The following is a 57,265-nucleotide window of genomic DNA, read 5'->3' on the forward strand; positions in this document are numbered from 1 at the left end:
CCCGCACGCCCACCCACCAACACAAGATCAACAACTACCACCTGGATCCACCGACAAACCACATCGGTGGATCCAGGTGAGACGTGGTGAAGGTGGCCTTCACGTGCTCTGGCAGACCGGGCACCAGTACAGGTTGCGGCCGGCCAGGTCGGCGTGCGCCACCGGCGTGCCGCAGACCAGGCACGGCTGGCCGGTGCGGCGGTAGACGTAGACCTCGCCGCCGTGCCGGTCCACCCGTGGCGCGCGGCCGGTGACCTCGGGCAGGTGCTCGTCGGCCACCGTGTCGATACGGCCGGTACGCACCCCGGCACGCATCAGGCCGACCAGGTCGGCCCAGATGTCCTTCCACACCGTCTCGTCCAGCGCCCGCCCGGGCACCGTCGGCGCGATGCCATGCCGGAACAGCACCTCGGCGCGGTAGACGTTGCCCACCCCGGCCAGCACGGACTGGTCCATCAGCAACGCGGCGATGCTGGTGCGGGAGCGGGAGATCCGCCGCCACGCCCGGTCCGGGTCGGCGTCGCGGCGCAGCGGGTCCGGGCCCAGCCGGTCCACGATGGCCGCGACCTCCGGCGGGGTGAGCAGCTCGCACCGGTTCGGCCCACGCAGGTCGGTCCAGTGCGTCGCACCGGCCAGCCGCAGCCGCACCTGGCCGACCGGCTCGGCCTCCGGCAGCCGCTGCTCGGCGAACGTCCCGTACAGACCCAGATGGATGTGCACCGTCCCCAGTGGACCGTAGTCGTGGAACAGGTGCTTGCCGTACGCCTCGGCGGACACCATGACCTGACCGTCCAGAATGGACGCCTCGCGGGCGAACCTGCCCTGCGGGCTGGAGACGCCGACCGGCGCGCCCGCGTAGCGGCGCTTGTGCAGCCGCGCCAGCCGGTGCAGCGTGTGCCCCTCGGGCACGGTCAGCCCTGCGGCAGCGGCGGCGGGGTGCCGGTGCGCTCGTAGTCGGTCAGCTGCCCGACCCGGCGCGCGTGCCGCTCGTCCGGCGAGACCGGGGTGGCCAGGAACGCGTCGACGATCGCGGTCGCCTCCTCCTGACTGTGCATCCGCGCGCCGACGCCGATGAGCTGGGCGTGGTTGTGCTCGCGGGTCAGCTGGGCGGTCTCGACGCTCCACGCCAGGCCCGCCCTCGCGCCGGGCACCTTGTTGGCGGCGATCTGCTCGCCGTTGCCGGAGCCGCCGATCACGATGCCGAGGCTGCCCTCGTCGGCCACCACCCGGCGGGCGGTCTCCACGCAGTACGCCGGGTAGTCGTCGGCGGCGTCGTAGACGGCCGGGCCGACGTCGGTCACCTCGTGGCCCTGCTCGCGCAGGTGCTTCACCAGGTGGTTCTTCAGGTCGAATCCGGCATGGTCGGAGCCAAGGTAGACACGCACGGTGAGCAGTGTGCCATCCGTCCGGCCCAGGTCCGGCAGCGCCCGAATAATGATGTGGTGGACATCATCGACCTCGAAGAGATCATGGGCCAGCACGGGCACGGCATCCGGGTGGAATGGGGTGCCGAGGGGGTGACCGCGCTCGCCGCCGAGTGCGCCGTGCTGGTGGTGGTCGATGTCCTGTCCTTCAGCACCACCGTCGACATCACGCTGGGCCGGGGCGCGCACGTGCTTCCGGTGCGCTGGCGCGACGACGCGGCGCTGGAGGCTGCCAAGCGGGCCGGGGCGGTGCCGGCCGGCGAGTGGGAGTGGAGCCTGCGGCCGGCGTCGGTCGTGCAGATCCCGGCGGGAACGCTGCTGGCCCTGCCCTCCCCCAACGGCGCGACGCTCACCGTCGCCGCCGCCCGGACCGGCAGGCACGTCTTCGCCGGCTGCCTGCGCAACGCCAAGGCCGTCGCCGCCGCGGCACACGCGCTGGCCGGGGACGAGCCGGTCGGCGTGGTGCCCGCGGGCGAGCGCTGGCGCAAGGACGGCACCCTGCGCCCCAGCGCGGAGGACCTGATCGGCGCCGGTGCCATCGTCGACGCGCTGCAGTCCGCGGGCGCCCGCCGCCCGTCGGTCGAGGCCGCGCTGGCGGCGCGGGCCTACCGGGCCGCGGGCCCGGACGTCGGCGCCGTGGTCACCGGGTCGTCCTCGGGCAAGGAGCTGCTGTCCGCCGGGCACGTCCGCGACGTCGACCTCGCCATCGCCGTCAACACCTCCACCGTCGCGCCCTATCTCGACGGCGGCGTCTTCGTCGACCTGAGGGAGGCCGAATGACCGGCGGCCGCTGGCTGGAACTGGCGCCGGGCGTGTACGCCCGCCGCTACACCGAGCTGGACCTGACGGTCGGGCTGGTGGTCGGCGACCGGGAATGCCTGGTGATCGACACCCGCGGCGACCACGTGCAGGGCAGGGAACTGGCCGGCGCCGTCCGCGCCGTCACCCCGCTGCCCTGGCAGGTGGCGCTCACCCACGCCCACTTCGACCACAGCTTCGGCACCGTGGCGTTCCTGCCCTGCCCGGTGTGGGCACACCCCGGCTGCCGGGAGGAACTGAGCATCGACGGCGACCGCGCCCGCGCGAAGTGGGCGGGCACCTACCGCGAGCAGGGACGTCAGGACATCGCCGACGCCATCACCGCCACCCGCATCGCCCTGCCGGACCGGATGGTCACCGGCCGGGCGAGCGTGGACCTCGGCGGCCGCACGGTGACCCTGTGGCACCCCGGCGCCGGGCACACCCGGCACGACCTGGTGGTGCACGTGCCCGACACCGGCACGGTGTTCGCCGGCGACCTGCTGGAGCGCGGCGAGGACACCGGCGACTACACCGAGTTCTCCTTCAACGACACCACCTCACTGGCCGACTGGCCGGTCAGCCTGGACGCCGTGCTCGCGCTCGGCCCGGTGACCGTGGTGCCCGGCCACGGCGATCCGGCCGGCCCCGAGCTGCTCGTCCGGCAGCGCGACACGCTGGCCAGGCTGGCGGCGCTGCGTGCCGACGTCACCGCGGGCAGGCTCACCGAGGACGAGGCCGTCGCCGCCGCCCCGCTGCCCGCGGCGGCGGCCCGCGCCGCGTTCGCCACCGCCCGGTGACGACGTGCCTCACCGGGTACGCAGTCCGTCCAGCGCCGACCGGCTCTCCTCGTCCGCGGCGCGGTAGATCACCAGCAACTGGTCCGGGTCCTGAAGTGGCGTGAGCGTTTCGAAGTCCACCGTGACCTTGCCGAGCTCCGGGTGGCGAAGCACCTTGCGTCCGCGGGCGTTGACCTTGACGTCGCGCTCACCCCACAGCCGGGCGAACTCCTCGTCACGGGTGATGAATTCGGCGATGAGGTCGCTCAGCGCCTGATCCTCCGGGTGCGCCGCCCACGCGGCACGCAGGTGCGCGACCCCCTCCCGCACCACGCGTTCCCGGTCGGCGTACAGCTCACGCACCCCCGGATGCATCAGGCACAACCACATCGCGTTGCGCTGCGACGGCGGCAGCGTGCCGAAATCCAGGAGCAACCGCGCCATCTCGCCGTTCCAGGCCAGGATGTCGTAGCGGTGGTTCATCAGCATGGCCGGCAGCGGCGACAGGCCGGCGACCAGCCGGACCAGTGACGGCGCCGCCGTCGTGGCGAGCTTGTCCGCGTCGCGGGGACGCTGCCGGGCCAGTCCGAAGAGGTAGGCACGCTCGTCGGGAGCCAGGCGCAGTGCCCGGGCCAGCGCCTCCACCACGTCCGCTGACGGCCGCAGCCCACGGGCCTGTTCCAGCCGCACGATGTAGTCGGTGCTGACCCCGGCCAGTTCGGCGACCTCCTCGCGGCGCAGTCCCGGGGTCCGCCGGGCCCGCCGGCGTGAGGGCAGGCCGAAGTCGCTCGGATCGAGCCGCTCGCGCCGGGTCCGCAGGAACGCGGCCAGCTCCTGTGTCACGTCCACGGTGCCGGAGACCATGGCTGGTCCAACCGCCAGGCTAGGACTGGTGTTCCCAGGAAACTCCTTCTCTTACCTCCGGCTCGCCGTGGCCGCAGGCTGGTGCCCGACGACGATCACGAGCACAGGAGGACCTGATGGCGCTCACCCTCGACACCTACCGGCTGCTGGGCCGCTCCGGGCTGCGGGTCTCCCCGCTCGCCCTGGGTACGGCGACGTTCGGCACCGAGTGGGGCTGGGGCGCGGGTAAGGACGACGCGCGCACGCTGTTCGACAGCTACGTCGGGCGCGGCGGCAACTTCATCGACACCGCCAGCACCTACACCGACGGCAGCTCCGAGCGCATGCTGGGCGAGTTCACCCGTGGCCACCGCGAAAGCCTGGTGCTGGCGACGAAGTACACGACGTTGCGCCGCCCCGGCGACCCGAACTCCGGGGGCGCCCACCGCAAGAGCCTGATGGCGTCGGTGGAGGCCAGCCTGCGGCAGCTGGACACCGACTACGTCGATCTGCTCTTCCTGCACGTGTGGGACTTCACGACCTCGGCCGAGGAGATCCTGCGCGGCATGGACGACCTGGTCCGGCAGGGCAAGGTCCTGTACGTGGCGATGTCCAACGCTCCGGCCTGGGAGATCTCGCGCCTGCAGGCGATCGCCGACCTGCGCGGCTGGTCACCGCTGGTCGCGCTGCAGATCGACTACAGCCTGCTCAACCGGGCCGGGGAACGCGACCTGATCCCGATGGCACAGGCGCTGGGCCTGGGGGTGACGCCGTACTCGCCGCTGGGTGGCGGCGTGCTCACCGGCAAGTACAGCCGCGACGACCTGACGACGACCGGCTCCGCTGACAGCAACCGCAAGAGCTTCAACGCCGGACTGGGCATGGTCACCGAACGCGCCCTCACCATCGCCGACGTCGTGCGGGAGATCGCCGGGGAGGTGGGCAGCACCCCCGCCCAGGTCGCACTGGCCTGGACCCTGCGCAACCCGGCCGTGACGGCACCCGTCATCGGCGCCCGCACCCCCGCGCAACTGGTGGAGAACCTGGGCGCCCTGGAGATCGACCTCACCACCGGTCAGCTTGCCCGCCTCGACCAGGTCAGTGCGATCGACCTCGGCTACCCGCACGACCTGCTCGCCAGTGACCACATCCGCGCCGTGACCGCGGGCGGGCTGACGATCGCGCCGAGGACCGTCAGTTAGCGGACAACTGGGACCCCTCCCCGTCCGGCGGGCCTAGATTCGATCCCGTACAGGCAGTCGAATCCCGGAGGACCCGTGCGGCCCAACCTGAAGCGCGAGGTCGAGCAGATCGCCGAGGACGCCGCGCAGGCGGTGCTGGCCGGCAGCGACCTCGACAAACGGATCACCAAGGCCGTCTCGACGGCCGTGCGCCGGACGACCACCCGGCCCGACGTCGCCGAGGTGCGCCGCATCGCCGAACCCGCCGCGCGCACCGTCGCCCAGGCCGCGGCGGAACGGGCGCTGGAGGACGCGCGACGGTCGCTGGAACGCAGCGTCGACCAGGCGCACCGGGAGATCCGCCGGATGGCGTCGGAGGAGACGGCCAAGGCGCTGGCCAACTTCGTGCCGCCGACGGTGACCGTGACGCTGCCCGCGGGCACGGCGGTCACCGTCGCCGGGGAGGCCCACCAGGTGCTGCCCGATGTGCTGCTCGCGCTCAGCGCACGCTGTCACGTGCTGCTGGTCGGCCCCGCGGGCACTGGAAAGTCGATGATGGCCAAGCAGATCGCGGACACACTCGGCATCCCGTTCCAGGCGCTGTCGCTGGGGCCGACGACGCCGATGTCGAAGGTGTTCGGCTACTTCGACGCCCACGGCAACTACCACGACACGCCGTTCCGGCGGGCGTTCGAGCACGGCGGCGTGATGCTGCTGGACGAGCTGGACAACGGCCACCCCGGCCTGCTCGCCGAGCTGAACCAGGCGCTGGCACTGGGCACCTGCGCGTTCGCCGACCGGATGGTGACCGCACACGAGGACTTCCGCCTGATCGCCACCGCCAACACCTACGGCACGGGCGGCGACCGGCAGTATGTCGGCAGGCAGGCACTGGACGCCGCGACGCTGGACCGCTTCCTGGTCATCGACGTCCCCATCGACGAGCGGCTGGAGCTGCGGCTGGCGGTCCTGCACGCACCGGACAAGGAGAAGCAGGTGCGCCAGCTGGTGAAGCGGGTGCGGGAACTGCGGGCGCTGGCCGCCGACAAGCAGCTTCCGGTGGCGTTCTCGCCACGCACCTGCATCGACGGGGCGAAACTGCTGGCCGCGGGCGCCACCATGCAGCAGGTGCTGGCCTGGCGGGTCACCCGGGGCCTGTCCGCGGCGCACCGCACCGCGCTGGGGCTGGAGTCGTGAGGGACCCGTACCGGATCCCGCCGATGCTGTCCTGGCAGGAGTTCCTGGACGCCGTCGCCAGGGAACCGGTGATCGACAACGGGTCCGGCCGCGCCGAGCGCGACGACGACTGGGCAGGCGCCGGCTGGGACGAGGCGCGGCGGCTGGCCGTCGACGGCTGGCACGTGCCGCTGGAGGGCGCCGGGATCACCGTCGGCCTGCTGCGCGAGCGCGCCGGGCTCGGCGCCGAGGTCACCATGCTGGAACCGCACTGGGACGTCACCGGCGCCGAGGTCGACATCGGCGCCTACCTGGCAGGCGTGCCGGAGTGCATGGTCGACGCCGTGCCGCGGCGCACGTCGACCCGCGGCCGGGTGGTCACGTTCCTGATCCCGGGCACGTACTCGCACCGCGTACCGCACGAGTGGATCATCAACCGCGGCCTGGCGCTGGCCACGCTGTGCGCGGCCATCATCGAGGCCGGGCACAGCGTGGAGATCTGGTCCGGGTGGGCCTGCAAGCTGGGCCGCAGGCGGGTCACCGCGACGGCGCGGGTGATCTCCGCGGGCGAGCCGCTGGACGTCGGCAGGCTCATCTTCGCCGCCGCCCACCCGGCCATGCTGCGCAGGCTGTGGTTCTCGGTGTGGGACGGCTGGCACGCCGACTCGGCGACCGAGCTGGCCGATGGCACCTACGGCCAGCCGCCCTACGACTGCCGGGCCGAGGACCTCCCGCCGGAGATCACCGACCCGTACGTCTTCCCGTTCCTGGAGGAAACCGACACCCAGTGGACCGACCTGGACGTGGCGCTGTCCTGGTGCCGGGCCATGTTCGCCGACCTGGGCCTGGTGACCGGCGAATCCTGGGAGCTCAGTCGAAGTTGAGTTCGTCGGTGCGGGTGCGCTTGAGCTCGAAGAAGTTCGGGAAGCCTGCCAGCAGGCGGGCGCCGTCGAACATCTTCAGCGCGTCCTCGCCGCGGGGGATCGAGGTCAGCACCGGGCCGAAGAACGCCACACCGTCGATGTGGATGGTCGGCGTGCCCACGTCCATGCCCACCGGGTCCATGCCCTCGTGGTGGCTCTTGCGCAGCGCCTCGTCGTACTCGGTGGAGTCGGCGACGGCGGCCAGCTCGGCAGGGGCACCGATGGCGGCCAGCGACTCGGCGATCACCGCGTCCCGGTCCTTGTTGCCCTGGTTGTGGAAACGGGTGCCGAACTCGGTGTAGTAGTCGCGCACCGCCTGCTGACCGAGCTTCTCGCCGAGGGCGATCGCCACCCGCACCGGGCCCCAGCCCTGGCTCAGCAGCGCCTTGTACTGCTCGGGCAGTTCCTCGCGGCCCTCGTTGAGCACGGACAGGCTCATGACGCGGAACGTCAGGTCGATGTCGCGGTGCTTCTCGACCTCCAGGATCCAGCGGGAGGTGATCCAGGCGTACGGGCAGATGGGGTCGAAATAGAAGTCGACCTTGGTCACGGCAGTGGCTCCCTGTCGGTATCGCGATTGTTCTCGCGTCAACACTCGCACGGCGGCCGTTGTTCCGGCGCCGACATGATTGGATGCCCTGCAGAACTGACAACCGATACCAACAGAGGTGCTCGTGGCCGCCCCCAACCTGACCCGCGACGAAGCCAAGCAGCGTGCCGACCTGCTCGAGGTCGAGTCCTACGACATCGAGCTCGACCTGACCGACGGAGCGGGTGGCCCGGGTGAGAAGACCTTCGCCTCGACCACCACCGCGCGGTTCCGGGCGCTGACACCGGGCACCGACTCGTGGATCGACCTGGTGGCCGAGCAGGTCACCGCCGCCACGCTGAACGGCACCGCGCTGGACGTCACCGGCTACGCCGAGGAGAAGGGCATCGCCCTGCCCGCCCTGGCCGAGTCGAACGAGCTGCGGGTCGAGGCCGTCTGCCGGTACATGAACACCGGCGAGGGCCTGCACCGGTTCGTCGACCCGGTCGACGACGGCGTGTACCTGTACACCCAGTTCGAGACGGCCGACGCCAAGCGCATGTTCGCCTGCTTCGACCAGCCCGACCTCAAGGCGGTCTACCGGCTGACCGTGGTGGCGCCGAAGGACTGGAAGGTCATCTCGAACGCGCTCGTCGAGTCGGCCGAGGAGACGCCGGAGGGCGCGGTGCGGACGGTGTTCGCCACCTCCGAGCGCATGTCGACCTACCTGGTGGCGCTGATCGCCGGGCCGTACGCGGAGTGGCGCGACGAGTACTCCGACAGCCACCGCACGATCCCGCTGGGCATCTACTGCCGTGCCTCGCTGGCCGAGCACATGGACGCCGACCGGCTGTTCACCGAGACCAAGCAGGGTTTCGGCTTCTACCACGAGAAGTTCGCCACGCCGTACCCGTTCAGCAAGTACGACCAGCTGTTCGTGCCGGAGTTCAACGCGGGCGCGATGGAGAACGCCGGCGCGGTCACCTTCCTCGAGGACTACGTGTTCCGCAGCAGGGTGACCCGCTACGCCTACGAGCGCCGCGCCGAGACGCTGCTGCACGAGATGGCGCACATGTGGTTCGGCGATCTGGTGACCATGCGGTGGTGGGACGACCTGTGGCTGAACGAGTCGTTCGCCACCTTCGCCAGCGTGCTGGCCCAGGCCGAGGCCACCGAGTACACCGGCGCGTGGACCAGCTTCGCCAACATCGAGAAGTCCTGGGCCTACCGGCAGGACCAGCTCCCGTCGACGCACCCGATCGCGGCCGACATCGTCGACCTGCACGCGGTCGAGGTGAACTTCGACGGCATCACCTATGCCAAGGGCGCCAGCGTGCTCAAGCAGCTGGTGGCCTACGTGGGACTGGACAACTTCCTCGCCGGGCTGCGGGTGTACTTCGGCAAGCACGCCTGGGGCAACGCGACGCTGGCCGACCTGCTGGCCGCGCTGGAGGAGGCGTCCGGCCGCGACCTGTCCTGGTGGAGCGCGCAGTGGCTGGAGACCACCGGGCTGAACTCGCTGAGCCCGCGGTTCGAGGTGGGCGCCGACGGCCGGTTCACCTCGTTCGCCGTGGTGCAGGGCGGCGCCAAGCCGGGTGCCGGTGAGCTGCGCACGCACCGGACGGCGATCGGCGTCTACGACGAGGACGCGAACGGCAAGCTCGTGCGCACCCACCGGGTCGAGCTGGACGTCACCGGCGAGCGCACCGAGGTCCCGGACCTGGTCGGGGTGGCGGCGGGCAAGCTGGTGCTGGTCAACGACGACGACCTGACCTACTGCACGATGCGGCTGGACAGCGGGTCACTGGTGACGCTGATCGACCGGATCGCCGACATCGTCGAGCCGCTGCCGCGGACGCTGTGCTGGTCGGCCGCCTGGGAGATGACCCGTGAGGCCGAGCTGAAGGCCCGCGACTTCGTCACCCTGATCAGCCGCGGCATCCACGCCGAGAGCGAGGTGGGGGTCGTGCAGCGGCTGCTGCTGCAGGCGCAGACCGCGCTCAACTCCTACGCCGACCCGGAGTGGGCGGCGGAGAAGGGCTGGCCGGACTTCAGCGCCCGGCTGCTGGAGCTGGCGCGGGGCGCGGAGGCCGGCTCGGATCACCAGCTGGCGTTCGTCAACGCGCTGGCCGGCTCGGTGCTGGACGAGGAGGCGCTGACCGTGCTGGCCGGCTGGCTGGACGGTTCGGCGCCGCTGCCGGGCCTGACCGTCGACACGGACCTGCGCTGGCGGCTGCTGCAGGCGCTGGTGGCACACGGCCGGTTCGGTGACGCGGAGATCGACGCCGAGGTGGCCCGCGACGACACGGCGGCGGGCAGGCGGCACGCCGAGCGGGCGCGGGCGCTGCGGCCGACCGAGGAAGCCAAGGCGCAGGCCTGGCAGCGGGCGGTGTTCGACGACGAGCTGCCCAACGCCGTCGGCGACGCGATCATCGCCGGCTTCTCCCACCCCGGCCAGAAGGCGCTGCTCGGCGGGTACGTGTCGACCTACTTCGAGCAGATCGCCGACGCGTGGCAGCGGCGGTCCATCGAGCGTGCCCAGCCGATCGCGGTGGGCCTGTTCCCGTCGTGGGCGGTCGAGGCCGCCACCGTCGAGGCGGCCGACGCCTGGCTGGCGCAGGAGCACCCGGCGGCGCTGCGGCGCATGGTCTCCGAGGGCCGCGCCGGGATCGTCCGCGCGCTGGCGGCCCGGGAGTTCGACCAGCAGGCCTGACAGCACGTGAAGGGGGCCCTCACGGCAACATCGGAGCCAGGCGTGAGCAAGGGAGCTTTACTAGCGAAGAAGGGTAGTAAAGCTCCCTTGCTGCCTTACGGGTGTGGCCGGTGGGGCTGGTGAGGCCGTGATGTCCGGCGGAAGCACGTGAACGCCACCTTCACCACGTGAGGCGTCGGGCCCCGGCAAAGTCGGCGCTGGCGGCCCGGCGGCGTGAGGTGACGGGTGGCTGGTGATGCGGTTGTGACACCTGGTGCGGCTGGGACATACGGGTTCGGGTGAAGGCCGAGTTCCTGTCGTCTCCTGTGATGAAGGTGGCCTTCACGTGCTTTCGTGACCCGGTGTCGCGGCCTCGGTGACCTCAGTGGTCACAGCAGGCTCAGCAGCTCCACCGGTCACCACGAACGAGACCACCCCGGCCACCGGCGAACTCCCCCAATGCCACATTGGGGGACACGCGACAAAGCCACCCACACCCGACTTCGCCGGGGCCCTGACGCCTCACGTGGTGAAGGTGGCCTTCACGAACGTCGTGGCCTACTTGGGCGGCTGGCCTGCCTGGTCGGTCAGCATGCGCAGGCCGCTGACCAGGCCGCCGACGAGGTCGCCCTCCTTGAAGGACGCGACCATGCTCATCACCGCGAGCTTCGCGCCGCGGTCGGACAGCCGCAGGCGGGCCTCGTCGCCGGTGACGACCTCGATGATCCGCTGCCCGGGCGACACGGCGATCAGCACCGCGTCCGCGGCCCGCTCGCCCAGCGAGTCGTGCATGGCCTCGGCGACCGCGCGGGTGTCGTCACCAGCGAGCTCACCGAGGTAGATGCTGAAGTCCAGCCCGGTCTCCCGGCTGGCCAGCGTCAGCGCCTCGTCGAGCCGGGCGAGCTGCTTGGTCGTGAACGGGACGTCCGGGGCGGCGGGCTCGTACATCCTCGCCGCCGAGATCCGGCCGCTGTTGGTGCGCGCGGAGCCGTACTCGAGTTCGGCGTCGTCCGCCTCGGGGCGGATCAGCTCACCAGTTGCCACGGGCACCTCCCTTGACCGACCCGGTCACGGCGCTCGCACCGGCGGACTGCCGCTGCTCGCCCACGCCTGCCGGGTTCGCGGTCCACCACAGCGGTGCGTGCTCCCACGGCTGGCCGGGGCGGTACCGCGTGACACCGCCGTTCCTCGACCGCAGGGTGACCACACTGACCAGGCCGTAGATGGCCAGCGGGATACCCGCGAAGACCACGATCGTCTCGAGCATGTTCACGCGCGCAGCCTAGCGGACGGCACGGGTGACGCCGTGAGGCGGCAGGCGCGCTGGGCAACCGATTACCCGGGGTCCCCCGCTTGGCTCCGCGACGACTGGCACGAATGGTCCGACGGCATGCGCGCGAAAGGTCGCAACGCAGGGTACGTGCGGCGGCACCGCACGCTGCCGTCTTGTCCGATGACTGAAATGCTCGTAGGTTTTTCACCTGTACGGGCCTTGCGCCTCGCTCCCCCACCCGAGTCCGTCACGTACCGGTCCCAGGAGGACGTCCCATGCTCAGCCTCACCCCACCCAGCCAGGCGACCTTCGACTTCACTTCGTCACCGACCGCACTCCTTGAGATGACGTCCGAGCGCGGCACCCGGGTGACCCGCGGTACTCGTGTCACCGCGGGTACACGAGTCACCGCCGGAACCCGCGTCACCCGTGGCACCCGGGTGACCCGCGGTACCCGGGTGACCGCCGGAACCCGCGTGACCCGCGGCACCAGGGTCACCCGTGGCACTCGCGTCACGGCAGGCACCCGCGTCACCCGTGGCACTCGCGTCACGCGCGGCACTCGGGTCACCTGCGGCACCCGCGTCACCGGCTGACGACAACCGAAGAGCAGTCCTCCGGCCGCCCCAGCCGCGTCACGCGGCTGGGGCGCCGAGGTATTGGTGCCAGAGCGGGTCGGCGTCGGTCGAGTGCGCCAGCAACCGCCAGTGCGGGCCGTGCGGGGCCCTCGGCACCGTCGGCAGCCGCCAGCCCAGCTCGGACAGCAGCGAGTCCGCCTTGCGGTGGTTGCAGCGGGCACAGCACGCCACGCAGTTCTGCCAGCTGTGCTCGCCGCCGCGGCTGCGCGGGATCACGTGGTCGATCGTCTCGGCCCGCGCCCCGCAGTAGACGCAGCGGTAGCGGTCGCGGTGCATGAGACCGGCCCGCGTCAGCGGAACCTGCGCCCGGTACGGGACGCGCACGTACGTGCTCAGCCGGATCACCGACGGTACCGGCACGCTGACCGTGGCCGCGTGCAGCGCCAGCCCGGCGGGGTCGCCGTGGACGACCTCCGCCTTGCCGCAGACGACCAGCACCACGGCGCGCCGCAGCGGCAGCGCGGTGAGCGGTTCGAACGTGGCGTTGAGCAGCAGCACGCGACGCCGGCCAGCCGTCGCCGGATCCCGGCCCCGCCGGTGTGCGTGGGACCGGCTGACCCGGCCACTCGCAGACGACGCGTGCAGGGCCTTCTCCGGCGCCTGGCCGTCACGGCCGGGGGCGCCGAAGAGGATCGGTTGTCGGTCTGGCACTCGACCACCTCCACCGGTGCTGCCATAGTCGACCACAGATCACACCCCGAGCGCACGTGTGTTAGTGCACGTGTCACAGACCCGTACCCCGCGTGCCGGTACGGTGGCGCCCGCAACCGAAACAGTCGTCGTCGCGGCTGAATGCCGGACGACCGTGGCATGAACCCAGGGAAAACGCCGAAAAGGAGTGCTACGCAGCCGTGTTGCAACAGCAACCCAGCCCACCGGCACAGCCGACCCCGTGCATCCACGACGCCGACACCTGGTGCTCGTCGATCTACCGGCTGACCGGCAACGAGTGGCTGGCCGAGTCGGCGAGCTGGCTGATCGAGAAACCGGCGAAGATCCTGCTGATCGTCGTCATCGCGGTCGTGGTGCGGCTGCTGGTCCGCAAGCTGATCGACCGGCTCACCCGCCTGCCCGGCGACAGCGCCAAGCTCCCCGCCCTGCTCGGCCCGCTGCGGGAACGCGCGCCGGAGATCCTCGGACCGCTGGTGATGGAGCGGCGCAGGCAGCGGGCGAAGACGATCGGCTCGGTGCTGAAGTCGGTGACCACGCTGGTCGTCTACGGGCTGGCGTTCGCCCTCGTGCTCGACCAGCTCGGCGTCAACCTGACCCCGATCATCGCGTCGGCGGGCATCGTCGGTGTGGCACTCGGTTTCGGTGCGCAGAACCTGGTGCGGGACTTCCTGTCCGGCATGTTCATGATGCTGGAGGACCAGTACGGCGTCGGTGACGTCGTCGACGTGGGCGAGGCCGTCGGCACGGTCGAGGCCGTCGGGCTGCGCATCACGACCCTGCGTGACATCAACGGCACCGTCTGGTACGTCCGCAACGGCGAGGTGCTGCGCGTCGGGAACTCCAGCCAGGGCTACGCCGTCGCGGTCGTCGACGTCCCGCTGAGCTACAACAGCGACGTCGACCGGGCCACGACGCTGCTGTCCGAGGTGGCCACCGAGGCGATGGGCGTCGACTCGATCGCCGCCGACGTCCTGGAGGACCCGGAGGTGCTCGGCGTCGAGGCCGTCACCCCGGAAGGCATCCAGCTGCGGCTGACGATCAAGGTCCGGCCCGGCAGGCAGTGGGCGGTCCAGCGGGCACTGCGGGCCCGGATCATGAGCGCGCTCGAGGATGCGGGCTTCGAGCCGCCGCTGGGGCGGTTCTTCAACAACACCCCGCCGTCTTCGGCATGATGGAGTCGTGGTGAGCAGCGAGACCGAGGCGCAGAACTTCTTCGAGGCCGTCGGCGGTGAGCCGACGTTCCGCGCCATCGTGGCCAGGTTCTACCAGGAGGTGGCCACCGACGAGGTGCTGCGGCCGCTGTACCCGGAGGACGACCTGGGCCCGGCCGAGGAGCGGCTGCGGCTGTTCCTCATGCAGTACTGGGGCGGCCCGCACACCTACTCCGAACAGCGCGGGCATCCGCGGCTGCGGATGCGGCACGCGCCGTTCTCGATCGGCCCGATCGAACGGGACGCCTGGCTGCGTGCCATGCGGGTGGCCGTCGACGAGGCCGGCCTGCCCGAGCCGCTGCGCCAGCAGCTGTGGAACTACCTGGAGATGGCAGCGCACAGCCTGATGAACAGCTGGGCGTGACACGGTGAGCACAGCCAGCCCGTGGTGGCACGACGCCGTCTTCTACCAGGTCTACGTCCGCTCGTTCGCCGACTCCGACGGTGACGGCGTCGGCGACCTGGAGGGCATCCGCAGCAGGCTCGGCTACCTCGAACTGCTCGGGGTGGACGCGCTGTGGCTGACGCCGTTCTACCGCTCCCCCATGGCCGACCACGGCTACGACATCGCCGACGCGCGGGACGTCGACCCGCTGTTCGGCGACCTCGCCGCGTTCGACGCGCTGGTCGCCGAGGCCCACGAGCGCGGCATCAAGGTGACCATCGACCTGGTGCCCAACCACACCAGCGTGCGGCACGAGTGGTTCACCGCGGCACTGACCGCGTTGCCGGGCAGCCCGGAGCGGGAGCGCTACATCTTCCGCGAGGGCCTCGGGCTGGCCGGTGAGATCCCGCCGAACAACTGGGTCAGCGCGTTCGGCGGTCCGGCCTGGACCCGGGTGCCGGACGGCCAGTGGTACCTGCACCTGTTCGCGCCCGAGCAGCCGGACCTGAACTGGACCAACCCCGAGGTGCACGCCGACCTGGAGCGCACCATGCGGTTCTGGCTGGACCGCGGCGTCGACGGGTTCCGCATCGACGTCGCCCACGGGATGGCCAAGCCGCCCGGACTGCCCGACATGGACCTGCGGGCCGCCGAAGCCGGGTCGCTGATCAGCGGCGAGCAGATCCCGGACCCGCGTTTCGACAACGACGGCGTCCACGACATCCACCAGATGATCCGCAAGGTCCTCGACGACTACCCGGACACCATGGCGGTCGGCGAGATCTGGGTGACCGACGAGCAGCGGCTGGCCCGCTACCTGCGGCCGGACGAGCTGCACCTGGCGTTCAACTTCCGCCTCGTGCTGACCCATTTCGACGCCGACGCGATGCGCACGGCCATCGAGCGGTCGCTGGCCGTCGCGCAGGCCGCCGGGGTGCCCGCCACCTGGACGCTGGGCAACCACGACGTGTGGCGGCAGGTCAGCCGCTACGGCGGCGGCGAGCAGGGCGTGCGCAGGGCGCGGGCGATGGCGCTGGTGGAGCTGGCGCTGCCCGGCGTGGTCTACCTGTACAACGGCGAGGAACTGGGCCTGGACAACGTCGAGCTGCCCGAGGAGGCGCTGACCGACCCCCGGGCCCGCACCGCCGGGGCACACAGCGGCCGCGACGGCTGCCGGGTGCCGCTGCCGTGGGAGGGCCAGGAACCACCGTTCGGCTTCACCGAGGGCGAGCGGACCTGGCTGCCGATGCCGCCGGAGTGGGCGGAGCTGACCGTCGAGGCCCAGCTGGAGGACACCGATTCGACGCTGTCGCTGTACCGGCGCGCCCTGGAACTGCGGGCGAAGCATCCGGCGTTCGCCGGGGACGAGGTCGAGTGGTACGGCGCGCCAGCGGGCTGTTTCGCGCTGCGGCGGCACGCCGGCGGGCTGATCTGCGCGCTGAACACGTCGGCCGCGCCGGTGGACCTGCCGCCCGGTGAGGTGCTGCTGTCCAGCGTGCCGCTGCTGGAGGGCCGCCTGCTGCCGCCGGACTCCGCGGCCTGGCTGGTCCGTCCCTCCTGACACAGCTGAAGGCCCCTTTCACCACGTGCGACGTGGCGAAAGGGGCCTTCAGGTGCGCTTACCTGCGCCCGTAGTGGGGCTGGGTCTGCGGGTTGAACTCGTCGAACCGGACGCCCTTGGCCGGGTTGGTGCGCCGGTCCCGCAGGTCCAGCACGTCCAGGCCCTTCTGGATGTCCGAGGAGTAGATGTAGCCGTTGTAGTAGTACGCCGACCACGATCCACCGGTGATGTTCTGCGTGGCCGACAGCGGGCCCCGCTCCCAGAACGCGATCTCCTGCGGGTTGGCCGAGTCGGTGAAGTCCCACACCGACACGCCGCCCTGGTACCACGCCTGGACCATGATGTCGCGGCCCTGCACCGGGATCAGCGATCCGTTGTGCGCCACGCAGTTCTCGGTGGCGGCGTTCTCCCGCGGGATCTTGAAGTAGCTGCGGAACTCCAGCTTGCGGTCGTCACCGCTGCCGGTGATGTCGTAGATGCCGTCGGCGCCGCGGTTCGGGCCGAACTTGGGCAGGCAGGTCGCCAGGCCGCCACCGCCGAGCTCGTCGGTGAAGATGACCTTGGTGCCCTCGTTGTTGAACGTGGCCGAGTGCCAGAACGCGAAGTTCACGTTGTCCTGCACCCGCTCGATCACCCGCGGCTTGAGCCGGTCGGAGATGTCGATGAGCACGCCGTCGCCCATGCAGGCGCCCGCCATCAGGTTCTTGTCCGGGTACGACGTCAGGTCGTGGCAGCCGGTGGTCGCCGAACGGCGTGTGCCGTCGGGGTTGGTGCCGCCCACGTTGCCGCCGTCCGGGAACAGCACCGGGGTGGCGACCAGCGCGGCCTTGGCCGGGTCGTCGGTCGGGATCTTGACGATCGAGACCTTGTCGTGCGGCGGCTGGCAGTGCGGCAGCTCCGGCGCCGGGGCGTAGGAGGAGATGTAGAGGTAGAGCGACTTGCTCGCCTCGTCGGGCAGCAGCGTGTGGGTGTGCGAGCCGCAGTCGGTGCGCACGGCGGAGACGTACTTCGGGTGGGCCAGGTCGCTGATGTCGAAGACCTTGATGCCCTCCCACGCCGTCGGGTCCTGGCCCGGCTTGGGCTGGCTGGTGCAGGAGTCGTCACTGCGCGGGGTGTCGGTGGACAGGAACAGCAGGTTGCCGCTGACCGACACGTCGTTCTGCGAGCCCGGGCACAGCACCTGGCTGACGATCTCCGGCTTGCGCGGGTTCTTGACGTCGTAGATCACGAAGCCGTCGTAGTTGCCGACGATCGCGTGTCCCTTGGTGAACGCGATGTCGGTGCCGAAGGCGGACTGCGTGTTGAACGGCGCCTGCTTCGGGATGTTGGCGATCTGGCTGATGTTCGGACTGGACACGATCGCGTCGACCGGCGGGATCGCGTTCGACTGGGCCGTCGCGGCCGGGGCGGCCACGGCGGTCACGGTGGCGACTGCGGCCGCGGCCAGCACGGAGAACACGCGGCGAGTCCGGGATGATCTCGTCACTGCACACTTCCCCTCTGCAGAGCTACTCGACCGGCATTATTGCCGCCCGAGCAGCACCAGAGATAGCGACCAACGGCGGAAACCCGAACTTCGGCCGTTGACTTCTCACCACGTGAGCGGGTTCGCTGTCGTCCATGGGTCGTCGTGTGGGGCGTGCCGCGTTCGCGGCGCTGCCGTTGGTGTTCCTGGTCGCGTGTACGGACGAGCCGCCCGCCCCGCCGCCGGACCAGAACGCGGCGGTGATCGTTCCCGGCAAGCCGGGCGAACCGGGCACGGTGGTGCCGTCCCAGGACGCCGCCAAGCACCAGCAGACGCCGCAGCCGAACGACGCCGACGTCAACTACATGACGATGATGATCCCGCACCACCAGCAGGCCATCGTGATGACCGACCTGGTCGCCGACCACGACGCGGGCCCGGTGGTGCGCGCCATCGCCGGCCGGATCGCGGCGGCGCAGGGTGCGGAGATCACCGTCATGACCCAGTGGCTGACCGGCTATGGCAAGGCGCCGGACGCGCACGCCCACCACGGTGACCACGCCATGCCGGGAATGGCCACGCCCCAGCAGCTGGACGCGCTGCGCGCGGCCCGCGGGCCGGAGTTCGACCGCCAGTTCCTGGCGCTGATGATCACCCACCACGAGGGCGCGGTGACCATGGCACGCCAGCAGCTGGCCCAGGGCGTCGAGCCGAGGGCGCAGGAGATGGCGCAGGACGTCATCACCGGGCAGACCGCGGAGATCGAGCGGATGCGCGCGGCGCAGCAGCCCGGGTAGGGCGTGCTGTGTCGCGCGCCGTCATCGTGGACTACGACCCGGCCTGGCCGGTCCGGGCGCAGGGACTCCTGGACGAGGTCCGGTCGAGGTTCGCATCCCTCCCCGGGTCGGACCGCTTCGTCTACGAGCACATCGGCTCCACCGCGGTACCCGGCCTCGCCGCGAAGCCGTTCATCGACCTGCAGGTGCGCATGCCGTCGCTGCCGAGCCTGGCCGAACTCGCCGATGTTCTCGCGCCGACGCCCTTCGTTCCCGAGCACGGCGCGCGACCGGATTCCCCGGGGGTGCACCGGGACACGCCGCGGCCCGGTGATGACGCCGATCCGGCACGCTACGAGAAGCGGCTCTTCTTCTCTGCTGCGGACGCGGCGATCCTGCACGTCCGCCGGGCCGACTCCCCGTTCGCCGGGTTCGTCGCCGAGTTCCGGGACTGGCTGCGGCACCACCCCGCCCAGGCACGTCGCTACGAGCAGATCAAGCGTGCGCTGGCCGAGCGGCACGCGGACGCCGCGGACTACGACGACTACACCCGCGCCAAGTCCGCGTTCCTCGACGAGATCCAGCCGGCGATGCGCGAGTGGGTGCGGCACCGCTGAGGGGGCTCAGCCCTGGCCGCCGCCCGCGTCGAAGCCCGCGTCGAACCCGGCCTCGTAGCCCTCGTCGTAGTCGTCGTCGAGCACGCTGCTCGCCACCCAGCCCGCCACCGCGGCGGCCTGCAGGTAGGGCGCCACCCGTCCCACCGTCCGCCGCCACCGGGCGGGCTCGTGCACCACCGGTTCCGGCGGCAGGTGGCCGGCGGGCCGGTCCTGACGCCACGGCGTCTCCTCGGCCCGGACGCCCTCCAGCCACTCGGCTGTCGGGTCCGGCTCTCGTGTCGTCATGCCCCTACGATGACACCCCGCGAGCCCGGGATCCATCGCCGAGCCTGCCGTAAGACTTCCGTCAGAACAGCAGCGGCAGCAGCGCGTGCCTGCGGCGCACCACCGCGCCGTAGCGGGCGTCCATCCGCAGCCACGAGTCCGTGGCCGTCACCCGCACCACGTCCTCGCTGATCGACGAATCGACAAAACCCATCCCGGACAGCGCGAACAGGCAGCGCATCTGCACCTTGACCTCGAAGTCGCCGCCGCTGACGGTGAGCACCGCCTGGTCCATCAGCGACGCCGGCGGGGTGCCGTGCGGTCCCGCGTTGTCGCGGGCCAGCGCGACGCCGCGGTCGGCCAGGTCGGACACCACGTCCACCGGCAGGTCGTCGACCGCCTGCCAGCGGCCGGGCGCGGGCAGTTCCGAGCGCCACAGCAGGTCCCTCGGCGGGCCGGGGTCCATGACCGGCCCGCCCGCGACCGTCAGCGCCGCCAGCAGTTCGCTGCCCGACACGGTGAGGTCGGCGGGGCTGACCTCACCGTGCACCGCGCGGGTGGCCAGCACGTCGAACGGGGTCGCCACCCACGCCTCGACGACGCCGGGCTCGCGCATCCGCAGCCGGACGGCCGCCTGGCCGTCCAGCCGCACCGCGCGGGCCACGAACGCGCCCAGCGTCTCCCTGTCACCCGCGTCCGGGATCCGTAACTCGGTCATCCACCGCTCCCCAGCCGTTCGGTCAGGAACGACCGCTCCGTCTCACTGAGCCGCCGCGGGGTGCCACTGGCCAGGTCGTACGGCGCCAGCACGGTCCGCGCGGTGACGGCCGGCTTGGCCGTCTCCTCGGGCCCGCCGAACACGCGGTAGTCGATGGTGAACGACGCGTGCCTGCACTCCCGCAGCGACAGCTGCATCAGGACGTCCTGGTCGCCCACCACGATCGGTGCGCGGTAGGACACGGCCAGGTCGACGACCACCACACCCTTGGCCAGCTCACGCCCGGCCTCGCTGCGGAACAGCAGCGCGACCCTGGCCTCCTCGAGCAGCGTGACCATGTTGGCGTGGTTGATGTGGCCGAACACGTCCATGTCCGACCACCGTGGGCGGACAAGACAAGAGTAGCCGCGAAACTCCGTCATCAACGCACCGTGCTGCGCATCTGCCTGGCCGCCACGGACAGGGTCGCCAGATCGAGCCGCCCGGACTTGGTGATCTCGTCCAGCGACACCCGGGCCCGCGCCAGCCGCGAGGCGTTGGCCCGCTCCCACTGCGCGATCTTCTCCTCGGGGCTGTCCTCGGAGTCGCTGTGCCGCAACGCGTCGAGCGTGATGCCCCGCAGCGACGCGTACAGGTCGTCCCGCAGCGCCAGCCTGGCCAGCGCGTGCCAGCGGTTGCCCCGCTCCAGCGCGCTGATCGAGTTGAGCATCTTGTCGACGTTGAGGTGGTCCGACATCGTGTAGTACAACTCGGCGGCTTCCCGCGGGCTGCGCTCGATGTCCAGGCCGACCTCGCGTTCGGCCAGCTCGGCGACCTCGGTGATGTCGAGCAGCCCGTAGGTGTGCAGCAGGACCGCGACCCGGCTCGCCAGCTCGCCCGGCACACCGGAGCCGGTGAGCTTGTCGACGTATGCGGCGACCGCCTCCCGCTCCCGGCCCCGCAGCAGGTCGCCGACCTGCGGGATCAGCTGCGCGACGGTGGAGCCGAACCGGTTGATCTCGGCGCCGACGGCCAGCGGCTGCGGCCGGTTGGTGAGGAACCAGCGGGCGGCCCGGTCGAGCAGGCGCCTGGTCTCCAGCATCATCTCGTCGGCGACGTCGGTGGGCACCACGTTGTCCAGTGCCTCGATGTCGCGCCACAGCGACGGCAGGTCGAACACGGAGGTGACCACGGCGTAGGCACGCACGGCGTCGGTCGCCTCGGCGTTCATCTCCTCGGCCAGCCGGAACGCGAACGAGATGCCCGCGCCGTCGACGACCTCGTTGACCAGCAGGGTGGTGATGATCTGCCGGTGCAGCGGGTGACCGGCGACGGACTCGCCGAACCGCTCGCGCAGCGGCGTCGGGAAGTACTCCGGCAGCCTGCTGGCGAACACCTCGGCGTCAGGCAGCTCGCTGGCCAGCAGCTCGTCCTTCAGGTCCAGCTTGACGTGGGCCAGCAGCGTGGCCAGCTCCGGCGAGGACAGCCCGGTGCCCGCCTTGTCCATGGCCTTGAACTCGGCCCTGCTGGGCAGCGCCTCCAGCTCCCGGTCCAGCTTGCCCGCGGCCTCCAGTGCGTCGACGAGCCGCTGGTGCACCGACAGCATCGGCCCGGCGTGTGCCCTGCTGATGCCGAGCACGGCGTTCTGCCGGTAGTTGTCGGCCAGCACGAGGTCGGCGACCTCGTCGGTCATCTCGCCGAGCAGCTCGTTGCGCCGCTGCCTGTCCAGTTCACCCGCGGCGACCTGCTGGTCGAGCAGGATCTTGATGTTGACCTCGTGGTCGGAGCAGTCCACGCCGGCCGAGTTGTCCAGGGCGTCGGTGTTGACCTTGCCGCCCGCCCTGGCGAACTCGATGCGGCCGAGCTGGGTCAGGCCCAGGTTGCCGCCCTCGCCGATCACCTTGACCCGCAGCTGCGAGCCGTTGACCCGCACGGCGTCGTTGGCCTTGTCACCCGCGTCGGCGTGGCTCTCGCCCGACGCCTTGACGTAGGTGCCGATGCCGCCGTTCCACAGCAGGTCGACCGGGGCCAGCAGGATGGCCTTCATCAGGTCCGCGGGCGCGAGCGTGGTGACCTTCTCGTCCAGCCCCAGCGCCGCACGGACCTGCGGGCTGATCGGGATGGTCTTCGCGCTGCGCGGGAAGATGCCACCGCCCTCGCTGATCAGCGAGCGGTCGTAGTCGTCCCACGACGAGCGCGGCAGCTCGAACAGCCTGCGCCGTTCCGCGTAGGAGGAGGCGGCGTCGGGGTCCGGGTCGAGGAAGATGTGCAGGTGGTTGAACGCGGCCACCAGCCGGATGTGCTCGGACAGCAGCATGCCGTTGCCGAACACGTCACCGGCCATGTCGCCGATGCCGACCACGGTGAACTCCTCGGTCTGGGTGTCCACACCCAGCTCGCGGAAGTGCCGCTTGACGCTCTCCCACGCACCGCGGGCGGTGATGCCCATGGCCTTGTGGTCGTAGCCAACCGAGCCGCCGGAGGCGAACGCGTCGCCGAGCCAGAAGCCGTAGCTGGCCGCGACCTCGTTGGCGATGTCGGAGAACGTGGCGGTGCCCTTGTCGGCGGCGACCACGAGGTAGGAGTCGTCGCCGTCGTGGCGGACCACGCCGGGCGCGGGCACGGTGGCGCCGTCGACCAGGTTGTCGGTGAGGTCGAGCAGCCCGGAGATGAACATCCGGTAGCAGGCGATGCCCTCGGTCAGCTGCGCGTCACGGTCCACCCCCGGGTCGCCGGTGGGGGCCGGCGGACGCTTCACGACGAACCCGCCCTTGGCGCCGACCGGCACGATGACGGCGTTCTTCACCGCCTGTGCCTTGACCAGGCCGAGGATCTCGGTGCGGAAGTCCTCCTGGCGGTCCGACCAGCGCAGGCCGCCGCGGGCGACCGAGCCGAACCGCAGGTGGACGCCCTCGACCCGGGGCGAGTAGACGAAGATCTCGTACTTCGGCCGCGGCTCGGGCAGCTCCGGCACGGCCTGCGGGTCCAGCTTGAACGCGAGGTAGGGGCGTGGCTTGCCGTCCTCGCCGGTGACCGCGTAGTTGGTCCGCAGCGTCGCCTTGATCAACGCCATCAGCCTGCGCAGGATCCGGTCCTCGTCGAGGCTGCGCACGTCGTCGATGAGCGCGCTGATCTCGTCGTACTGCGACCGGCACTGCGCCGCACGCTGCTCGGCCGAGCATTCCGGGTCGAACCGGGTCTCGAACAGCCGGACCAGCGCCGTGGCGATGTCGGTGTGCGCGAGCACCGCGTTCTCGATGTAGCCCTGGGAGTACGGGCTGCCGGCCTGGCGCAGGTAGCGGGCGTAGGCCCGCAGCACTGCCGCCTGCCGCCAGGTCAGCCCGCCCCGCAGCACCAGGCCGTTGAAGCCGTCGACCTCGCACTCGCCGTGCCAGGCCGCGGCGAAGGCCTCCTGGAACCGGACGCGCAGATCGGCGTCCTGGCCGTCCCGGGCGGCCTTGGACAGGTGCTCCAGCACCTGCGGGTCGATCCGCAGGCCGAAGTCGTAGATCCAGGACCGGGTGCCGTCGGCGCGGTAGAGCTCGTAGGGCCGTTCGTCGACCACCTCGACGCCGGTGTTCTGCAGCAGCGGCAGCACCTTGGACAGCGTGGTGCCCTCGCCGAGCAGGTACATCTTGAACCGGCGCTCCCCCGGCGCGGCGCCGGCGGGCACGTAGAACGACATGGCGAGGTCGTTCTCGCCGGTCAGCGCGGACAGCCGGTTCAGGTCGGCGAGCCCTTCCTCGGCGCTGAAGTCCTCCTTGTACGCCTCGGGGAACACGCCGGCCAGCCGCTGGCCCTGCTCGCTGGCGGACTCCTCGGCGGCGATGCCGCCGTCGCGTCCCCTCCGCTCGGCGAGGATGGCCTCCACCATGAGGTCGTCCCAGCTGCGCACGGCGTCGTTGAGCCGCTCCTGGATCCGCAGGATGTCCGGGTCCATGGCGCTGCTCGGGTCGGTGTGCACGGTGAAGTGCACCTGCGCCAGCAGGGTCTCGCCGATGCGGGTGCCGAACTCCAGGTGGGTGCCTTCCAGTTCCTCCAGCAGCACCTCCTGCATCGCCAGGCGGGAGCGGGTGGTGTAGCGGTCACGGGGCAGGAAGACCAGGCAGGAGTAGAAGCGGCCGTAGGTGTCGCGGCGCAGGAACAGCCGCAGCCTGCGGCGGTCGGACAGCGTGATGGCGCCGGTGGCGGTCGAGTAGAGCGAGTCGACGTCGGCGGAGAACAGGTCGGCCCTCGGCCAGTTCTGCAGGACCTCCAGCATGCGCTGGCCCGAGTAGGACTCCATCGGGAAACCGGCGCGGTGGATGACCTCGCGCACGCGCCGCTCGACCATCGGGATGTCGAGGACGTTCTCGTGCAGCGCGGTGGTGGTGAACATGCCGAGGAAACGATGCTCGCCGGTGACGTTGGCGTCGGCGTCGAACGTCTTGACGCCCACGTAGTACGGGTAGACCGGGCGGTGCACCGTCGACGGCGCGCTGGCCTGGGTCAGCACCAGCAGGGTCGGCTCCAGTGCGGCGGCCGCGCTGTCCGGGCCCGCGGTGAGGCTGCGGGCGGCGAGGCTGTCCTGGCGCAGCACGCCGAGACCGGACGCGAGCACCGCCCGCAGCGCGGGGGTGTCGGTCTCCGGCTCTGGGTTGTCGACCAGTTCGTAGCGGCGGTAGCCGAGGAAGGTGAAGTGTCCGTCGGCCAGCCAGCGCAGCAGCTTGGCGCCGTCGGTGACCTCCTGCTGGTCCGGCAGCGGGGGCGGCGCGCTGGACAGCCACTCGGCGAGGTTGCGAGCGGCCTCGGCCATCTTGTCGGCGTCCTCGACGACCTCGCGCACGTCGCCGAGCACGGAGGTGAGGCGGTTGTCCAGCTCGCGGGCGCGGTTGGGGTCGGTGATGAGGTCGACCTCGACGTACATCCACGACTCGGCGGCGGCGCCCTCCGGCGGCTCATCCGCGCTGGCTTCGGGGTGGACGTCACGCAGTTCGCCGGTGAGGTCGCGGCGCACGACGACGATGGGGTGCACGATGCGCTGGACCTGCGCACCGATGCGGGCGAGTTCGGCGGCCACCGAGTCGACCAGGTAGGGCATGTCGTCGGTGACCAGCTGGATGACGGTGGCCTCGCGGGTCCAGCCGTCCTCGGCGGGGGTGGGGTTGAGCAGGCGCACGGCGGGGCGGCCGGGCATGCGGTGCTGGGCCAGTTCCAGGTGGGCGCGGACGGCGCCGACCAGGTCGACCGGGTCGTCGCCGAGGATCTCCTCGGCCGGGATGTGGCGGTAGTAGAGGCGGATCAACTCGGCGATGTCGGGGGCGTGCGCCGCGGCCGCGTCGATCAGGTCGTCTCGGATCTGCTCGGGGCTAGCCGTTCTGCGACGTCCGGTGGCCTGCGGGGTCCCCGCCTCGGCCACGCTCGCTGAAGACCCGGTCGAGCTCATGTCAGGCAACTCTCCACTCCCGTGCGACGTGCGGCCGGCACGACGGTGTGCCAGCCACCGCACACACTAGTGTGTTTGCACCGCTTGGAAATACGAGGCCGCCGACCTCACAGGTCGTGCTGCTGCCTGCCGCTGTAGGAGTTCTCGTTGCGGTGGGAACGCCCGTTGACCGGGCTGGGCGTGCCCACCTCGGGGCTCTGGTCGCCCAGCCGTTTGACGAGCGCGGCGGCACTGGCGGTACCGGCGCGATGCTCGGCCAGCGCGAGCGCCAGGAGGTCGGCCAGCCCGGCGTCGGGCGGCGGATCCTCGGCGGGAACGACGAAGTCCGCGGGCGGCGGCGGGTCGAAGGTGGGCTCCCCGGCCGGCAGCGGCGCGCCTTCCAGTTCCTCGAACGGCGCCAGCGACGGTGGCAACCGCAGCCGCGGCAGCCAGCTGTCCTGGGCCGGTTCGGGTGCGGGTTCGGGGGACGGGGGCGGCGCGGGCTCGGAGCGGTCGACCGGCGAGCGGTCCGACGGCTTCTCGGCCCGCCTGCGGCCGCCGGTGCCCGCACCGGTGCTGATGCCCAGGCGGTCGAGGACGGACTGGGCCGCCACCGAACCGTGCTCGGAGTCGTGCCGGGTACGGCGGGACACCGGGGCCGGCTCGGGTTCGGGTGCCGGTGGCTCGGGCGGGAGGACCGGCGGCGCGGGCGGTGCCGCGGACACCACGGGCAGGGACGGCACGGTCATCTCGGCGGCGCTCGGCGCCGGGGCCCGCGGTGCCTCGACGGGGGATGGCGACGGCAGCGGGTCCAGCCGCGGTTCCGGCAGCGGCGGCGGGGCCGGTGGCCGGGCGACCGGGGTTTCGAACGGCGGCGGAGCCGCGGGCGCCGGGGGCCTCGGCGCGGGCGCCACCGGGACCTCGGGCCGCGGGGGCGCGGCGGGCGCCTGGCGCGCGGCCGCGGGGACGGGTGGCAGCGACAGCGACACGCTCGGCGGCGCGGACGCCACGAGCGGCGGCGCCGAGGGCACGGCCGGGACCGGCGCCGCCTGGGGTTCCGGCGTGGACGGCACAGGGGGCGCGGGGGCCGCGGGGGGCGCAGGCGGCACCGAGACCGGTGCGGGCGCCGAGTGCGGCGGGGGTGCGGGCGGTGCGGCGGCGAGCACCTCGCCCAGTTCGACCGGAGCCTGTGCGCCGCCGCCGAACTCCCCGGTCAGCACTCCGCAGGCCTGCCTGCGGATGCGGGCGTGCGTGTGCTCGGCCGCGCGGGACCGGTGCAGGCAGGAGATGGCTTCCGACGGCCTGCCGAGCTTCTCCTCGACGTGTGCCAGCTCCAGCCACAGCCGCGCCGCCAGCGCGCCGCGACCGTGCCGTTCGACGTCGTGCACGGCCGTCCGCAGCAGTTCGGCCGCCGCCTCCGCCTCGCCGGCGGGCAGGTGGATCCGGGTGGCCACGGCCAGCCGCAGCCAGCCGAGCGGGCCGACGACCGTCGCGCGCGGCGGCACGTCGAGCAACGTCTCGGCGATTTCCAGGGCCAGCTCGATGTCGCCCCGGTCGAGCAGCGTGCACACCAGCTGCAGCACGAGCCGCGACCGGGCCAGCCCGCCGTCGGCCTCGCGATCCTCGAGCTGGTCGAGGAACCCGATGCCGGTGCGGGCGGCGTCGGCGGCGCCGGTCAGGTCGCCGTGCCTGCGCCGGTGCGCGGCCACCGCGATGCGCAGGCTCGCCCGGTGCAGCAGCCGCGCGTCGGCGTCGGACTGCTCGTCGGACAGGCACAGCCGGTCGGCCTCGAGCAGTGTCCTGTCGAGTTCGGTCTTGCGACCGAGCTCGGCCAGGCAGCCCACCAGGTGCGCCATCGCCGTGGCACGCAGTACCGCGGGCAGGCCGTGCTGCCCGAGCACCGGCCGCAGCGCGGCCAGCCCGGTCAGCGGCACGCCGACACTGCGCGCGCACACCGCGAGGTCGGTGCGCAGCCGCGCGGCCAGCTGCGGCCGTCCGGCGTCCTCGGCGGCTCGCAGCGCCGCCACGGCGCGCGCGGTGGTACCGGCCCGGTCACCCAGCCGCACGCGGGCACTCACCACGAGCCCTTCCGCCCGCAGCCACAACTCCCCCGACCCGGCGTGCTCGGCGAGGACGGCACCCCGCTCGCCCAGCACGACGGCCAGCTCCGGGGCGCGCATCAGCAGCTCCGTGGCCTGGTCGAGAAGTCGCTCGACCGGCCTGGTTCTGTCGGTGGCTACCACGGCATACTCCGTGCGCTGCGGGTCAGTCGCGGGTCAGCTTGCGGTGGGTTACCCGGTGCGGGCGGGCAGCCTCTGGGCCCATCCGCTCGATCTTGTTCTTCTCGTAGCCCTCGAAGTTGCCCTCGAACCAGAACCACTTGGCGGGGTCCTCGTCGGTACCTTCCCACGCCAGGATGTGCGTGGCCACCCTGTCCAGGAACCACCGGTCGTGCGAGATCACCACCGCGCAGCCGGGGAACTGCTCCAGCGCGTTCTCCAGCGAGCCCAGCGTCTCCACGTCCAGGTCGTTGGTCGGCTCGTCCAGCAGGATCAGGTTGCCGCCCTGCTTGAGGGTGAGCGCCAGGTTCAGGCGGTTGCGCTCACCACCGGACAGCACGCCGGCCGGCTTCTGCTGGTCGGGCCCCTTGAACCCGAACGCGCTGACGTAGGCACGGGAAGGCATCTCGGTCTGCCCGACGTGGATGTAGTCCAGCTTGTCCGAAACCACCTCCCATACCGTCTTGTCCGGGTCGATCCCGGCCCGACTCTGGTCCACATAGGACAGTTTGACCGTCTCGCCGATCTTCACGTCGCCCTCGTCGGGCTTCTCCAGGCCGACGATCGTCTTGAACAGCGTGGTCTTGCCTACGCCGTTCGGCCCGATCACGCCGACGATGCCGTTGCGGGGCAGGTTGAACGACAGCCCGTCGATGAGCACCCGGTCGTCGAAGCCCTTGCGCAGGTCGTCGACCTCGACCACCACGTTGCCCAGCCGCGGACCGGGCGGGATCTGGATCTCCTCGAAGTCGAGCTTGCGGGTCTTCTCGGCCTCGGCGGCCATCTCCTCGTAGCGGTCGAGCCGGGCGCGGGACTTGGTCTGCCGGGCCTTGGCGTTGGAGCGCACCCACTCCAGCTCGGTCTTCAGGCGCTTGGCGAGCTTGGCGTCCTTCTTGCCCTGCACCTCCAGCCGCTCACGCTTCTTCTCCAGGTAAGTCGAGTAGTTGCCCTCGTACCCGACCACGCGGCCGCGGTCGAGTTCCATGATCCACTCGGCCACGTTGTCCAGGAAGTACCGGTCGTGGGTCACGGCCAGCACGGCGCCCGGGTAGCTCGCCAGGAACTGCTCCAGCCACAGCACGCTCTCGGCGTCCAGGTGGTTGGTGGGCTCGTCGAGAAGCAGCAGGTCGGGCTTGGACAGCAGCAGCTTGCACAGCGCGACCCGGCGGCGCTCGCCACCGGACAGATGCGTGACGGGCTCGTCCGGCGGCGGGCAGCGCAACGCGTCCATGGCCTGCTCCAGCTGGGAGTCCAGCTCCCACGCGTCGGCGTGGTCGAGATCCTCCTGGAGCTTGCCCATCTCCTCCATCAGCGCGTCGCTGTAGTCGGTGGCCATCAGCTCGGCGATCTCGTTGAAGCGGTCGAGCTTCACCTTGATGTCGCCGAGGCCCTCCTCGACGTTGCCGCGAACGGTCTTCTCCTCGTTCAGCGGCGGCTCCTGCAGCAGGATGCCGACGGACGCACCGGGCTGGAGGAACGCCTCCCCGTTGCTCGGCTGGTCGAGCCCGGCCATGATCTTCAGAACGGTCGACTTGCCCGCACCGTTCGGGCCCACGACGCCGATCTTGGCGCCCGGGTAGAAGGCGGTGCTGACGTCGTCGAGGATGACCTTGTCCCCGACGGTCTTGCGCACCTTTTTCATGGTGTAGATGAACTCGGCCATGTACGCGATCGTAGAGATGCGTCACCGCGGCCTCGACGCCGGTCACCTCGTGTCCGCGTGTCGTCACGCCGCCACCGCCCGCTGAGCTGCTGTGTCCGGCTCGCTCACCGTCGCCTGCCCGGCGCTGGCCTGCGGTGGCGACGGCCGTCCGCGCCGCCGGAGAACAGCGGTCGCCCTGCCCAGATCCGGGCCGACGGCCAGAGCCTCAAGCTCAGGTACACCCCGAGAGTTCCCGCACTCACCGGCGGTTCCGAGGTGCAACCTGCCCAGCACGATGACCGGGTCGTCCTGGCGCAGCGACGCGTACACCGCGTCGCCCAGCCTGCGCCAGCAGGTGACCCTGGTGACCAGGAACCGCCCGGGCACCCATCTGCCCGCCTGTTTGTCGAACCTGCGTTCTTCACTGCGCATCCGGAACACGGTGACCTCGTGCTCGCCGATCATCTCCCTCGTCAGCTCGCTCACCACGGTCCCGACGACCGTCACATGTGTCTCCCCCACTGCCATGGGTCCTCTCCCCTCCGGCGCGGCAACTCCTCCTGAACCGAGGATGCGCCGAAGCGGTGCCGCGGCGGGAGAGGCAATTCGCGAACCTGTGGACAACCGGGGGGCTGTGGACAACCCGCGGGCCGTCAGTCGGGGGTGCGCTTGCCTTCCGACAGCTGCTTGAGCATGGCGTTGTAGGCCGCCAGGTCCGCGTCGCCGGTGGCGTCCTCGCGCCGGTCCCTGCGCCGCGCCTCGCGTTCGTCGGCCCTGGCCCACTGCACCAGCAGCGCCAGCAGGACCAGCAGCACCGGCACCTCGCCCGCCGCCCAGGCGATGCCGCCGCCGAGGCGCTGCTCGGTGAGCAGGTCATCGGTCCACGGCAGCCGCAGCGAGAGGTAGAACTGCTCGCCCACCACGGTCTGCATGTTCATCAGGATCACGCCGAAGAACGCGTGGAACGGCATCGAGGCGAACATCATCCCGAGCCGGCCCAGCGGCGGCAGCCTGCGTGGCGCCGGGTCGACGCCGACCAGCGGCCAGTAGAAGACGTAGCCGGCGAGCAGGAAGTGCGCGTTCATCGCCAGGTGCGCCCAGTGGTAGTTGAGCGCGCTGTCGAAAAGGCCGGAGAAGTACAGGACGTAGAACGACCCGACGAACAACGCCAGCGCCACCACCGGGTGCGTCAGCACCTTCGACACCCGCGAGTGCACCAACGCGAGCAGCCACTCCCTCGGTCCGGGCGGCGCCTCCTTGCCCGCGGGCGGCAGGGCCCGCAGCGCCAGCGTCACCGGACCGCCGAGCACCAGCAGCACCGGGATCACCATGGACAGCAACATGTGGCTGCCCATGTGGACGCTGAACATCGCGGGGGCGTAGCGGCCGATCCCCGACGACGTGGCCACGAGCAGCACCGCGCACCCGGACAGCCAGGCCACCGTGCGGCCGACCGGCCACGCGTCACCGCGCGCCCGCAGCCTGCGCACGCCGAGGACGTAGAGAACGGCCAGCACGAGCGCCGCCGTGCCGTAGACCAGGTCGAACCGCCAGTCGAACAGCAGGCGTGCCAGCGTGGGCGGGCCGTCGAGCGTGTACCCGATGAGCAGCTCGGTGTTGGACGGCTGCTGCCCGGACACCTCGCGTGGCGGTGGCGTCCGCGCCAGGGCCGTCGCCAGCCCGATGGTCACGAACATGATCAGGACCTCGACACCGGCCAGCCGTACCAGCTGGCCGCCGCCCCGTCCCTCGGCCAGCGCCCGCACGGCCGTCCTGCGCTGCTGGTAGCCGAACACCCCGAGGACTCCCAGCGCGACGACCTTGGCCAGCACGAGCAGGCCGTAGTCGCTGCCGAACAGTTCGGCGGGGGTGACCCGGACCAGTGCGTTGACCAGGCCGGACAGTGCCATCACGATCCAGCAGGCCAGTGCGATGGCGGAGAACCTGCGGGCGGCCAGCGGGAGGTGCTCGCCACGACGCCAGCCCAGCGCGAGCAGTGCGACCAGGCCGCCCACCCAGAGCGCGGCGGCGACCAGGTGGAACAGCAGGCTGTTGGTGGCGACGTCGTGCGCGCCGCCGCTGGCCGAGTGCCCGGTCACCGCGACCGGGACGAGGCCGCCGATCGCCAGCAGGCACAGCGTGGCCGTCCAGCCCCAGGACAGCGCGAGCCGGCAGCCCAGTGCGAGCAGCAGCGCGATCACGGCGGTGAACACCCAGGCCTTGGGCTGTTCGATCGCCTCGACCAGCGTGAGCAGGGCCTGCGGGCGGAGCAGGTCGGTGACCGGCTGGCCGGCCGCGTCGGCCGCGGTGAAGTACACCGACGCGACCGACGCGACGAACCACGCCCAGGCGGCGACCCCGGCGGTGCGCAGCGCGGCGTAGCCGTCCTTGGACAACACACCGGAACGCTGCGGGGGAACCAGGAACGCGGCCAGCAGCAGCGAGCCGACGCACACCACCGACGCCGCTTCGGCGAGCACGCGGACCACCGTGATGCCGTAGCGGGTGACCACGCCGGGATCGGACAGCCCGGCCACGACCGCTCCCGCGCCGCCGGTGAGGGCCACCAGGCCGGTGGCGACGACGGCGGCCAGCACCACGGAGACCGACAGCAACGGCAGCAGACGGGTGGAGCGTCGGGGGGTCTCGGTCACCCCACGAGGGTAGGCCGCCCGATCGGATTACCCGACGGGAGTCCGCTCCCTGTCCCCGGCACGCATCGCGGCGACGGCCGACGGCGCGATGCACGAGGCGATCAGCGCGACCACCACGAACGACGTCGACATCGAGGTCACCTGCGCGATCCCGCCGATCAGCGGCGGCCCGGCGAGGAAACCGGTGTAGGCGATGGCTGTGACGAAGGCGATCTCGCGCTCCCCGCCACCGCCGTCGGCACGCCTGCCCGCCTCGCCTGCCAGCCCGAGCGCGACCGGGAACGACGCGGCCAGGCCGATTCCGGCGAGACCGAAGCCGATGAACCCGGCCACCGGTGCCGTGACGAGCGCGGCCAGCAGCAGGCCGGCTCCGGCGGTGACCGCGCTCACCACGAGCATCCGGCGGGCGCCGAACCGGCGCTGGATCCAGCTGCCCGCGAGCCGGGTGGCGGCCATGGTCAGGGAGAACACCGAGAACGCCAGCGCCGCGGCGGCATCGGTCAGGCCGTGCTCGGTCACCAGCAACAGTGCCGACCAGTCGGTGCTCGCGCCCTCGGCGATCGCCGAGCACAGCGCGATGCCGGCGAGCAGCCACAGCACCGGGCGGCGCGCGGGTGCGCGGCCGGTGTGCTGTGCGGCCTCGGTCCTCGGCGCGGCGCCGGGCAGTCCGCGGACCACCACCAGCAGCACGACGACGGCCACGACCGCGGCGACGGTCAGGTGCCTGGCCGGTGACCAGCCGTGGGACGCGGCGAAGCCGGCCGCCGCGGAGCCGACCAGCCCGCCGACGCTGAACCCGGCGTGGAACAGCGGCATGATCGCCTTGCCGACCCCGCGTTCGACGACCACGGCGCCGATGTTCATCGCGACGTCGACCACGCCCACGGTGAAACCGAGCAGGAACAGCGCGATACCCAGCCAGAGCAGCGACGGCGCGGCACCGATGGCGGGCAGGATCGCGCACGCGGCCAGCACGGAGACGAGCAGAACGGTGCGCGGGCCGTAGCGCTCGACCAGCCGGCCCGAGAGCAGCGCCGCTACCAGCAGGCCGACGCTGGCACCGAGGATGGCCAGGCTCAGCGGGCCCGGCTCGGCCTCGACCTGGACGGCCAGTGCAGGCACCCGGGGTGCCCATGAACCCAGCGCCGCTCCGTTGAGCGCGAACACGGTGAACACCGCGACACGTGCGGAGACCACTCCACCACCCCTTTCGATCTCGTTGCCCCAGAATGTCTTAAGCGCTTCAGAACGTCCAGTGGTTAATATTCGCCCCATGTCAGCGGGCCGGAGACCGGGGCGAGGGCGTCCGACACTGGACGACGTCGCCGAGGCCGTCGGCGTGTCGAGGGCGACGGTGTCCAACGCCTACAACCGGCCCGACCAGCTGTCGTCCGCGCTGCGTGACGAGGTGCTGCGGGCCGCGCGGCGCCTGGGTTACCCCGGCCCGAACCCGACGGCGCGCAGCCTGGCCACCAGCCGTTCCGGTGCCATCGCGTTCATGGTCGACACCGGGCTGTCGGCGGCGTTCTCGGATCCCGCGCTGTCGATCACCCTGGACGCGCTGGCGTCGGCGGTCGATCCGGAGGGGCACGCCCTGCTGTTGCTGCCCGGCGGCGACGACGGCGGTCCGCGGGCCGACCGGGTCCTGGCCGCGCAGGCCGATCTCGCCGTCGCCTACTCCCTCGCCGACGGCGCGCCCGCGCTGCGGGCCGTGCGGGACCGGTCGCTGCCGCTCGTGGTGATCGACCAGCCGGTGGTGACGGGGGCGGCGATCGTCAGTACCGACGACCGCGGTGGCGGGCTGGCGGCCGCGCGGCACCTCACCGCGCTCGGCCACCGCCGGGTGGGCGTGCTGTCCGCCCAGTGCCTGTCCACGCCGCGAGGCGGTCCGTTGCCGCTGGCCGTGGCGCGGGAGTCACGGTTCCGGGACAACCGGGAGCGGCTGGAGGGGTACCTGACGGCGCTGGCCGAGGCCGGCGTGGCGCCGGAGAGCGTGCCGATCTGGGAGACCTCGGGCATGGACAAGGACACCGCCATCGAGGCCGCGCTCGAACTGCTGAGCACGCACCCGCGCCCGACGGCCCTGCTGTGCATGTCGGACGAGCTGGCGATGGCCGCGCTGGCCGCGGCACGGCAGCTCGGGATCGCGGTCCCCGGCCAGCTGTCGCTGGTGGGTTTCGACGACACCCCGCCCGCCCGGTGGACCGATCCTCCGTTGACGACGGTCCGCCAGGACCTGGTGGGCAAGGGACGGCGCGCGGGCGAGCTGGCTCTGCACCTGCTGGCAGGCAACCGGCCACCTGCGGAGACGGTGCTGGACGTCGAACTGGTGGTCCGCGAGTCGACGGCGCGAGTACCAGCCTGACCGCCTTACCGCAACCGGCTTCTGCATTCTGTGGACAACTTCCACTCCCCCGAGTGAAGAGCTTCTACTTATCCACAGACGTAAAATTGCGGGCTGACAAACCGTTTCCCCATCCGGCATCGTGGAACACATCGAACCCACCGACACCGGGTCCGCGACAAAGGGGGAACACCGCAATGATCCGTTATCTTTCTCTGCGCAAGAACCTGCCGAGAATTCTGGTGCTGAGCGCGCTCGGGCTGCTGACCGCCGCGGGGGTGGCGCACGCGTCGTCCAGTGGTTCCGCCGTCTGCGACCGTGGCCAGTTCTGCGTATGGAGCGGGGAGTTCTACGTCGACCAGGCACATCGGCTCGACCTGCGCACCGCCAACCCGGAGGAGTGCCTGCCGCTGCCGGAGGGATTCGACGGCCATTCCTTCGTCAACAGAATGGACCGCCACGTAACCGTGTACGAGGACAGGGAATGCGCGACCGAGGGGGATTTCACGACCTATCCCGGAGGCGGCACATACGTACCACAGGCGCCCTTTGTCGTACGGGCGATCCAGATCTGGAACTGACTCCGGCCTAGAGCAGGCCGAGCAGCCGTCGTATCCCGCGGCTCTACCAGACGGCGGCTGTGTACGGCCGTCCGCGGTCACGCGTAACCCCGACTGCGCGTGACCGCGGGCCCGGCCCGGCGGCAGGGGGTGTGACCGTGCCCAGGTGCGGTCACCGCCGGGCAGGCGCCCCGGACGGGTGGATGTGGCGCGATACCCGGTTTCCCTGGCTCAGCACGACGACCAGCGGAAACGCCGCGTCCGGCCCGTCCGGGGTCGCCCCGGTGGGTGTTTAACGACCCAACCGAAACACGAGGGTGAAACGATCCGGCCGCTTCGGGCGATCGAGTGATTGACGGTGACTAAGCTGCGGGGCGTGACCACGCCCCGCGGTGGCGTCGGCGTAGGCCCTCGTAGCTCAGCTGGATAGAGCAAGAGCCTTCTAATCTCTAGGTCGCAGGTTCAAGTCCTGCCGGGGGCACGTCGCAGCAGGTCGGAGCCGGTTCGTCCGGCTCCGGCTCTGACCTGCCCCACGCTTAACCCCCACTTTCGGCTCCGGGATCACCGAACGCTAGGACGATAAATGGAGACCCCCGTCCGTTTGGCATAGAGTGAGACGAATGAGCGCCGAGGTATCCCACCCACCGGCCAGCTCCGGCGTCCGCACCGCAGAGACGGCGGGCCTACGGGCCGACGCGCAGCAGAACCGCGACCGCATCGTCGAGGTCGCCCGCACCCTGTTCGCCGAACGGGGGCTCGACGTGCCGATGGCCGCGATCGCCCGGCACGCCGGGGTCGGTGTCGCCACGCTCTACCGTCGTTTCCCCACAAAGGACTCACTGGTCACCGAGGTGTTCGCCGACCAGTTCGCGGCCTGCGTGTCGGTCGTGGACGAGGCGCTGGCCGATCCGGACCCGTGGCGGGGATTTCGCACTTTCCTCGAAACGGTGTGCGCCATGCAGGCCGCGGACCGGGGTTTCAGCGCCGCGGTCTGCGCCGCGCTGCCCGATCTGGTCAACGTCGAACACGAACGCGACCGAGCCCTGCGTGGTTTCACCGAACTGACCAAGCGTGCCAAGGAAAGCGGACGGCTGCGCGCCGACTTCGTGCCGGAGGACCTGACCCTGCTGCTCATGGCCAACGGCGGCATCATCGCCGCCACCGCCGAACAGGCCTCGGCCGCGTCCCGGCGGCTCGTCGCCTACCTGCTGGACGCGTTGCGCACCGACCAGGCCCCTCCTGGCAGGGCCTTGCCGCCACCCGTCCCGCTCAGCCTGCGGGACGTCCTGTCGCCGAATCCCGGCACTCGCTGACCGGAGGGCACATCAGGTCACATCGACCCAGCAGCTCCTGAATCTGGGACGGAACATCCCATTCAGCCACCCCGTGCGCCGGTTCTACGGTTTCCGGAACCAGGCGACGGCGGAGGTGCGCGAGTGGACAGGGTGACCGAGGTCGAGCAGCACGGGATCAACCCGATTCCGCCGGCCGAGCAGACCTCGCGCCCGCGCGACCTGTTCCGGCTGTGCTTCGGCGGGGCCAACACCTTCTCCACGATCATCCTCGGCACGCTGCCGATCGCCTACGGGCTCAGTTTCTGGCAGGCCGCGTCCGCGACCGCGGCAGGCGTGCTCATCGGCGCCCTCGTGCTGGCGCCGATGGCGCTGTTCGGCCCGGTGACCCGCACCAACAACGCGGTGTCGTCCGGAGCCCACTTCGGCGTCGTGGGCCGTTGCGTCGGCTCGTTCCTGTCGCTGCTGACGGCCATCGCCTTCTTCGCCATCTCCGTGTGGGTCAGCGGCGACGCCGTGACCGGCATGGCCAGGCGGCTGTTCGGCATCGACGGCGGCCAGATCCTGCGCGCGGTGTCCTACGCCGTCATCGCGGTCGCGGTGCTCGTCGTCTGCATCTACGGCTACCGGTTCATGCTCGCGGTCAACCGGATCGCGGTCGTGCTCGGCACCACCATCATGCTGCTCGGGATCATCGCCTACGCCGGGCGGTTCGACCCCGGCTTCGCGGGCACCGGCGTGTACGCGCTCGGCGAACTCTGGCCGACCTGGATCCTGGCCCTGCTCACCACGATGGCCAACCCGATCTCGTTCGGCGCCTTCCTCGGCGACTGGTCCCGCTACATCCCGGCGACCCACAGCAGACGGTCGCTGCTCGCCGCGCCCCTGCTGGCGCAGCTGGCGACGCTGCTGCCGTTCGGGTTCGGCATGGCCACCGCAACACTCGTCGCCGACCCCGGTGACTACATCACCGGCCTGACCGAGATCTCCCCGCTCTGGTACGCACTGCCGCTCATCGTGGTCGCGCTCATCGGCGGGCTGTCCACCGGAACGACGGCGCTGTACGGAACCGGCCTGGACTTCAGCTCGATCTTCACCCGGCTCAGCCGGGTGCAGGCCACGGTCCTCGTCGGCTCGCTCGCGGTGGTGTTCATCTTCGCCGGCAGCTTCGCGCTCGACATGGTCACCAGCATCAACGCGTTCGCCACGCTGATCGTGCTGTGCACCTCGCCGTGGATGGTGATCATGATGATCGGCTACTGGACCCGGCGGGGCTTCTACGACGTCGACGACCTGCAGGTGTTCAACGAAGGACGGCGCGGCGGCCGGTACTGGTTCAGCCGCGGCGTGAACTGGCGCGCGATGGGCGCCTGGCTGCCGGCGACCGCGCTCGGCCTGCTGACGGCGAACACACCGATGATCGCCGGGCCGCTGCGCGACATCGCCGGCGGCGTGGACGTCAGCATGGTGGTGACCCTCGCCACCGCCGCACTTCTCTATCCCGTGCTGCTCACGCTGTTTCCCGAACCCGGCGCCGTTTTCGGCCCGGCCGGGCCGCGCGCCGTCCGCTCCTCCGGCGCCGGACTCAGTGCGCGCCGACGGCCACCGGCCGGCGGGCCCGCGGCCCGTCCAGCAGACCACGGCGAGCGAGTTCGGGACGCACACCTTCGGCGAACCAGTACGCCTCCTCCAGATGCGGGTAGCCGGAGAGGATGAACTCGTCGATCCCGAGCGAGTGGTACTCCTCGATCAGGTCGGCCACCTCGCCGTGACTGCCGACCAGCGCGGTGCCCGCGCCGCCGCGGACGAGCCCGACGCCCGCCCACAGGCTGGGGTAGATCTCCAGGCCACGCACGCCGCGGTCGAGCCCGCCCTGGTGCAGGGCGACCATGCGGCGCTGGCCGACGGACTCGCTGGCGGCCAGCTGCCGTTGCGCGGACCGGACCTGCTCGGGCTCGAGCGCGTCGAGCAGCCGCTGCGCCTCGGCCCATGCCTGGTCGGCGGTGTCCCGGCTGATGGTGTGCAGCCGGACACCGAACCGCACCTGACGCCCGGCGGCCTCGGCCCTGGCCGCGACCCTGCCGATCTTCTCCGCCACCTGCGCGGGCGGCTCGCCCCAGGTGAGGTAGACGTCGGCATGCCTGGCCGCCACCGGCAGCGCCGCGTCCGAGGACCCGCCGAAGTAGATTCCCGGCAGCGGGTCGGGCGGCGCGAGCACCGTGGCGCCGGAGACCCGCAGATGGTCGCCGTCGAAGTCGAACGGCTGCCCGCTCCACACACCGCGGACGATGGTGAGGAACTCGTCGGTCCTGGCGTAGCGGGCGTCGTGGTCGTGCCAGTCGCCGAACCGGCGCTGCTCGACGGCGTCGCCACCGGTCACGACGTTGAGCAGCAGACGGCCACCGGACAGCCGCTGGTAGGTCGCGGCCATCTGCGCCGCCAGTGTCGGCGAGACGACCCCGGGCCGGAACGCGACGAGGAACTTCAGCGTCGAGGTTTCCCGGATCAGGGCCGCGGTGGTCAGCCAGGCGTCCTCACACCAGGTGCCGGTGGGGGTCAGCACACCTTCGAACCCCAGCTGCTCCGCGGCGCGGGCGATCTGCGCGAGGTAGCCGATGTCCGGCTGCCGTGCGGCTGCCGGGCCGAGGGACCGGTTGGCGTGGAAGCGTTCCACGATCGTCCGGCTGTCGCCGGACGTGGGCAGGAACCAGTGCAGGCGCAATGCCATGGGATCATCCCCTGATCTTGTCGAGGTCCTGGGCGTACCGGCGGTCCACCAGCGCGGCGAAGTCCACTCTGGACGGAAGCACACCGTCCGCGTGGAAGGTGTCGGCCAGCTCCTGCTCGGAGGCGACCACCGCGTCGTCGAGCGGCACCGGCAGGTCCGGGCCCCTGGCGACGGCGGCGCGGGCGACGCCGATATCGAGTCCGGTCTCCTTCGCCCAGGTCGCCGCCCATTCGTCGCGGTGACCGTCGGCCCACCTCTCCGCCCTGGCGTGCCGGGTGACGAAGTCGCGGATCGCGGTGTTGCGCCCGGCGTCGGACAGCGCGGACGTTCCCGCCGCCAGGAACGACAGGCCGTTGGCCGTGCCGTTGCCGTCGGCCAGCACGCGTGCACCCGCCTCCAGCAGTGCCTGGCTCGTGTACGGGTCCCAGGCGGCCCACGCGTCGATCTGCTTCTGCCGGAACGCGCCGTAGGCGTCGGCCGGCTGCAGGAAGGACAGCTTGACGTCCTGTTTGGACAGACCCGCCTTACGCAGGTTCAGCAGCACCTGACCGTGCGCCGAACTCCCCTTCGCCACCCCGATCGTCCTGCCCCGGAGGTCGGCCACGGTGCGCAGCGGCGAGTCCTTCGGTACGAGAATCGCGTCGCTCTCGGCGTTGCCGCGCGAGGTGGCGACGACCGAGATCTTCGCGCCGGCCGCCGCGGCGAAGATCGGCGGGGTGTTGCCGACCCTGCCGACGTCGGCACCGCCCGCCGAGACGGCCTCGAGCAGCGGCGGGCCGGAGGTGAACGTCGACCACTCGATCCGGTACGGCACGTCGGCGAGCAGCCCGGCCGCGGTGAGCAGCGCCTTGGAACCGCCCTTCTGGTCGGCGACCCGCAGCGTGACCCCTGCCAGCTCGGCGGCACCGACCGGGGCGGGCACCCCGGTCGTCGCCGGCCCGGCCTGGCCCCCGCAGGCCACCAGCACCGCGGCGGTCAGCAGCCCTGCCGCCGCCCTGATCGTCCTAAGCGGTCGCACGTTCGGTCACTCCCAATCCGTTCAGCACCCGGGTTCGCACCTCGGCGTGGTCGGCGGCCCGGCGGGGCCGGGGCCGCGTCAGGACGTGTTCGGCCGCGATCGCGCCCCGGTCGAGGATCAACACCCGGTCGGCCAGCAGCAACGCCTCGTCGACGTCATGCGTGACCAGCAGGACGCTGGGCCGGTGCCGCTGCCACAGGTCGACCACCAGTTCGTGCATGGCGATCCGGGTGAGCGCGTCCAGCGCGCCGAACGGCTCGTCGAGAAGGAGCAGTTCCGGTTCCCTGACCAGCGCCCTGGCCAGCGAGAGCCGCTGCGCCTCGCCGCCGGAGAGGGTGCGTGGCCAGGCGTCACCGAGTTCTTCCAGACGGACCTCGGCGAGCGCCCGGTCGGCCAGTGCCCGGTCGTTGCCGCGGTGCCGCCCGCCGGTGTGCAGGCCCAGCACGACGTTGCGCCACACCCGCCGCCACGGCAGCAGCCTGGGTTGCTGGAACGCCACCGACACGGTGCCGCGCACGGTGACCTCGCCCTCGACGGCGGCGTCCAGTCCGGCCAGCACGCGCAGCAGCGTCGACTTGCCCGACCCACTGCGTCCCAGCAGCGCGACGAACTCCCCTGCCGCGATGTCGACGTCCAGTCCGGAAAGGACGGTCCGATCACCGAAGCGTTTCCGGAGACCCCGGACTTCGACGGTGCCGCCCGTCACGCCGTGCGCCATCGCAGCACCCTTCGTTCCAGCAGGCGGACCAGTGCGTCGGTGACCAGGCCGAGCGTCGCGTACACGATGAGACCGACCACGATCACGTCGGTGCGCAGGAACTCCCTGGCATTGTTGATCAGGTACCCGAGCCCGGCGTCGGCGTTGACGGTCTCCCCCACGATCAGCGCGAGCCAGGCGATCCCCAGCGACTGCCGCAGCCCGACCAGTGCCTGCGGCACCGCGGACGGCAGGATGACGTGCCGGAGCCGTTCCAGCCGGGTGTAACCGAGGGCGGTGGTCGCCTCGACCAGCTGGCTTTCGGTGTTGCGAATGCCGGCGTGCACGTTGAGGTAGAGCGGGAACGCCACGCCGAGCGCCACCAGGATGATCTTGGGCTGCTCGCCGATGCCGAACCACAGGATCAGCAGCGGGATCAACCCGAGAAACGGCAGGGTACGCAGCATCTGGACCGGCGGGTCGATCAGCACGTCGGCCCACCTGGACAGCCCCGCGACGATGCCCAGCAGCACTGCGATTCCGGCGCCCAGCAGGAAACCCAGCCCCACCCTGCCGATCGACACGGCGAACGCCTGACCCAGTTCACCGGAGCGCGCCGTCTCCACGCCCGCCTGGAGCACGGTCCACGGCGAACTCAGCTTGTCCGGCGACAGCAAGCCGGTCGAGCTGGCCACCTGCCACAGCACGAGCAGGGCGACGGGACTGATCCACCTGCGCAGATCCGGCAGCCGGATCCGGCTACGCTCCGGCGTTCCCGGCTCGGTGACGGGGTCCTGCGACCGCACTGGGGGGTCCTGGACGGAAACGGACACGAGCCTCTCCGTTCGAATCGGTCTCGGTTCGGCCCGAAGCTACAAGCGCCCGCCCCGCTCGGGAACGCCGTCCCACATCCTGACGCCGGCACCACGATGTGGGCGGTGTTGACACAGCCCGGCCGGACGCCCCACTGTCCACACAGGACGCGCGTCGGGTCAGACGCCGAAACGCGTCAGCAGGGCGCGGACGGCGGCCGGGTCCTCGACATGGGCGTTGTGCCCGAGACCGGCGAGGCTGACCGCGTCCGGGTCGAGTTCACGCAGCTGCCCGGGACGGCTCATCGGGTCGGTCTCGCCTGCCGCCAGCACGACCGGGCACCGCGCGGTGGCGAGCAGCGCGGGCATGTCCGGCGCGCCGACGCCGAACACGGGCGGGTCCAGCGCGAGGCGCCAGCCGTCCTCGGTCCGGCGAAGCCCGGCGGGGTCGGCCGGCGCGATGCCGAGCAGGCCGGAGACCTTGAGGTAGGCCTGTACGGCCTGCTCCCTGGTCTCGAAAACACGCACCGGACGGGCCGCGAACGCCGCCGCGCGGGCCAGGTCGTCCTGGCTCCACTCCACCTTCACGCCGAGGGCCAGTACGCCTGCGACGTCGACGTCGTACCTGCCGGACGCGAGTTCGAGCGCGAGCACGCCGCCCAGCGAATGCCCGGCGACGACCAGCGGGCCGGTGCCCGGCAGCGCCCGCGCCAGCGCCGCCGCGACGGTCTGGAAGCTGTACCGCGGCAGGGGCGAGGACGTGCCGTGGCCGGGCAGGTCGGGCACCAGGACACGCCGGCCGAGCAGGCCGGACAACGGCTCCCACACGGCGCCGGTCGCGCCCAGCCCGTGCAGGAGGAGAACGGCCGGCTCACCCTCGCCTGCGGTGCGCATGTTCAGCGTGTCCATCCGGGCAGCCTGCCCGAGACCGCCCCGCGCGGCTAGGGTCGGTTCGTGGGAATCACCGATCCGGACACCTACCTGCGGGGTGTCCCCTACGACGAGCTGGCGCGGCTGCGGCACGCATCGCCGGTGGTCCGCGTCGACGACTTCTGGGCCGTGCTGCGGCACGCCGACGTACGGCGGGTGCTGCGTGATCCGCGCGTGTTCTCCTCGCAGCTCGGCGGGACGCAGATCCGCGACCCGGCCACCGACGGCGACCTGGCCTACGTCCGCCGGATGATGCTCAACATGGACCCGCCCGAGCACGGCAGGCTACGCGGGCTGCTCACCAAGGCGTTCACGCCGCGCGCCGTCGCGAAGCTGACCGAGCAGATCGACTCGCAGGCACGGATGCTCGTCGCCGCCGTCGCCGGCCGGGGCGAGTGCGACTTCGCGAAGGTCGCCGCCGACCTGCCGCTGCTCACCCTCGCCGCGGTGTTCGGGGTGCCGGAACAGGACCGGCGGCTGATGTACGACTGGAGCAACCGCGTGATCGGCTACCAGGACGCCGAGTACGCGGTCAGCGCGACCGTGGACGCTTCCTCGGTGACCGGCCTCGCGCGGGCGGCGCTCGCCCTGCGCCCGTCTCCCGGCCCGGACGGCTCGATGCCGGATCCGCGCACCCGCGCCGGGATGCCGGACCTCTACGCGTACGCGAACGCCCTCGGCGACTACAAGCGCTCGCACCCGGGCGACGACGTGATGAGCAACCTGATGCGGCACGTCGGCGACGACGGCGGCCGCGTCTCGCTCGCCGAGTTCGAGAATCTCTTCTGGCTGTTCTCCGTGGCGGGTAACGAAACCCTGCGCAACGGCCTGCCCGGCGGGATGCTGGCGCTGCTGACCCATCCCGGGCAGTACCGGCGGCTGCTGGCCGACCGGTCGCTGCTGCCGTCTGCGGTCGAGGAGATGCTGCGCTGGTGGACGCCGGTGATGCACTTCCGCCGAACGGCCACCACCGACGTCCGGCTGTCCGGTGTGGACATCCGGGCCGGTGACAAGGTCGTGGTCTGGTTCTCCTCGGCCAACCGCGACCCCGCGGTGTTCGCCGATCCGGACGCCTTCGACGTGGCCCGGTCCCCGAACGACCACCTGACCTTCGGTCACGGCCCGCACTTCTGCCTCGGCGCGCACCTGGCCCGGGTCCAGCTGCGGGCGATGTTCGGCGCGGTGCTCGACCTGCTCGGCGAGGTGTCGCTCGCCGGCGAGCCGGTACGGCTGCGGTCGAACTTCCAGAACGGCCTCAAGTCCCTGCCCATCCGGTGGTCCCGCTGACGATGCGGTCGACCGGGGACCGAGCCCAGCGCATGCGGGACCAGGGCAGCGCCAGATCGTCCAGTGTGGACACCTGCCGGGGGCTGAGGCTGTCGGCGGGCGGGGCGTCCCGGTGGCGGGCGAAGACGGAGTCGACGTAGCGGTGACCGGTGTCGGCGGCGATGAACAGCACCGTGCGGGCATCGTCGTGGCGGCGTTCCCAGCGTGCGGCGAGGTAGGCCGCGCCGGTCGACAGGCCCGCGAAGACCGCGTGCCTGCGCAGCAGGTCCACGCTGCCGGCCAGGGCGGCGGTGAAGCCGACCCAGTGGATGGTGTCGTACAGGGTGTGGTCGACGTTGCCGAACGGGATGGAGCTGCCGATCCCGGCGATGATGATGTCCGGGTCGGACACGGCCTCACTGCGGAAGGTGACGCTGCCGAACGGCTGCACTCCCGCGAGGGCGACGTCGGGTGAGCGCTCGCGCAGGTAGGTGGCCAGCGCTCCGGTGGAGGCCCCCGAGCCGACCCCGCCGACGACGGTGAGCGGACCGTCCACCTCACCGGCGACCCGCTCGGCGATCGCGCGGTAGCCGAGGTAGTGGATGTCGTCGTGGTACTGGCGCATCCAGTGGTAGCCGGGGTTGTCCCGCAGGATTTCCCGCACCCTCGCCACCCGGCGGCTCTGGTCGAGCTTGAGGCTGGCCGAGGGCTCCATCTGTTCGAGGTGGGCGCCGAGGACGGCCAGCTGGGTGCGCAGCGTGTGGTCGACGGTGGTGGACCCGACGATGTGGCAGCGCATGCCGTAGCGGTGGCAGGCCAGCGCGAGCGCGTAGGCGTAGATGCCGCTGGAGGAGTCCAGCAGCGTGTCGCCGGGCCGCACCCTGCCGGTGCCGAGCAGATGCTCGACCGCGGCCAGCGCGGAGACGACCTTCATCGTCTCAAACCGCAGGCAGACGAGTCCGTCGTCCAGGCGCACCAGGTCCGGCCGGCCGATCGCCTCGGCGATGTGGTCGTCCACGTTTGTCGTCCCTTCTGGTGCTGAACAGCCGGGTGACCGGGATGTCGTGCCTGCGCAGCGCGCGCACGCACCGCCGCAGCCTGCCGTCGAGACCGGCCGCGTCCGGGTCGAAGAGCACGCCCGCGACGTTGCCGCTGTGCGCCACCTGGACACCGGCGGCGCCGCTGCGCCCCGCGATGGCGACCAGATCGGTGAACTCCGCCTTGGGCAGGACGCGCTGGTTGTAGCGGGCACTGTCGGTGCTGACCCTGCCGAGCAGGACGACGTCGGAGTCGGCGATTGCCCGGCGCAGCCGCGCCCGCAGCCGCTCGAAGTCACGCACGTCGTCCTCGCGGAAGACGTGTGGCGCGATGCCCAGCGTGTCCACCGGGCGCCCGCCGCCGGTCAGGCAGCTGACCACGACGGCGGACGGCAGGGCGTGCCCGAGGTCCTCCAGCACGCGGCCTTCCCGCTGGGCGAACAGCCTCGGCCGGTCGTCGAGCATGAGCGGGTCGCAGGCGGTCTCGGCCCGCACCGTCAGCCGGGCCACCGTCGCCGGCGGCAGCGTGACGGCGTAACTCGCCGCCACGGCGCGGATCGTGGCGATGATGTCGCTTGTGGACGATCCCATGCCCAGGCCGAGCGGGATGTCGCTGTGCAGCCGCAGCAGCCCGCCGCACTCGCGCCGGCCGGTCAGCCGTGCGCACTCGGCGACCGCCAGCACGGCCGCGCCGGCCGCCTTGGTCCGGCCGGCGGGGCTGACGGTGACCCGCCGTCCCGGCAGCGGGGTGAACTCGGCCCGGGTGCCGGGGCCGGCCATCGGCAGGGTGACCAGCCCGCGGCACGGCCGTCCGTCGGCGTCGAGGAAGACGCCCTGCAGAATCTCGCCGTGGTGACAGCAGGCATGTCCGATGCCAACGCTCATGCGCCGGTCTCCGCGCGGTAGCGGTAGAGCGTGGTGGGCTCGGCGCTGAACTGCGAGAACGGGAACGGCTCGGCGGAAAGGGCGCTCACCCCGGCGCCGAGAAAGGCGCGGGCGACGGCGCTGCCGGACTGCGCGTAGACGATCAGCGGAACCGCCCGCTTCACGCACCGCCGCAGGATCTCGTCGAAGCTGCCGTTGCTCAGCGTCATCCCGGTGGCGACGACCACGTCGGCGACGTCGAGCACCTCGGCCATCGAGTCGGTGACCGGGTCGCCCCACTGGGTGGTGCGGAGGTTGAGGTCGCACGGCAGGCAGTCGCCGCCACGTTCCCGGATGGCCGCCACCAGCGGGTTGACCACGCCGATCAGCCCGACCTTGGCGCCGGGTTCGATGCCGAGCAGTCCCGCGACAGCCGCGTCCCGCGCCACCGCCCGGGTTTCCGGCGTTCCGGCGGGCAGTTCCACCCGCTCCGCGCGCGGGTCGTCCCGGTGCGGCAGCGCCTGGCCGAGGTAGGCGTCCAGCGCGGCGATGCGCAGCGGCAGCGGGCCTTCGCGCAGCAGCGTGTCGAGCGTGCTGCCGGAGGCGCCGGAACAGATCGCCGGGTCGACCTCCCCGGCCTCGAACGCGCAGCCGCCGAACGCCTGTCCACATCGGACAAGCAGGTACTGGTTGCGGTAGGTGACGCCGCCACCGGCCAGCCGGGTCCCGTGGTGCAGCCAGAACACGCTGGTGGCCACCAGGTCGGCGGCCGGGGTGCCGTGCCTGCCGTCGAGGACGTCGGCGACGAGCTGGTCGACGCTCACGCGGCGGCTCCCCGGTGAAAGCGGAACAGGTAGGTCAGCACCCCGTCGTGCCAGTCGTGCCGCAACCGCACCTCGGGGGTGAACCCGTGATCCACGGCGTGGCCGACGATCGCGCGCAGGTCCGCGGTGTTGGAGGCGATGACGAACACCTCACCGCCCGGGGCGAGCAGGTCACGCCCGGCGAGCTGGGCGAAGAACCGCTCCAGCAGCGGCGCGCCGAGGCACACGTTGCGCACGACGTCGGCGTCCTCGCTGACGACCTGGCTGACCGCGGGCGGGTTGAAGGTCACCACGTCGAGCGGGCGGCCGTCGGGGAAGCCGTCGAAGACGTCGGCGACCAGCGGGACGAACTCGGTGCCCTCGGCCGGCCCGACCAGCCGGTCGTAGTGCCGCGTGGTGGCGGCGACGCTGTCCGGGTGGACGTCGAGGGCGTACACCTCGCGGGCGCCACGCAGTCCGGCGACGACCGCCTCGACGCCGAGCCCGGCGCCCATCGCGGCGTAGCGGCGGCCCCGGACGTCGATCTCGCCGTCGAGCAGCCGCTGGTGGATCATCCGGCTGGTCTCGCCGGGCAGGAACACCCCGGGCGGGACGTCGAACACCCACCCGTTCCACTCGTAGCGGCGAACGCTGTGCAGATCGGCCTTCGGCTGGTTGAGCGCGATGATCTGCTCGGGGGGCAACGGTGGTGGCAGCTCGTCGAGCAACACCTTGTCCACAAAGGGTCCCTTCCGTGGTGGCAATCGACCGGGATACTACAAACGATAATCATTATCGTCTAGGTAGACCCCGAGAAGTAACGACAACGGTTTTCATTTAAGGTGTGCGCATGCTGCGTGACTTCGCCTTCCTGCGCCTGTGGGCGGGCACCACCGCGTCCGGACTGGCGACCTGGGCGTTGCCCTTCGTGCTCGGTCTCGCCGTGCTGGACCGCACGTTGAGCGCCGGCGGCCTCGGGCTGGTCCTGGCCACGAGGACGGTCGGCTTCCTGGCGGCGGTGCCGGTCAGCGGGGTTCTGGCCGACCGGTACTCCCGGCGCGCGGTGGTGTTCTGGTCGAGCGCCGCCGCCGCGGTCGCCGCACCGGTGATCGCGGCCGGGCTGGGCTGGTCGGTGCCGCTGATGGCCGTCGCGGCCGCGGTGGCCGGGGCAGGCCAGGGCGCGTGCCGTCCCGCGTTCCAGGCGCTGACCGCCGAGGTCGTCGAGGAGTCGCGCAGGCAACGGGCCAACGCCGCGATCACCCTGGCCGTGCGGGTCACCACGCTGGTCGCGCCCGCCACGGCCGCCCTGCTGGCCACCGTCCTCGACACGCGGGCACTGCTGATCGGCATCGGCCTGCTCTGGCTGGCCGCCGCGCTGCTGCCGCCGGCGGGAACGGCCACGCCACCGGTCGGCGAGCGCACCCGGGTCGCGTTCGTCGCCGAGTTCGCCGACGGTGTCCGCGAGGCCCGCAGGCACCCGTGGTTCCTCGCCGGGCTGGGCGCGCTGACCGCCGTGATCGCCACCGGCTACTCGGCGACCGGGGTCGTGCTGCCGCTGGTCAGCCGGGACACCTACGGCAGCGAGGCCGTCCTGGCCGGCGCGACCACGGCCTACATCGTCGGCGCGCTCGCCGGGGCGCTGGTCGTCGCGCGGTGGCGTCCCCGCGCACAGGGCTGGGCTGCCCTGTCCGGCCTGGCACTGTACGGATTCGCCCCACTCAGCCTCCTGCTCCCAGTGCACCCTGCGGTGGTGATCGCCGCCTACGTGCTGGCCGGGATCGGGATCGAACTGTTCAACGTCCCGTGGTTCACCGCGATCCAGCGCGAGGTCGACCCCGGCAAGCTCGCCCGGGTGTCCTCATTGGACTTCCTGCTGTCCTACGGCCTCGCTCCCCTCGGCCTCGCGCTCATCGCTCCCGCCGTCGACGCCTTCGGCGCCCCGGCCGTCCTCGGTGCCTGCGCGCTCGTCTGCTTCGCCGCGCCGGCCGCCGCCGCGCTCGTCCCCAGCGCCCGCGGGTTCTCCCGCCCCGCCGAAGCGTGCCGGTCTACCGTGCAGCAATGAGACCGGAGCCCGGGCAGGGTGCTGCGGAATCGCTGAGGACCGGTGTCGAATCCGGGACGGGCCGTTCGTGGAGGGGGTGAGCGGTCGCCACGGGGCGCCGCCAGGACCACGCGGAGTTGAGATGTCGCACCCGGAACCCGTAGCCCGCCGCATGTACGACCTGATCGAGCCCATCGGCCTGGTGCCCTACTTCGCCGACGAGTCGGACGAGGCCCTGATCGCGCTGGGCCTGCGTAACCAGTGGGACGCCTACTTCGCCGGCCGGGCCGCGCCGTTCGGCCGGGCGATGCCGGCCGAGGCGGTGCACGCGATCTTCTACAACTTCGCCCCCGGCGAGGTGGCACGCCACATCCCGCGGATCTGGGACCTGACCACGCCCGAAGCCGCGCTGGCCGCGCGCGAACGGGGCTGTGTGGCGGGGCTGCGGCGGATCCTCGGGGACCTCGCCGACGCCCCGGGCGTCGCGCGCGCCGGGGACCTCCTGCTCAGGGCGGCGACCAGCGCACCCGTGGAGGGCCGCGCCCTCTTCGCCGCCCTGCGCACGATCCCGGTGCCGCGCGAGCCCGTGGCCCGGCTGTGGCACGCGGCCACGCTGCTGCGCGAGCACCGCGGCGACGGCCATGTCGTGGCGCTGGTGGCCGAGGGCGTCGGCGGGACGGAGGCCCATGTGCTCCACGCCCTGTCCGTCGATCTGCCCGCGAAGGAGTTCGGCCGGGTACACCACCTTCCCGCCGCGCAGCTGGACGCGGTCATCGACGGCATGCGCGCCCGCGGCCTCATCGGGGCCGACGGCTGGCTCACCGACGCGGGCCGGGCCACCAAGCAGCGGGTCGAGGCGCTGACCGACCGGCTCGCGGAGGTGCCCTACAACGCCCTGAGCCCCGGCGAGCTCGACGGTCTGGCCACCGACCTCGAACCGCTCTCGGCTGCCATCCGGAGGGTCATTCCCTGGTAGCTCAGGGCGTGAAGAAGCCGGCGAGCAGGCCGCCCAGGATCTTCGGATCGGCGATGTGAGTCTGGCCTTCGACGATCCGGCGTTCCGCCTTCGGGACCGCCGCGGCGATCGCGTCGGCGGCGTTGTCGAAGAAGCCCGGCTGAAGGCCGCCCATGTGCGGATCGGCGACTCCACCGGTCGCCACCAGCACCGGCTGCGTGATGGTCGCCAGCCGGGCGACCGGTGGACGCCCGTCGCCCAGGCAGGCCGCGTCGTAGGCGAGCGTGTGCGCGAGCCCTTCCAGTCCGGGCCAGAACGACGACGCGCGTGCTCCCGCGATGTCGTCGTCGGAGGAGCCGGCCAGCCGCATGAACAGTTCGACCGCCTCGCCGCGCCTGCCCTCGGCGAGCACCGCGGTCAGCCGGTCGACGTAGGCCGACCAGTGCGGCGCCATGGCGTCGTCCAGGTACGGAACCTCGTAGACCGCGATCCTGTCCACGGCGAGCCCGGCGGCGGCCGCCTCGAGTGCCAGCGCGCCGCCGGACGACGCCCCGAACAGGTGCGCCGATCCGCCCGCCTCGCCGATCAGCGCGGCGATGTCGTCGATCTCGCGTTCCACCGCGTACGGGGCGGTGTCGCCACTGTCGCCCCGGCCGCGGCGCGCGTAGTTGTAGACGGTGAACCGCCCCGCCAGCTCGGGCACGAGCGCGGCGTTCTCCGAGCCGTCGTCGAGCCCGCCGCCCACCAGGATGACCGCCGGACCGGTCCCGCTGCGCCGGTACGCGATCGACGTTCCGTCCTTCGACGTCACAGAAGTCATACCCAACCCCTCTCAAGTGCTCCTACCTTAGGGGAGGCCGGCTCCCGGCCGACGACTCCGTGAACCAGGAAGTCGGCGTGCGGGCCGGAATCCGGCGGCCGCGACGATCGCCCCGAGCGCGGCGAGAACGCCGATGGCGCCGAGTGCCGCGTGGAAACCGCCGAGCCCGCTGCCCGCGACGAGCACCGCCGACACCGCGGCGACGCCCGCCGCACCACCGATCTCCCGCATCGTCTCGATCAGTCCCGACGCGAGTCCCGATTCCGCTTCGGTGACGCCGGACAGCGCGCCGATCTGCACCGAGGGCCCGCAGAGCCCGAAGCCGAGTCCGGCGAGCAGGAAGGCGGGAAGCAGATCGGTGAGGTAGTCGGCGCCTGCCGGAACCCGGGTCAGCCACACCATCGCGGCGGTCAGCAGGGACAGGCCCACGACCAGCAGGCAGCGGACACTCACCGCCGCCGTGAGGCGGCCGACCGCCGACGCCGTCGCGAACTCCGTCATCGTCGTGGCCAGCCAGGCCAGGCCCGTCTCGGTCGCCGAGTAGCCGAGTTCCTGCTGCATGAGCAGCGAGCCGAGGAAGATGAAGGAGAAGAACGCACCGAACGCCAGAAACGCGGTGACGTTCGCGACGACGAGCGGGCGGTTGCGCAGCACGCGGCCCGGCACGAGCGGCGCCGGGGCGCGTTTCTCGATCCACCCGAACGCCGCCAGCAGCACTCCGGCCGCGACGAACCACGCCAGCGTCGAGCCCGTGGTCCAGCCATGGGTGGACGCGTGGTGCAGTGCGTAGACGAAGGCCAGCAGCCCGGCGGTCGCCGCGCCCGCCCCCGCGAGGTCGAGCCGCCCCGAACGCCTCGCGGCCCGGTCGGCCGCGAGACCGGTCGCGGCGAGCACGATGAGCACGATGCCCGCGGGCACGTTGATGAAGAACGCCCATCGCCAGCCCGGGCCGGCGGCGATGAGACCGCTGGCGACGACGCCCACCGTCCCGGCCAGACCGCCGACGGCGCCGAAGATCCCGAGGGCCCGGTTGCGTTCCCGGCCTTCCCGGAACGTGACGGCCACCAGCGACAACGCTGCCGGTGCGATGAGCGCACCGCCCAGTCCCTGCAGGCCGCGGGCGGTGATCAGCACGCCGCCGTGGTGCGCCACGCCTGCCAGCAACGACGCCGCGGTGAACAGGCCGAGACCGGCCAGCAGGACGCGGCGGCGCCCCAGCAGATCGGTGACCCGGCCACCGGCGAGGAGGAATCCGCCGAGCAGCAGGCCGTAGGCGACGACGACCCACTGCACACTGCTCTGGCTGACCCGGAGGTCACGCTGGATCGACGGCAGGGCCACGTTCACGATGGCGATGTCGAGGCCCACCATCGCCTGGGCAGCGCATGCCAGCACCAGCACGAGCGTCGGGTGCGACGGCGCCTGCGTCCGGCGCGATGCGGTCATGGACATGGTCGGTTCCTTTCGGCTCGCGGCGGATCAGCGGCGGTAGCCGGGAATCGGCTGGCCGGTGCCGGTGGTGATCAGCTGCGGCAGGCTCTTGGTGATGTAGAAGGTCCAGCCGCGTGAGCACGCTTCGAAGCACGCGGATCCGGCCGCGGTGAGCCCTTCGTGGACGAACCGCAGCGTGGTGCCGTCCGCACCCGTGGTGATGTCGAAGACGGCGTCGGTGCCGGTCCACTCGCCGTGGTCGTCGATGAAGCTGAGGTAGGAGTCCACGCAGTGCCAGACCACCCGCCTGCCGGGCACGACCTCGGTGAGCTGGAAGCGGGCGAACCGGATGCCGCCGCTGCCCTGGGCGGCCTCGCCGGGGTGGGCGCTGTCGTCGGTGAAGACGAACTCGTCGTACAGGGCGGCCGAGTCGCCGATGAGGTTCTCGGTCCACCAGCCCCGCACGTTGGTGATGGCCTGGAAGACCTCCTCCGGCGTCCGGTCGACGGTCATGGTGGCGGTCAGGTACTCGGTGTTCGACATCGTCGCTGCCTCTCTCGGTCTGGGTGGTTTTCGCCCCACCGACGGAGGAGGCCGCGCGGAATCGACATCGATCTCGAAAAATTTCGAAAACTTCGGCGGCGACCGACTTTTCGCTGGTCAGAGCGCGGAAAGCCGGCCCTTCAGGTAGCGGCGCTCGGCGTCGGTCGGCGCCAGTTCCAACGCCTCCTCGTAGGCCGTGGCGGCCTCGGCGAGGCGACCGTCCCGGCGGAGCAGGTCGGCGCGGGTCGCGGGCAGCAGGTAGTAGCCGTCGAGCCTGCCTGACCCGGCGAGTTCGTCGACGAGCGCGAGTCCGGCGGCGACACCGTCGGCCATCGCGATCGCCACGGCCCGGTTGAGATCCACCACGGGTGACGGTGCCAGCCGTGCGAGTTCGGCGTAGAGGGCGGCGATCTGCGGCCAGTCTGTCGTTTCCGCGTCCGGCGCGGTGGCGTGGCAGGCGGCGATCGCGGCCTGCACCTGATACGGCCCGGTGCGCCGCATGGCCAGTGCCTCGTCCAGCAGCGCCTCACCTTCGGCGATCAGCGCGCGATCCCAGCGGGACCGGTCCTGGTTCTCCAGCGTGACCAGCACGCCACCGTCCGTGCGGCTCGCCCGGCGGGCCTCCAGCAGCAGCATCAACGCCAGCAGGCCGCGTGCCTCGGGTTCGGCTGGCATCAGCCGGACCAGCGTGCGGGCGAGGTGGATTCCCTCGGCGGCCAGCGCCCTGCGTTCGTCCTGTTCGTCGTAGCCCTCGTTGAAGATCAGGTACAGCACCGCGAGGACGCCGGTCAGCCGCTCCGGGAGGAGTTCCGCCGGCGGGACCCGGTACGGGATGCCGGCCTCGACGATCTTGCGCTTGGCACGCACCAGGCGTTGCGCCATCGTCGGCTCGGCGGTCAGGAAGGCCCTGGCGATCTCCCCCGTGGTCAGCCCCGCCAGCGTGCGCAGGGTGAGTGCGACGCGGGCGGGAAAGGGCAGCGCCGGGTGGCAGCAGGTGAAGATCAGCCGCAGCCGCTCGTCCGGGATCTCCTGCGCCACCGGCTCGACCGGAGCCCGCTCCAGCACGGCGAGCTGGCGCAGCTTCGCCGCGCCGGTGGTGTCCCGGCGAAGCCGGTCGGTCGCCCGGTGCCGGGCAGCCGTGGTCAGCCACGCACCCGGGCGATCCGGGACGCCGTCGCGCCCCCACGTCGTCAGCGCGGCGGCGAACGCGTCCTGCGCGCAGTCCTCGGCCAGGTCCCAGTTCCCGGTCAGGCCGATCAGTGTGGCGACCACCTGGCCCCACTCTTCCCGGTACGCCGCGTCGACCGCGGCACGAACCACGTCCGGCGCGGTCATTCCCACACGGGCCGGACCTCGATGCAGCCCCAGCTCGCGTAGGGATGCCGCGCCGCCAGCGCGATCGCCTCGTCCAGGTTGGCACAGTCGACGATGTCGATCCCGCCGATGAAGTCCTTCGTCTCGGCGAACGGGCCGTCCGACACCAGGGTCTCGCCCTCCCGGACACGCACGGTCGTCGCGGTCGCCACCGGGCGCAGCCGCGCGCCGCCGAGGCTGCCACCCAGGCGTTCCACCTCCGCTCCGTACGCCTGATGTGCCGGGTCCGCCGCGATCTCCTCCATGGACGGCGACACCTTCTCGTCGTCACAGATCAGCAACACGTATTTCACGACAACACTATGCACCCGGTCGCTGGACCTTGGCCGCCCGAAGGTCGCCGACGACCTCGTTGACCATCCGGATGGAGGCCGCATCCAGCACGTTGCCGAACTCGATGACCCTCACCCGCCCGTCGAGCCGGGACTTCAGCTCCGGCACCTCACTGGGGATGACGACGAGGTCCAGGCCGTCGATGTCCTCCTCCCCGGTGCCCTGGAGCACCCTGACGTTGTCCAGCCCCGACTGGGTCAGCGAATCCCTGATGCTGACCGCCTGGTCCTCGGTGGAGTACCAGATACCGACCGCTCGTCCCGCCGGGACGGACGCGATCTCCACCAGCGTCCGCACATGTGGCGCGACGACGATGCCGACCACGTCGGTGCCCTGCCCCCGCCACAGGCCGCGAACCTCGGCGAGGTGGAAGAACGTGGTCAGCACGAGGTCGGCCTCCTCCTCGGCCGGCTCGAACTCGCCCAGCACCAGCGGCTTCACCGCCAGGCCGATGTGCCCGGCCAGCTCGTCGGCGAAGTACTTGGCCCGGTCGGCGTTGCACTCGACGAACGAGATCGTGAGCAGATCCCGCTCCGCGCGCATGGCCAGGGCGGTCATCAGCGACTGGACCTCGGAGGCGGACAGGCCGAGGGCGACACAGGCCCTGGCCGCCTCGTCCAGGATCGCCTGCGCCCGGTCGTGCGCCGGCGAGCCCGCCCGCGCTCCCCGCGGTCCCACGACGACGGTGCCACCCCGCCCCCGGCTCTCCACCAGGCCCAGTTCGCCGAGTTCCGAATAGGCGCGGGCGACGGTGTTGCGGTTGAGATTGAGGTTGTCGGCCAGCAACCGCGCGCTGGGGAGTACGTGACCACCACGCAGGTCGCCGCTTTCGATCAGAAAGGACAACTGGGTGACGATCTGCCGGAAGATCGGCACATCGGAATCACGGCTCACCTGAATGTGGTTGTCCACCAACGCTCGTACGCTCCTCGACCTGAATTTCGCGCCCACTCATCGTAGTCGCGGCGGCCGACGGATTCGCGGAATCAGCTTTCTCCAACCATTCTCACTTCTTTGCCACGCTTTCGGAACCGAATCAAATCAAACGAATGCGCTCCCGGTGAGCAGATGATCACCAGCCCGGCCGGACGTCCGTAGGATGCGTTCCATGCTGCGACTCGGGTATCCGGTGATCGGCGTGACCGACCTACAGCGCGCCACGACCTTCTGGACCTCCGCCCTGAACCTCGTCGCGACCGAGGAGTGGGCAGGCGACCACTGGCGCACACTCGAGCACGCCGACGGCTCGGGCCGGGCCCTGTGCCTGATGTACAGCGAGTCGCCGCCGGAACCACGCCCGCGCATCCATCTCGACCTGCTCGTCGACACCGCCGCCGAGCAGGAACAGGAAGTCGCCAGGCTGGTCACACTGGGCGCGACCAGGGTGGACTGGGACTCCTACCCGCCTGCGCCGGACTTCGTCGTCTTGGCCGATCCCGACGGCAACCTGTTCTGCGTCATCGACCTCAGCCACGCGCCGTCCGGCTGACACCGCCGGTCGTCCCCACCCGCTCCCACCGGACGTAGGCTGCACGTGATCATCCGGGCAGCGAGGAGGACGGCGCGTGGAGCAGCGGTCGTTCGACACACCGGCGGGAACCGTCATCGGGCGGGTCGATGCCGACGTGGTGCGGGTGCTCGGCATTCCCTACGCGAGCGCGGACCGGTTCGGCGTACCGCGTCCGGTGGAGCCGTTCACCGAACCGTTCACTGCGTTCGACCGCGCCCCGGCCGCGCCCCAGCGCCCGTCGGAGCTGCTGACCCAGCTCATCGGTGACGACGAGCTCGCTGTGGACGAGCACTGCCAGCGGCTGTCGGTCACCCTGCCCGCCGACCTCGCGGAGGGCGAACGCCTCCCGGTGATGGTGTGGATCCACGGCGGCTCCTACGTCACCGGTGCCGGCGACCTCGGCGTCTACGACCCCCGTTCGCTGGTCGTGGAGCAGCGCGTGGTGGTCGTGACGGTCACCTACCGGCTCGGGGTACTCGGCTTCCTCGGTGACGGCACCGACGTGCCGGCCAACCTCGGCCTGCTCGACCAGCTCGCCGCGTTGCGGTGGGTGCGGGCCAACATCCCGGCGTTCGGGGGCGACCCCGAGTCGGTGACGCTGTTCGGCCAGTCGGCCGGCGGCGACGCGATCGCGCATCTGATGATCAGCGAGGGCGCCGACGGCTTGTTCCAGCGGGTGATCATCCAGAGCGCGCCGCTGGGCATCACCTCCGGGCGGTCGGCCATGACCGCGGCGATGCTCGCGGCGGTGGGCACGCCGCGGCGCGTCGCCCCGGTCGACGAGGTCGTCGCCCTGCAGGCCGTGGCGGAGAAGTCGGCACGCGGCTTCGGGCTGCCGGGTGGCATGCCGTTCGGCATCCAGTACGGTCTGGCGCCCGTACCCGACGAGACCGCGCGCGTCGCGGCCTGGCGCGGTGCGGCACGCCGGGTCGACGTGCTCATCGGTCACACCGCGGAAGAGGCCGCCTTGTTCGCCGCCGCCGTCCCCGTCCTTCCCCGTCTCTTCCAGATCCCGCTGCTCGGCCCGCTGGTGCGCCGACTGGTCACCGCGCCGTTCACGCGGAAGATCTACGGCGGGCCCGCGAAGGAGTTCGCCCGCAGGCACCGCGAGGCGGGCGGCCGGGCGGTGCGGTACCGGATGACCTGGCGCCCGCGGGGAAGCGCGCTCGGAGCCGCCCACATCACCGACATCCCGCTGGTGTTCGGGTCGCGGCAGGCGTGGGACGGCGTCCGGCTGCTCGGGTCGGCCACGTGGGCGGAGGTCGACCGGCGAGGCAGGCTGATCCGCGAGATCTGGGCCGGTTTCGCCCGCACCGGCAAGGTTCCGGCGGAATCCGCCGACCTGGCCGGAACGATCACCTTTCCCGCGGACGGCAGGTAACCGGATCGCGGGCGGGCCTGATGTGTCCACTGTGGCCGGCATTCTCGTCCCCTCCTCGTTCGGCCGCACACCGGGAGTGGCGCGGCTGATCCAGTACAGCCCGCGCCCCAGCCGTCCGGCATCCGACTAACGGATCGGAATGGTGTCGCGAAAGGTGTAGAAATCCGCGGCCGGAAATCGACGAAATGTGGATGGCACACCCCCGGCGCATCCGTAGCGTCGTCAGTGTTCGCAGCGGACGCCCTCCGTTGATTGACAACTAAACAGTGTGACCGGCCTCGTACGGACGTTCGAGCACGGCGGCGGATACCCGCCAGCCGCGGGCGCGCGTCACGGGCACGCTTGTCCCATGTCGCGCCCCGACACCGCCGTGAAGCTGTTCCACACGGCCAGTTCCGGCTTCGAGTCGAGACTGCGCCGGATCCGGCCATCGCAGTGGAGTGCGGCGACACCGTGCGCCGCATGGGATGTCCGGCAACTGGTCAACCATGTGACGCGGGGCAACCTCAACTACGTCGGCCTGCTCGACGGTGCCACGAGCGCGGATTTCCTGCGGCTGCGCGACGCCGACGCGCTCGGTGCCGACCCCGTCGGCGCCTACCGCCGGTCGGTCCGGATGTGCGCCGAGGCGTTCGGCCGGCCG

Annotated in this window: 52 protein-coding genes, 1 tRNA gene and 1 pseudogene (1 of these 54 cut by a window edge); 22 read left to right on the plus strand and 32 right to left on the minus strand. The window is 71.6% G+C overall.

Going from position 1 to position 57,265, the window contains the following annotated elements; all coding sequences use genetic code 11:
• Positions 1 to 99: 99 nt before the first annotated feature.
• Positions 100 to 909 (minus strand): Fpg/Nei family DNA glycosylase, encoded by an 810-nt coding sequence (locus EWH70_RS32740; protein WP_130479464.1) that lies wholly within the window; start codon positions 907 to 909, stop codon positions 100 to 102.
• Between the two features lie 2 nt (positions 910 to 911).
• Positions 912 to 1,385, minus strand: a complete 474-nt coding sequence (locus EWH70_RS32745) for a ribose-5-phosphate isomerase (RefSeq protein ID WP_130479465.1) — start codon at positions 1,383 to 1,385, stop codon at positions 912 to 914.
• An 84-nt stretch (positions 1,386 to 1,469) separates the two neighbouring features.
• On the opposite strand from EWH70_RS32745, the gene EWH70_RS32750 reads away from it, so the two are divergent.
• Together EWH70_RS32750 and EWH70_RS32755 are read left to right on the plus strand one after the other, a co-directional pair.
• Positions 1,470 to 2,204: a 2-phosphosulfolactate phosphatase gene (locus EWH70_RS32750; protein ID WP_240687361.1), complete on the plus strand. Its 735-nt coding sequence runs from the start codon at positions 1,470 to 1,472 to the stop codon at positions 2,202 to 2,204.
• Positions 2,201 to 3,022 (plus strand): MBL fold metallo-hydrolase, encoded by an 822-nt coding sequence (locus EWH70_RS32755; RefSeq protein WP_130479467.1) that lies wholly within the window; start codon positions 2,201 to 2,203, stop codon positions 3,020 to 3,022. Before EWH70_RS32750 ends, EWH70_RS32755 begins: the two co-directional genes overlap by 4 nt.
• Before the next feature lie 9 nt (positions 3,023 to 3,031).
• Here the strand turns inward: EWH70_RS32755 and EWH70_RS32760 are convergent, their stop codons facing one another.
• Positions 3,032 to 3,865, minus strand: a complete 834-nt coding sequence (locus tag EWH70_RS32760) for a helix-turn-helix transcriptional regulator (protein ID WP_130479468.1) — start codon at positions 3,863 to 3,865, stop codon at positions 3,032 to 3,034.
• A 116-nt stretch (positions 3,866 to 3,981) separates the two neighbouring features.
• Between EWH70_RS32760 and EWH70_RS32765 the strand changes: the two genes are divergently transcribed.
• The 3 genes from EWH70_RS32765 to EWH70_RS32775 all read left to right on the plus strand — a co-directional run bounded on the left by EWH70_RS32765 (position 3,982) and on the right by EWH70_RS32775 (position 7,085).
• On the plus strand, positions 3,982 to 5,046 hold the full coding sequence (locus EWH70_RS32765; RefSeq protein ID WP_130479469.1) for an aldo/keto reductase: 1,065 nt from the start codon (positions 3,982 to 3,984) through the stop codon (positions 5,044 to 5,046).
• A gap of 75 nt (positions 5,047 to 5,121) precedes the next feature.
• Positions 5,122 to 6,222 (plus strand): AAA family ATPase, encoded by a 1,101-nt coding sequence (locus EWH70_RS32770; protein ID WP_205669351.1) that lies wholly within the window; start codon positions 5,122 to 5,124, stop codon positions 6,220 to 6,222.
• Positions 6,219 to 7,085 carry a DUF7192 family protein gene (locus EWH70_RS32775; RefSeq protein ID WP_205669352.1) on the plus strand — a complete coding sequence of 289 codons (867 nt, stop codon included), beginning with the start codon at positions 6,219 to 6,221 and terminating at the stop codon, positions 7,083 to 7,085. Before EWH70_RS32770 ends, EWH70_RS32775 begins: the two co-directional genes overlap by 4 nt.
• On the opposite strand, the gene EWH70_RS32780 is transcribed toward EWH70_RS32775, so the two are convergent.
• Positions 7,072 to 7,674 (minus strand): mycothiol-dependent nitroreductase Rv2466c family protein, encoded by a 603-nt coding sequence (locus EWH70_RS32780; protein ID WP_130479470.1) that lies wholly within the window; start codon positions 7,672 to 7,674, stop codon positions 7,072 to 7,074. The two genes, EWH70_RS32775 and EWH70_RS32780, sit on opposite strands and share 14 nt — an antisense overlap.
• 124 nt (positions 7,675 to 7,798) lie before the next feature.
• On the opposite strand from EWH70_RS32780, the gene pepN reads away from it, so the two are divergent.
• A complete protein-coding gene (gene pepN / locus EWH70_RS32785; protein WP_130479471.1) occupies positions 7,799 to 10,366 on the plus strand; it encodes an aminopeptidase N in 2,568 nt (855 codons plus the stop codon).
• Positions 10,367 to 10,903: 537 nt separating this feature from the next.
• On the opposite strand, the gene EWH70_RS32790 is transcribed toward pepN, so the two are convergent.
• The 3 genes from EWH70_RS32790 to EWH70_RS32805 form a co-directional block, all read right to left on the minus strand.
• Positions 10,904 to 11,389 carry a DUF5130 family protein gene (locus EWH70_RS32790; protein WP_130479472.1) on the minus strand — a complete coding sequence of 162 codons (486 nt, stop codon included), beginning with the start codon at positions 11,387 to 11,389 and terminating at the stop codon, positions 10,904 to 10,906.
• Entirely contained in the window at positions 11,376 to 11,618 is a 243-nt protein-coding gene (gene ctaJ, locus EWH70_RS32795; RefSeq protein WP_165436521.1) for an aa3-type cytochrome oxidase subunit CtaJ, read from the minus strand. The genes EWH70_RS32790 and ctaJ overlap by 14 nt, the downstream gene beginning before the upstream one ends.
• A 635-nt stretch (positions 11,619 to 12,253) precedes the next feature.
• Positions 12,254 to 12,907 (minus strand): HNH endonuclease, encoded by a 654-nt coding sequence (locus EWH70_RS32805; protein WP_240687351.1) that lies wholly within the window; start codon positions 12,905 to 12,907, stop codon positions 12,254 to 12,256.
• Positions 12,908 to 13,107: 200 nt separating this feature from the next.
• Between EWH70_RS32805 and EWH70_RS32810 the strand changes: the two genes are divergently transcribed.
• The 3 genes from EWH70_RS32810 to EWH70_RS32820 are packed head-to-tail and all read left to right on the plus strand — an operon-like array spanning position 13,108 to position 16,085.
• Entirely contained in the window at positions 13,108 to 14,100 is a 993-nt protein-coding gene (locus EWH70_RS32810) for a mechanosensitive ion channel family protein (RefSeq protein WP_240687352.1), read from the plus strand.
• A 10-nt stretch (positions 14,101 to 14,110) separates the two neighbouring features.
• Positions 14,111 to 14,503: a globin gene (locus EWH70_RS32815; protein WP_240687353.1), complete on the plus strand. Its 393-nt coding sequence runs from the start codon at positions 14,111 to 14,113 to the stop codon at positions 14,501 to 14,503.
• A gap of 4 nt (positions 14,504 to 14,507) precedes the next feature.
• Positions 14,508 to 16,085, plus strand: coding sequence for a glycoside hydrolase family 13 protein (locus EWH70_RS32820; protein ID WP_130479475.1), 1,578 nt, complete (start codon positions 14,508 to 14,510; stop codon positions 16,083 to 16,085).
• A gap of 58 nt (positions 16,086 to 16,143) precedes the next feature.
• On the opposite strand, the gene EWH70_RS32825 is transcribed toward EWH70_RS32820, so the two are convergent.
• Complete coding sequence (locus EWH70_RS32825) at positions 16,144 to 17,571, minus strand: LVIVD repeat-containing protein (RefSeq protein WP_130479476.1); 1,428 nt, start codon at positions 17,569 to 17,571, stop codon at positions 16,144 to 16,146.
• A gap of 134 nt (positions 17,572 to 17,705) precedes the next feature.
• Here EWH70_RS32825 and EWH70_RS32830 point away from each other — a divergent pair, with 134 nt between their 5' ends.
• Together EWH70_RS32830 and EWH70_RS32835 are read left to right on the plus strand one after the other, a co-directional pair.
• Positions 17,706 to 18,347, plus strand: coding sequence for a DUF305 domain-containing protein (locus EWH70_RS32830; RefSeq protein ID WP_130479477.1), 642 nt, complete (start codon positions 17,706 to 17,708; stop codon positions 18,345 to 18,347).
• Between the two features lie 8 nt (positions 18,348 to 18,355).
• Positions 18,356 to 18,943, plus strand: coding sequence for a GrpB family protein (locus EWH70_RS32835; RefSeq protein WP_240687354.1), 588 nt, complete (start codon positions 18,356 to 18,358; stop codon positions 18,941 to 18,943).
• A gap of 6 nt (positions 18,944 to 18,949) precedes the next feature.
• Here EWH70_RS32835 and EWH70_RS32840 read toward each other — a convergent pair whose 3' ends face one another.
• The 9 genes from EWH70_RS32840 to EWH70_RS32880 all read right to left on the minus strand — a co-directional run bounded on the left by EWH70_RS32840 (position 18,950) and on the right by EWH70_RS32880 (position 33,080).
• The gene (locus tag EWH70_RS32840; protein WP_130479478.1) at positions 18,950 to 19,228 is read right to left on the minus strand and encodes a FliH/SctL family protein; all 279 of its coding nucleotides are present in this window, start codon (positions 19,226 to 19,228) and stop codon (positions 18,950 to 18,952) included.
• Positions 19,229 to 19,289: 61 nt separating this feature from the next.
• The gene (locus EWH70_RS32845) at positions 19,290 to 19,925 is read right to left on the minus strand and encodes a DUF8010 domain-containing protein (RefSeq protein WP_130479479.1); all 636 of its coding nucleotides are present in this window, start codon (positions 19,923 to 19,925) and stop codon (positions 19,290 to 19,292) included.
• Complete coding sequence (locus EWH70_RS32850) at positions 19,922 to 20,296, minus strand: acyl-CoA thioesterase (RefSeq protein ID WP_240687355.1); 375 nt, start codon at positions 20,294 to 20,296, stop codon at positions 19,922 to 19,924. Before EWH70_RS32850 ends, EWH70_RS32845 begins: the two co-directional genes overlap by 4 nt.
• A 50-nt stretch (positions 20,297 to 20,346) precedes the next feature.
• Positions 20,347 to 25,329, minus strand: a complete 4,983-nt coding sequence (locus tag EWH70_RS32855) for an NAD-glutamate dehydrogenase (RefSeq protein ID WP_130479481.1) — start codon at positions 25,327 to 25,329, stop codon at positions 20,347 to 20,349.
• Positions 25,330 to 25,436: 107 nt separating this feature from the next.
• On the minus strand, positions 25,437 to 27,551 hold the full coding sequence (locus EWH70_RS36555) for a hypothetical protein (protein ID WP_205669353.1): 2,115 nt from the start codon (positions 27,549 to 27,551) through the stop codon (positions 25,437 to 25,439).
• Between the two features lie 22 nt (positions 27,552 to 27,573).
• Entirely contained in the window at positions 27,574 to 29,250 is a 1,677-nt protein-coding gene (gene ettA / locus EWH70_RS32865) for an energy-dependent translational throttle protein EttA (RefSeq protein ID WP_130479482.1), read from the minus strand.
• 63 nt (positions 29,251 to 29,313) lie between these two features.
• Positions 29,314 to 29,736, minus strand: a complete 423-nt coding sequence (locus tag EWH70_RS32870) for a single stranded DNA-binding domain-containing protein (RefSeq protein ID WP_130479483.1) — start codon at positions 29,734 to 29,736, stop codon at positions 29,314 to 29,316.
• A gap of 146 nt (positions 29,737 to 29,882) precedes the next feature.
• Positions 29,883 to 31,883 (minus strand): bifunctional copper resistance protein CopD/cytochrome c oxidase assembly protein, encoded by a 2,001-nt coding sequence (locus EWH70_RS32875; protein ID WP_130479484.1) that lies wholly within the window; start codon positions 31,881 to 31,883, stop codon positions 29,883 to 29,885.
• Positions 31,884 to 31,910: 27 nt separating this feature from the next.
• Positions 31,911 to 33,080: an MFS transporter gene (locus EWH70_RS32880; RefSeq protein WP_240687356.1), complete on the minus strand. Its 1,170-nt coding sequence runs from the start codon at positions 33,078 to 33,080 to the stop codon at positions 31,911 to 31,913.
• A gap of 76 nt (positions 33,081 to 33,156) precedes the next feature.
• Here EWH70_RS32880 and EWH70_RS32885 point away from each other — a divergent pair, with 76 nt between their 5' ends.
• From EWH70_RS32885 to EWH70_RS32905, 5 genes and pseudogenes are all read left to right on the plus strand, one after another.
• On the plus strand, positions 33,157 to 34,248 hold the full coding sequence (locus tag EWH70_RS32885; protein WP_130479486.1) for a LacI family DNA-binding transcriptional regulator: 1,092 nt from the start codon (positions 33,157 to 33,159) through the stop codon (positions 34,246 to 34,248).
• Positions 34,249 to 34,424: 176 nt separating this feature from the next.
• Positions 34,425 to 34,808 (plus strand): peptidase inhibitor family I36 protein, encoded by a 384-nt coding sequence (locus tag EWH70_RS32890; protein ID WP_130479487.1) that lies wholly within the window; start codon positions 34,425 to 34,427, stop codon positions 34,806 to 34,808.
• Positions 34,809 to 35,194: 386 nt separating this feature from the next.
• Positions 35,195 to 35,268 (plus strand) — tRNA-Arg (locus EWH70_RS32895).
• A gap of 139 nt (positions 35,269 to 35,407) precedes the next feature.
• On the plus strand, positions 35,408 to 36,100 hold the full coding sequence (locus EWH70_RS32900) for a TetR/AcrR family transcriptional regulator (protein WP_130479488.1): 693 nt from the start codon (positions 35,408 to 35,410) through the stop codon (positions 36,098 to 36,100).
• Between the two features lie 123 nt (positions 36,101 to 36,223).
• Positions 36,224 to 37,642, plus strand: a pseudogene (locus EWH70_RS32905) (purine-cytosine permease family protein); the annotation flags it as partial.
• Between the two features lie 22 nt (positions 37,643 to 37,664).
• Here the strand turns inward: EWH70_RS32905 and EWH70_RS32910 are convergent.
• The 5 genes from EWH70_RS32910 to EWH70_RS32930 all read right to left on the minus strand — a co-directional run bounded on the left by EWH70_RS32910 (position 37,665) and on the right by EWH70_RS32930 (position 42,243).
• A complete protein-coding gene (locus tag EWH70_RS32910; protein WP_130479489.1) occupies positions 37,665 to 38,807 on the minus strand; it encodes an LLM class flavin-dependent oxidoreductase in 1,143 nt (380 codons plus the stop codon).
• A 4-nt stretch (positions 38,808 to 38,811) separates the two neighbouring features.
• Entirely contained in the window at positions 38,812 to 39,825 is a 1,014-nt protein-coding gene (locus EWH70_RS32915) for an ABC transporter substrate-binding protein (protein WP_420809114.1), read from the minus strand.
• Positions 39,812 to 40,543 carry an ABC transporter ATP-binding protein gene (locus EWH70_RS32920; RefSeq protein WP_130479490.1) on the minus strand — a complete coding sequence of 244 codons (732 nt, stop codon included), beginning with the start codon at positions 40,541 to 40,543 and terminating at the stop codon, positions 39,812 to 39,814. The genes EWH70_RS32915 and EWH70_RS32920 overlap by 14 nt, the downstream gene beginning before the upstream one ends.
• On the minus strand, positions 40,528 to 41,328 hold the full coding sequence (locus EWH70_RS32925; RefSeq protein ID WP_130479491.1) for an ABC transporter permease: 801 nt from the start codon (positions 41,326 to 41,328) through the stop codon (positions 40,528 to 40,530). Before EWH70_RS32925 ends, EWH70_RS32920 begins: the two co-directional genes overlap by 16 nt.
• A 186-nt stretch (positions 41,329 to 41,514) precedes the next feature.
• Positions 41,515 to 42,243, minus strand: a complete 729-nt coding sequence (locus tag EWH70_RS32930; protein WP_130479492.1) for an alpha/beta fold hydrolase — start codon at positions 42,241 to 42,243, stop codon at positions 41,515 to 41,517.
• 45 nt (positions 42,244 to 42,288) lie between these two features.
• Here EWH70_RS32930 and EWH70_RS32935 point away from each other — a divergent pair, with 45 nt between their 5' ends.
• Complete coding sequence (locus EWH70_RS32935) at positions 42,289 to 43,551, plus strand: cytochrome P450 (protein ID WP_130479493.1); 1,263 nt, start codon at positions 42,289 to 42,291, stop codon at positions 43,549 to 43,551.
• On the opposite strand, the gene EWH70_RS32940 is transcribed toward EWH70_RS32935, so the two are convergent.
• Genes EWH70_RS32940 through EWH70_RS32955 form a run of 4 tightly spaced genes read right to left on the minus strand, consistent with a single transcriptional unit; the run spans position 43,520 to position 46,974 of the window.
• Positions 43,520 to 44,548 carry a pyridoxal-phosphate dependent enzyme gene (locus EWH70_RS32940; RefSeq protein ID WP_130479494.1) on the minus strand — a complete coding sequence of 343 codons (1,029 nt, stop codon included), beginning with the start codon at positions 44,546 to 44,548 and terminating at the stop codon, positions 43,520 to 43,522. The two genes, EWH70_RS32935 and EWH70_RS32940, sit on opposite strands and share 32 nt — an antisense overlap.
• A complete protein-coding gene (locus EWH70_RS32945; protein ID WP_130479495.1) occupies positions 44,469 to 45,452 on the minus strand; it encodes a GHMP family kinase ATP-binding protein in 984 nt (327 codons plus the stop codon). The genes EWH70_RS32940 and EWH70_RS32945 overlap by 80 nt, the downstream gene beginning before the upstream one ends.
• Positions 45,449 to 46,255, minus strand: coding sequence for a Rossmann-like domain-containing protein (locus EWH70_RS32950; RefSeq protein ID WP_130479496.1), 807 nt, complete (start codon positions 46,253 to 46,255; stop codon positions 45,449 to 45,451). The genes EWH70_RS32945 and EWH70_RS32950 overlap by 4 nt, the downstream gene beginning before the upstream one ends.
• Positions 46,252 to 46,974: a class I SAM-dependent methyltransferase gene (locus tag EWH70_RS32955; protein ID WP_130479497.1), complete on the minus strand. Its 723-nt coding sequence runs from the start codon at positions 46,972 to 46,974 to the stop codon at positions 46,252 to 46,254. Before EWH70_RS32955 ends, EWH70_RS32950 begins: the two co-directional genes overlap by 4 nt.
• 110 nt (positions 46,975 to 47,084) lie before the next feature.
• Here EWH70_RS32955 and EWH70_RS32960 point away from each other — a divergent pair, with 110 nt between their 5' ends.
• Both EWH70_RS32960 and EWH70_RS32965 read left to right on the plus strand, forming a co-directional pair.
• A complete protein-coding gene (locus EWH70_RS32960; protein WP_130479498.1) occupies positions 47,085 to 48,296 on the plus strand; it encodes an MFS transporter in 1,212 nt (403 codons plus the stop codon).
• Between the two features lie 121 nt (positions 48,297 to 48,417).
• Positions 48,418 to 49,251, plus strand: a complete 834-nt coding sequence (locus EWH70_RS32965; protein WP_130479499.1) for an SCO6745 family protein — start codon at positions 48,418 to 48,420, stop codon at positions 49,249 to 49,251.
• Position 49,252: 1 nt separating this feature from the next.
• Here EWH70_RS32965 and EWH70_RS32970 read toward each other — a convergent pair whose 3' ends face one another.
• The 6 genes from EWH70_RS32970 to EWH70_RS32995 all read right to left on the minus strand — a co-directional run bounded on the left by EWH70_RS32970 (position 49,253) and on the right by EWH70_RS32995 (position 54,625).
• On the minus strand, positions 49,253 to 50,050 hold the full coding sequence (locus tag EWH70_RS32970) for an alpha/beta fold hydrolase (protein WP_130479500.1): 798 nt from the start codon (positions 50,048 to 50,050) through the stop codon (positions 49,253 to 49,255).
• A 27-nt stretch (positions 50,051 to 50,077) separates the two neighbouring features.
• A complete protein-coding gene (locus EWH70_RS32975; RefSeq protein WP_240687357.1) occupies positions 50,078 to 51,502 on the minus strand; it encodes an MFS transporter in 1,425 nt (474 codons plus the stop codon).
• A 27-nt stretch (positions 51,503 to 51,529) separates the two neighbouring features.
• The gene (locus tag EWH70_RS32980; protein WP_130479501.1) at positions 51,530 to 52,024 is read right to left on the minus strand and encodes an SRPBCC family protein; all 495 of its coding nucleotides are present in this window, start codon (positions 52,022 to 52,024) and stop codon (positions 51,530 to 51,532) included.
• 117 nt (positions 52,025 to 52,141) lie between these two features.
• A complete protein-coding gene (locus EWH70_RS32985; protein ID WP_130479502.1) occupies positions 52,142 to 53,359 on the minus strand; it encodes an RNA polymerase sigma factor in 1,218 nt (405 codons plus the stop codon).
• Positions 53,356 to 53,691 carry a YciI family protein gene (locus EWH70_RS32990; RefSeq protein WP_130479503.1) on the minus strand — a complete coding sequence of 112 codons (336 nt, stop codon included), beginning with the start codon at positions 53,689 to 53,691 and terminating at the stop codon, positions 53,356 to 53,358. The genes EWH70_RS32985 and EWH70_RS32990 overlap by 4 nt, the downstream gene beginning before the upstream one ends.
• A gap of 7 nt (positions 53,692 to 53,698) precedes the next feature.
• Positions 53,699 to 54,625, minus strand: a complete 927-nt coding sequence (locus tag EWH70_RS32995; protein WP_205669354.1) for a GntR family transcriptional regulator — start codon at positions 54,623 to 54,625, stop codon at positions 53,699 to 53,701.
• A 214-nt stretch (positions 54,626 to 54,839) separates the two neighbouring features.
• On the opposite strand from EWH70_RS32995, the gene EWH70_RS33000 reads away from it, so the two are divergent.
• From EWH70_RS33000 to EWH70_RS33010, 3 genes are all read left to right on the plus strand, one after another.
• On the plus strand, positions 54,840 to 55,220 hold the full coding sequence (locus EWH70_RS33000; protein WP_130479505.1) for a VOC family protein: 381 nt from the start codon (positions 54,840 to 54,842) through the stop codon (positions 55,218 to 55,220).
• Between the two features lie 76 nt (positions 55,221 to 55,296).
• A complete protein-coding gene (locus tag EWH70_RS33005) occupies positions 55,297 to 56,622 on the plus strand; it encodes a carboxylesterase family protein (protein ID WP_130479506.1) in 1,326 nt (441 codons plus the stop codon).
• A gap of 349 nt (positions 56,623 to 56,971) precedes the next feature.
• Positions 56,972 to 57,265 carry the start of a TIGR03086 family metal-binding protein gene (locus EWH70_RS33010; RefSeq protein WP_130479507.1) on the plus strand. It continues 315 nt past the right edge of the window, so 294 of the gene's 609 nt are visible here — the first part of the coding sequence; its start codon is at positions 56,972 to 56,974; its stop codon lies beyond the right edge, outside the window.

The organism is Amycolatopsis suaedae (genome assembly GCF_004214935.1).
GTDB lineage: Bacteria > Actinomycetota > Actinomycetes > Mycobacteriales > Pseudonocardiaceae > Amycolatopsis > Amycolatopsis suaedae.

Coding starts and splice junctions, on each gene's coding strand:
- ettA (WP_130479482.1), bottom strand. CDS start 29,250: ATGGCCGAGTTCATCTACACCATGAAAAAGGTGCGCAAGACCGTCGGG.
- EWH70_RS32960 (WP_130479498.1), top strand. CDS start 47,085: ATGCTGCGTGACTTCGCCTTCCTGCGCCTGTGGGCGGGCACCACCGCG.
- EWH70_RS32840 (WP_130479478.1), bottom strand. CDS start 19,228: ATGACGACACGAGAGCCGGACCCGACAGCCGAGTGGCTGGAGGGCGTC.
- EWH70_RS32980 (WP_130479501.1), bottom strand. CDS start 52,024: ATGTCGAACACCGAGTACCTGACCGCCACCATGACCGTCGACCGGACG.
- EWH70_RS32760 (WP_130479468.1), bottom strand. CDS start 3,865: ATGGTCTCCGGCACCGTGGACGTGACACAGGAGCTGGCCGCGTTCCTG.
- EWH70_RS33000 (WP_130479505.1), top strand. CDS start 54,840: ATGCTGCGACTCGGGTATCCGGTGATCGGCGTGACCGACCTACAGCGC.
- EWH70_RS32830 (WP_130479477.1), top strand. CDS start 17,706: ATGGGTCGTCGTGTGGGGCGTGCCGCGTTCGCGGCGCTGCCGTTGGTG.
- EWH70_RS32945 (WP_130479495.1), bottom strand. CDS start 45,452: ATGAGCGTTGGCATCGGACATGCCTGCTGTCACCACGGCGAGATTCTG.
- EWH70_RS32750 (WP_240687361.1), top strand. CDS start 1,470: ATGGGCCAGCACGGGCACGGCATCCGGGTGGAATGGGGTGCCGAGGGG.
- EWH70_RS32985 (WP_130479502.1), bottom strand. CDS start 53,359: ATGACCGCGCCGGACGTGGTTCGTGCCGCGGTCGACGCGGCGTACCGG.
- EWH70_RS32965 (WP_130479499.1), top strand. CDS start 48,418: ATGTCGCACCCGGAACCCGTAGCCCGCCGCATGTACGACCTGATCGAG.
- EWH70_RS32765 (WP_130479469.1), top strand. CDS start 3,982: ATGGCGCTCACCCTCGACACCTACCGGCTGCTGGGCCGCTCCGGGCTG.
- EWH70_RS32910 (WP_130479489.1), bottom strand. CDS start 38,807: ATGGCATTGCGCCTGCACTGGTTCCTGCCCACGTCCGGCGACAGCCGG.
- EWH70_RS32885 (WP_130479486.1), top strand. CDS start 33,157: ATGTCAGCGGGCCGGAGACCGGGGCGAGGGCGTCCGACACTGGACGAC.
- EWH70_RS32890 (WP_130479487.1), top strand. CDS start 34,425: ATGATCCGTTATCTTTCTCTGCGCAAGAACCTGCCGAGAATTCTGGTG.
- EWH70_RS32755 (WP_130479467.1), top strand. CDS start 2,201: ATGACCGGCGGCCGCTGGCTGGAACTGGCGCCGGGCGTGTACGCCCGC.
- EWH70_RS32920 (WP_130479490.1), bottom strand. CDS start 40,543: ATGGCGCACGGCGTGACGGGCGGCACCGTCGAAGTCCGGGGTCTCCGG.
- EWH70_RS32845 (WP_130479479.1), bottom strand. CDS start 19,925: ATGACCGAGTTACGGATCCCGGACGCGGGTGACAGGGAGACGCTGGGC.
- EWH70_RS32900 (WP_130479488.1), top strand. CDS start 35,408: ATGAGCGCCGAGGTATCCCACCCACCGGCCAGCTCCGGCGTCCGCACC.
- EWH70_RS32930 (WP_130479492.1), bottom strand. CDS start 42,243: ATGGACACGCTGAACATGCGCACCGCAGGCGAGGGTGAGCCGGCCGTT.
- EWH70_RS32850 (WP_240687355.1), bottom strand. CDS start 20,296: ATGGACGTGTTCGGCCACATCAACCACGCCAACATGGTCACGCTGCTC.
- EWH70_RS32855 (WP_130479481.1), bottom strand. CDS start 25,329: ATGAGCTCGACCGGGTCTTCAGCGAGCGTGGCCGAGGCGGGGACCCCG.
- EWH70_RS32975 (WP_240687357.1), bottom strand. CDS start 51,502: ATGTCCATGACCGCATCGCGCCGGACGCAGGCGCCGTCGCACCCGACG.
- EWH70_RS32970 (WP_130479500.1), bottom strand. CDS start 50,050: ATGACTTCTGTGACGTCGAAGGACGGAACGTCGATCGCGTACCGGCGC.